42 protein-coding genes and 5 tRNA genes are annotated in these 41,303 nt (G+C 35.0%); 16 read left to right on the top strand and 31 right to left on the bottom strand.

Features of this window, described 5'->3' with window-relative positions:
• Nucleotides 1–53: 53 nt before the first annotated feature.
• Together C245_RS0120390 and C245_RS0120385 are read left to right on the top strand one after the other, a co-directional pair.
• On the top strand, nt 54–446 hold the full coding sequence (locus C245_RS0120390) for a VOC family protein (protein ID WP_017498467.1): 393 nt from the start codon (nt 54–56) through the stop codon (nt 444–446).
• Between the two features lie 270 nt (nt 447–716).
• Nucleotides 717–1,286, top strand: a complete 570-nt coding sequence (locus tag C245_RS0120385) for a YceI family protein (protein ID WP_017498466.1) — start codon at nt 717–719, stop codon at nt 1,284–1,286.
• Here the strand turns inward: C245_RS0120385 and C245_RS0120380 are convergent, their stop codons facing one another.
• Nucleotides 1,287–2,198 (bottom strand): TIGR01777 family oxidoreductase, encoded by a 912-nt coding sequence (locus C245_RS0120380; protein ID WP_017498465.1) that lies wholly within the window; start codon nt 2,196–2,198, stop codon nt 1,287–1,289.
• 98 nt (nt 2,199–2,296) lie between these two features.
• Between C245_RS0120380 and C245_RS0120375 the strand changes: the two genes are divergently transcribed.
• Nucleotides 2,297–2,956 carry a TetR family transcriptional regulator C-terminal domain-containing protein gene (locus C245_RS0120375; protein ID WP_017498464.1) on the top strand — a complete coding sequence of 220 codons (660 nt, stop codon included), beginning with the start codon at nt 2,297–2,299 and terminating at the stop codon, nt 2,954–2,956.
• Nucleotides 2,956–4,260 (top strand): AarF/ABC1/UbiB kinase family protein, encoded by a 1,305-nt coding sequence (locus tag C245_RS0120370; RefSeq protein ID WP_017498463.1) that lies wholly within the window; start codon nt 2,956–2,958, stop codon nt 4,258–4,260. Before C245_RS0120375 ends, C245_RS0120370 begins: the two co-directional genes overlap by 1 nt.
• Before the next feature lie 72 nt (nt 4,261–4,332).
• Here C245_RS0120370 and C245_RS0120365 read toward each other — a convergent pair whose 3' ends face one another.
• The 14 genes from C245_RS0120365 to C245_RS0120300 form a co-directional block, all read right to left on the bottom strand.
• Nucleotides 4,333–5,628 carry a deoxyribodipyrimidine photo-lyase gene (locus C245_RS0120365; protein ID WP_017498462.1) on the bottom strand — a complete coding sequence of 432 codons (1,296 nt, stop codon included), beginning with the start codon at nt 5,626–5,628 and terminating at the stop codon, nt 4,333–4,335.
• A gap of 51 nt (nt 5,629–5,679) precedes the next feature.
• Nucleotides 5,680–6,144, bottom strand: coding sequence for an SRPBCC family protein (locus C245_RS0120360; protein WP_017498461.1), 465 nt, complete (start codon nt 6,142–6,144; stop codon nt 5,680–5,682).
• A gap of 9 nt (nt 6,145–6,153) precedes the next feature.
• Entirely contained in the window at nt 6,154–6,594 is a 441-nt protein-coding gene (locus tag C245_RS0120355) for a sterol desaturase family protein (protein WP_017498460.1), read from the bottom strand.
• Between the two features lie 65 nt (nt 6,595–6,659).
• The gene (locus C245_RS0120350) at nt 6,660–7,499 is read right to left on the bottom strand and encodes a phytoene/squalene synthase family protein (protein ID WP_017498459.1); all 840 of its coding nucleotides are present in this window, start codon (nt 7,497–7,499) and stop codon (nt 6,660–6,662) included.
• A gap of 3 nt (nt 7,500–7,502) precedes the next feature.
• Nucleotides 7,503–8,969, bottom strand: a complete 1,467-nt coding sequence (locus C245_RS0120345) for an NAD(P)/FAD-dependent oxidoreductase (protein WP_017498458.1) — start codon at nt 8,967–8,969, stop codon at nt 7,503–7,505.
• Nucleotides 8,970–9,006: 37 nt separating this feature from the next.
• The gene (locus C245_RS0120340; protein WP_017498457.1) at nt 9,007–9,906 is read right to left on the bottom strand and encodes a MerR family transcriptional regulator; all 900 of its coding nucleotides are present in this window, start codon (nt 9,904–9,906) and stop codon (nt 9,007–9,009) included.
• 71 nt (nt 9,907–9,977) lie between these two features.
• The gene (locus C245_RS0120335) at nt 9,978–10,940 is read right to left on the bottom strand and encodes an ion channel (RefSeq protein WP_017498456.1); all 963 of its coding nucleotides are present in this window, start codon (nt 10,938–10,940) and stop codon (nt 9,978–9,980) included.
• 127 nt (nt 10,941–11,067) lie between these two features.
• Entirely contained in the window at nt 11,068–11,568 is a 501-nt protein-coding gene (locus tag C245_RS0120330) for a tetratricopeptide repeat protein (RefSeq protein ID WP_026110192.1), read from the bottom strand.
• Nucleotides 11,569–11,692: 124 nt separating this feature from the next.
• A complete protein-coding gene (locus C245_RS0120325) occupies nt 11,693–12,637 on the bottom strand; it encodes a DUF4421 family protein (protein WP_017498454.1) in 945 nt (314 codons plus the stop codon).
• A 272-nt stretch (nt 12,638–12,909) separates the two neighbouring features.
• Nucleotides 12,910–12,982, bottom strand: a tRNA-Lys gene (locus C245_RS0120320).
• A gap of 38 nt (nt 12,983–13,020) precedes the next feature.
• Nucleotides 13,021–13,093, bottom strand: a tRNA-Lys gene (locus tag C245_RS0120315).
• Nucleotides 13,094–13,249: 156 nt separating this feature from the next.
• Nucleotides 13,250–13,332, bottom strand: a tRNA-Leu gene (locus C245_RS0120310).
• Nucleotides 13,333–13,373: 41 nt separating this feature from the next.
• Nucleotides 13,374–13,446, bottom strand: a tRNA-Lys gene (locus tag C245_RS0120305).
• A 38-nt stretch (nt 13,447–13,484) separates the two neighbouring features.
• Nucleotides 13,485–13,557, bottom strand: a tRNA-Lys gene (locus C245_RS0120300).
• A 127-nt stretch (nt 13,558–13,684) separates the two neighbouring features.
• Here C245_RS0120300 and C245_RS0120295 point away from each other — a divergent pair.
• Nucleotides 13,685–14,203 (top strand): shikimate kinase, encoded by a 519-nt coding sequence (locus tag C245_RS0120295; RefSeq protein ID WP_017498453.1) that lies wholly within the window; start codon nt 13,685–13,687, stop codon nt 14,201–14,203.
• On the opposite strand, the gene C245_RS0120290 is transcribed toward C245_RS0120295, so the two are convergent.
• Together C245_RS0120290 and C245_RS0120280 are read right to left on the bottom strand one after the other, a co-directional pair.
• Nucleotides 14,195–14,695 (bottom strand): phosphoribosyltransferase domain-containing protein, encoded by a 501-nt coding sequence (locus C245_RS0120290; protein ID WP_017498452.1) that lies wholly within the window; start codon nt 14,693–14,695, stop codon nt 14,195–14,197. The genes C245_RS0120295 and C245_RS0120290 overlap by 9 nt on opposite strands.
• A gap of 144 nt (nt 14,696–14,839) precedes the next feature.
• Nucleotides 14,840–15,229: an RNA-binding S4 domain-containing protein gene (locus C245_RS0120280; protein WP_017498451.1), complete on the bottom strand. Its 390-nt coding sequence runs from the start codon at nt 15,227–15,229 to the stop codon at nt 14,840–14,842.
• Between the two features lie 79 nt (nt 15,230–15,308).
• Here C245_RS0120280 and C245_RS0120275 point away from each other — a divergent pair, with 79 nt between their 5' ends.
• The gene (locus tag C245_RS0120275) at nt 15,309–16,496 is read left to right on the top strand and encodes an FKBP-type peptidyl-prolyl cis-trans isomerase (RefSeq protein WP_017498450.1); all 1,188 of its coding nucleotides are present in this window, start codon (nt 15,309–15,311) and stop codon (nt 16,494–16,496) included.
• Between the two features lie 454 nt (nt 16,497–16,950).
• Here C245_RS0120275 and C245_RS0120270 read toward each other — a convergent pair whose 3' ends face one another.
• From C245_RS0120270 to C245_RS0120260, 3 genes are all read right to left on the bottom strand, one after another.
• Nucleotides 16,951–17,904, bottom strand: coding sequence for a transketolase family protein (locus C245_RS0120270; protein WP_017498449.1), 954 nt, complete (start codon nt 17,902–17,904; stop codon nt 16,951–16,953).
• Nucleotides 17,905–17,979: 75 nt separating this feature from the next.
• Nucleotides 17,980–18,828: a transketolase gene (locus tag C245_RS0120265; protein ID WP_017498448.1), complete on the bottom strand. Its 849-nt coding sequence runs from the start codon at nt 18,826–18,828 to the stop codon at nt 17,980–17,982.
• Nucleotides 18,829–19,079: 251 nt separating this feature from the next.
• Nucleotides 19,080–19,940 carry a polysaccharide deacetylase family protein gene (locus C245_RS0120260; protein ID WP_017498447.1) on the bottom strand — a complete coding sequence of 287 codons (861 nt, stop codon included), beginning with the start codon at nt 19,938–19,940 and terminating at the stop codon, nt 19,080–19,082.
• A gap of 372 nt (nt 19,941–20,312) precedes the next feature.
• Between C245_RS0120260 and tgt the strand changes: the two genes are divergently transcribed.
• The 10 genes from tgt (at nt 20,313) to C245_RS0120210 (ending at nt 30,553) form a co-directional block, all read left to right on the top strand.
• Nucleotides 20,313–21,443, top strand: a complete 1,131-nt coding sequence (gene tgt, locus C245_RS0120255; RefSeq protein ID WP_017498446.1) for a tRNA guanosine(34) transglycosylase Tgt — start codon at nt 20,313–20,315, stop codon at nt 21,441–21,443.
• 67 nt (nt 21,444–21,510) lie between these two features.
• Nucleotides 21,511–22,599 carry an LptF/LptG family permease gene (locus tag C245_RS0120250; RefSeq protein ID WP_026110191.1) on the top strand — a complete coding sequence of 363 codons (1,089 nt, stop codon included), beginning with the start codon at nt 21,511–21,513 and terminating at the stop codon, nt 22,597–22,599.
• The gene (locus tag C245_RS0120245; protein WP_017498444.1) at nt 22,586–23,473 is read left to right on the top strand and encodes a DMT family transporter; all 888 of its coding nucleotides are present in this window, start codon (nt 22,586–22,588) and stop codon (nt 23,471–23,473) included. Before C245_RS0120250 ends, C245_RS0120245 begins: the two co-directional genes overlap by 14 nt.
• Nucleotides 23,474–23,585: 112 nt before the next feature.
• Nucleotides 23,586–24,539, top strand: a complete 954-nt coding sequence (locus C245_RS0120240) for an acetyl-CoA carboxylase carboxyltransferase subunit alpha (protein ID WP_017498443.1) — start codon at nt 23,586–23,588, stop codon at nt 24,537–24,539.
• Between the two features lie 137 nt (nt 24,540–24,676).
• The gene (gene dnaB / locus C245_RS0120235) at nt 24,677–26,221 is read left to right on the top strand and encodes a replicative DNA helicase (protein ID WP_017498442.1); all 1,545 of its coding nucleotides are present in this window, start codon (nt 24,677–24,679) and stop codon (nt 26,219–26,221) included.
• A gap of 138 nt (nt 26,222–26,359) precedes the next feature.
• Nucleotides 26,360–26,737 (top strand): hypothetical protein, encoded by a 378-nt coding sequence (locus C245_RS0120230; RefSeq protein ID WP_017498441.1) that lies wholly within the window; start codon nt 26,360–26,362, stop codon nt 26,735–26,737.
• 144 nt (nt 26,738–26,881) lie between these two features.
• The gene (locus tag C245_RS0120225; protein ID WP_017498440.1) at nt 26,882–27,382 is read left to right on the top strand and encodes a hypothetical protein; all 501 of its coding nucleotides are present in this window, start codon (nt 26,882–26,884) and stop codon (nt 27,380–27,382) included.
• Nucleotide 27,383: 1 nt separating this feature from the next.
• Nucleotides 27,384–28,175, top strand: coding sequence for a sensor histidine kinase (locus C245_RS0120220; RefSeq protein WP_017498439.1), 792 nt, complete (start codon nt 27,384–27,386; stop codon nt 28,173–28,175).
• Nucleotides 28,176–28,289: 114 nt separating this feature from the next.
• Nucleotides 28,290–28,955 carry a response regulator transcription factor gene (locus tag C245_RS0120215; protein WP_017498438.1) on the top strand — a complete coding sequence of 222 codons (666 nt, stop codon included), beginning with the start codon at nt 28,290–28,292 and terminating at the stop codon, nt 28,953–28,955.
• 338 nt (nt 28,956–29,293) lie between these two features.
• Entirely contained in the window at nt 29,294–30,553 is a 1,260-nt protein-coding gene (locus tag C245_RS0120210; RefSeq protein WP_026110190.1) for a hypothetical protein, read from the top strand.
• 1 nt (nt 30,554) lies between these two features.
• On the opposite strand, the gene C245_RS0120205 is transcribed toward C245_RS0120210, so the two are convergent.
• The 11 genes from C245_RS0120205 to thrS form a co-directional block, all read right to left on the bottom strand.
• The gene (locus C245_RS0120205; protein ID WP_017498436.1) at nt 30,555–31,358 is read right to left on the bottom strand and encodes an endonuclease/exonuclease/phosphatase family protein; all 804 of its coding nucleotides are present in this window, start codon (nt 31,356–31,358) and stop codon (nt 30,555–30,557) included.
• 132 nt (nt 31,359–31,490) lie between these two features.
• The gene (locus C245_RS0120200) at nt 31,491–31,745 is read right to left on the bottom strand and encodes a hypothetical protein (RefSeq protein WP_017498435.1); all 255 of its coding nucleotides are present in this window, start codon (nt 31,743–31,745) and stop codon (nt 31,491–31,493) included.
• Between the two features lie 80 nt (nt 31,746–31,825).
• Entirely contained in the window at nt 31,826–32,494 is a 669-nt protein-coding gene (locus tag C245_RS0120195) for a response regulator transcription factor (RefSeq protein ID WP_017498434.1), read from the bottom strand.
• A 174-nt stretch (nt 32,495–32,668) separates the two neighbouring features.
• The gene (locus tag C245_RS0120190; RefSeq protein ID WP_017498433.1) at nt 32,669–34,282 is read right to left on the bottom strand and encodes a tetratricopeptide repeat protein; all 1,614 of its coding nucleotides are present in this window, start codon (nt 34,280–34,282) and stop codon (nt 32,669–32,671) included.
• 2 nt (nt 34,283–34,284) lie between these two features.
• Nucleotides 34,285–36,009, bottom strand: coding sequence for a tetratricopeptide repeat protein (locus C245_RS0120185; protein ID WP_081603550.1), 1,725 nt, complete (start codon nt 36,007–36,009; stop codon nt 34,285–34,287).
• Between the two features lie 169 nt (nt 36,010–36,178).
• On the bottom strand, nt 36,179–36,613 hold the full coding sequence (locus tag C245_RS0120180; protein ID WP_017498431.1) for a carboxymuconolactone decarboxylase family protein: 435 nt from the start codon (nt 36,611–36,613) through the stop codon (nt 36,179–36,181).
• A gap of 198 nt (nt 36,614–36,811) precedes the next feature.
• The gene (locus C245_RS0120175; protein ID WP_017498430.1) at nt 36,812–37,384 is read right to left on the bottom strand and encodes a Crp/Fnr family transcriptional regulator; all 573 of its coding nucleotides are present in this window, start codon (nt 37,382–37,384) and stop codon (nt 36,812–36,814) included.
• 134 nt (nt 37,385–37,518) lie between these two features.
• Nucleotides 37,519–37,863, bottom strand: a complete 345-nt coding sequence (rplT, locus tag C245_RS0120170; protein ID WP_017498429.1) for a 50S ribosomal protein L20 — start codon at nt 37,861–37,863, stop codon at nt 37,519–37,521.
• Between the two features lie 100 nt (nt 37,864–37,963).
• Nucleotides 37,964–38,161 carry a 50S ribosomal protein L35 gene (gene rpmI, locus C245_RS0120165; RefSeq protein ID WP_007810722.1) on the bottom strand — a complete coding sequence of 66 codons (198 nt, stop codon included), beginning with the start codon at nt 38,159–38,161 and terminating at the stop codon, nt 37,964–37,966.
• 133 nt (nt 38,162–38,294) lie between these two features.
• Entirely contained in the window at nt 38,295–38,846 is a 552-nt protein-coding gene (gene infC, locus C245_RS24050) for a translation initiation factor IF-3 (protein ID WP_072974136.1), read from the bottom strand.
• Between the two features lie 22 nt (nt 38,847–38,868).
• Nucleotides 38,869–40,815, bottom strand: a complete 1,947-nt coding sequence (thrS, locus tag C245_RS0120155; RefSeq protein WP_017498427.1) for a threonine--tRNA ligase — start codon at nt 40,813–40,815, stop codon at nt 38,869–38,871.
• Nucleotides 40,816–41,303 lie beyond the last annotated feature (488 nt).

Below are 41,303 nucleotides of genomic sequence, written 5' to 3'. Positions count from 1 at the left end.
ATTTTTATGTACCTACACCCAATTAAGATAATTTACAATCAAATCAAAAAGTAATGGTAAAGTTTGGCTATACAATTTTATACGTTGAAGAAGTAGAAAAATCAATTTCGTTTTATGAAAATGCATTTGGATTTTCAAGAAAATTTGTAACTCCGGAGGGAGATTACGGTGAACTGAGTACAGGTGAAACCACAATTTCGTTTGCTTCAAAAGAACTAGCAGCCCAAAATCTGAAAGACGGTTTTATCGAAAGTAAACCGGAGCAGAAACCTTTTGCCATCGAATTGGGGTTTATAACCGATGATGTCGAGGAATTGGTACAGAAAGCAATTTCAGCAGGAGCGACACTGGTCAAAGAACCTGCTCAGAAACCATGGGGACAAGTAGTGGCCTATGTACGTGATCTGGATGGATTTTTAATTGAAATCTGTACACCAGTGCAATAAGATTTCGTGGAGTTTCTGATGTCATAATTGGAGTGCCAGTAAACGGTATCAGAATTGATTTTTTAGGCAGGTAAAACATTCACAAATATTTAGCAGTAAATCGGCAACCGTAATCCTGAAAAAATCGTAACTTTAAGTATAAATGATTGGGTTACTGTTTTTTCACGGAGTACTGCCATTCTATTTTTTTAACTTATCTTAAGTCCAGTTGTTTCTCTTCTTAAAAATAGAAAAAGATCGAATGACATAATTGTTTAATTGTTAACGATTATGAAAAAAATTACATTACTTATTTTACTGTTTACAGCTCATTCCGTTATGGCTCAGGATAAATTTTTTACCAGTACGGGAACCATAAATTTTGAAGCATCAGTGCCCTTTTTCGAAGATGTAAAAGCTGTAAACAGACAGGTCACAATTATTGTTGAGCCCAAAACGAGTACTTTTATCTGTACCGTTTTTATTAAAGATTTTCGTTTTAAATTAGACCTGATGCAGGAACATTTTAATGAAAATTATATGGAAAGCCATCGTTATCCGAAAGCTGTTTTTAAAGGAAAAATTCAAAAATTTGATCTAAAAAACATAGACGAAATCGAAAAGGAATATCAAATTAAAGGAAAACTTTCGATGAAGGGAAAATCAAGAGAAATTCTGGTAAATGCACTCATTAAAAAAGTGGGTGACGGAATCCAGATCATTTCCGATTTTCCAATTTTGATCTCTGATTATAATATCGAAATTCCGAACAGAATAGCCGCTAAGATTGCTAAAACGGTGAATACTGAATTAACGGGAGTAATTAAAAGTGATGATCCGGTATATCTAACGCTAAAATGACTAATTAAGGCAGTTGACCAGCGCGCCTTCTAAATCGGTAAATTGAAATTCAAATCCTGTCTTTTGTATTTTTTCAGAGGAAACCCTTTGTCCTTTTAAGACAGCCTCGCTCATTTCGCCTAAAACAATTTTAAGAATAAAGGCGGGTACTTTTGGGAGCCAGATTTTATAACCGTATAAGCTGGCAAGCATTTTTGAAAAACTAAGGTTCGTAGTATTGTCTGTCACGCAGGCATTGTACGGACCTTTTATCGTTTCATCAGTAAGTGCTTTTAGATAAATCTGGCATAAATCATCGATATGAATCCAGGGAAGATATTGTTTTCCTGTGCCTAAAATGGCACCGAAGCCGGCTTTGAAATTGGGTCCCAGTTTTTTTAGAAATCCTTCATTTCTTCCCAAAACAATCCCCGTTCTGATTTTAGCAGTCCTGATTCCTAACGAACTAATTTTATCTACGGCCTGTTCCCATTCAACGCAGGTTATCCCTAAAAAATCGGTTGCAGGGGGCGTGTCTTCTGTACAGATAACAGAACTGGTGACAGCTCCGTAAATTCCAACCGCCGAAGCCGAGATAAAAGCCTCCGGAACTTTATTGTTTTTCTTTAAGATCGAATAAATAAGATCGATGGGTTGTACACGGCTTTCTACAATGACTTTTTTACGTCTTTTAGTCCATCTCTTCTCAACAATTCCTTCGCCTGCTAAATGGATAATATAATCAGCCTGAAGAATTGCTTCTTCGTTGATATAATTCGTTTTTAAGTTCCATTTATAATAGGTGATTAATGAGGTGTTTTCTCGTGCGCTACGGCTCAAAATCGATACCGTAAAACCACTGTCAGTGAGTAGATCGGTAAGTTGTTTTCCAACAAATCCAGTGCCTCCGGTTAATAAAACATTTTTTGCCATGATAGTTTATAATATATTTAACAGTGCATTTTGTTTAAGGCAAAGTAAAGGTACTTAAACATTCCTTACCTTTAAGGCAAATTCTAAATTTTAATGAAATGGCAACTAAAAATAAGGCTATCACAAGAGAAGATATCGTTTCAAAATACATGGATGAAGTTTTAGAAAAGGGACAAAAACCAAAATCGGTTTATCATTTTGCAAAAGAAAATGGTTTTACTGAGGCAGAGTTTTATGCTTTTTTTGGAACATTAGAAGGTTTAGAAAAAGAAATATTCAGACTGTTTTTTGCGAATACAGTTGATTTGCTGCACAAAAATGCCGATTATCTCGAGTATGATATGAAAAACAAGATGTTGAGTTTCTATTATACATTTTTTGAGATTTTAACGGCTAATAGAAGTTATGTCCTGCAATCTCTGAAAATAGACAGAAATCCACTTAAAAATTTAGTACAACTGACTTCGCTTCGCGAGGCTTTTAAAGAATATGTTTCGGAAATATTGACTGATGATTACAGACTGGAGCAGGAAAAATTTCAAAAATTTCAGGAAAAAGCCCTTCAGGAATCGGCCTGGCTGCAATTAATGATGACGATAAAATTCTGGATGGAGGATTCTTCAGCAGCATTCGAAAAAACGGATATTTTTATTGAAAAATCAGTTAACGCATCCTTCGAATTGATGAATGTAGCCCCAATGAATCATTTAATTGATTTTGGAAAATTTCTGTTTAAAGAAAAAATATACAGTAAATAATGAAAACGATCGATTATATACCTACCTCAAAAATAGAAAGAGCCAGTAAATTAGTGCAAACGGGTGCAAAAATCGGAGTCAACTATATTAAGCATTATGCGGAGAAAATGGTAAACTCAGATTTGACTCGTGACAAGCTGAATGAAAACAATGCGGAAGATATTTATGACGGACTCAAAAGTTTGAAAGGAAGTGCTCTTAAAGTGGCTCAAATGCTGAGCATGGACAAGAACTTTCTGCCTCAGGCTTATGTAGAGAAATTTTCATTATCGCAATTTTCAGTACCGCCGCTTTCGGCACCATTGGTCTTGAAAACTTTTAAAACCAATTTCGGAAAAACTCCCTATGAAATTTTTGATGAGTTTAATGCCAATTCTGTCAATGCGGCCAGTATTGGTCAGGTACATTTGGCAGTTAAAGATGGTAAAAAACTAGCCGTTAAAATTCAGTACCCTGGAGTTGCTAATAGCATCTCGTCTGATTTGGCTCTGGTAAAACCTATTGCGATCAGAATGTTTAATTTGCAGGGAAAAGATTCTGATAAATATTTTAAAGAAGTTGAAGATAAACTGATTGAAGAAACCAATTATTTGTTGGAACTTCAACAAAGTCAGGAAGTGGTACAAGCCTGCAGTAAAATCGAAAACATACTTTTTCCGAATTATTATCCTGAGTTTTCATCAGAGAAAATCATTACCATGGACTGGATGAGCGGTCTGCATCTTTCGGAGTTTACTGCTAAAAATTCAGATCAGGAAGTGGGTGACAAATTAGGTCAGGCACTGTGGGATTTTTATATGTACCAAATTCATGTTTTAAGAAAAGTGCATGCCGATCCGCATCCGGGAAATTTTCTGGTGGATGAAAACAATCAGTTAATTGCGCTGGATTTTGGCTGTATGAAACAAATTCCGGATGATTTTTATGTGCCTTACTTTGAATTGATCAATAAAAATGTAATTACAGACGAAACACTTTTCAATGAGAAATTATTTGAACTGGAAATTCTTCGTCCCGATGATTCGGCTTCTGAGATTGCCTATTTTACTGAAATGTTTCATGATTTATTGTCTCTTTTTACCCAGCCATTTCAGAAAGAAACCTTTGATTTTTCAGACGAGACTTTCTTTGATAATATTGCCAAATTAGGAGAACGCTTTACCAACGATACCAATCTTAAAAAAATGAACGGAAATAGAGGTTCCAAACATTTTATCTACATGAACAGAACTTTCTTCGGATTGTATAATCTGATGTTTGATTTGAAAGCGAAGATTGTGGTAGAGAATTATATGAAGTACTAAAATAGTTTCAGGTTTCAGGTTTCACGTTGCAATAAAACCTGAAACTTGAAACCTGAAACTTGAAACAAAAAACTATTTCAAAATCCCTTTTTTATAAGTTTCAATGGCACGATCTCTTGCAAACGCATGGTCTACCATTGGTTCGTTGTAGCCTAAATCAAATTCCGGAATCCATTTGCGAATGTAGATTCCTTTCTCGTCAAACTTCTTTTGTTGAATTTCGGGATTGAAAACTCTGAAATAAGGTGCGGCATCACAGCCTGTTCCGGCTGCCCACTGCCAGTTACCTACATTGGAAGCCAATTCGAAATCCAATAATTTTTCGGCAAAGTACGCCTCGCCCCATTGCCAGTTGATGAGTAAATGTTTGCATAAAAAGCTGGCTACCACCATGCGAACCCGATTGTGCATATACCCTGTTTCGTTTAGCTGACGCATTCCGGCATCGACCATTGGGTAACCCGTAGTTCCGGAACACCAGCGTTTAAAATCTTCTTCGTTATTACGCCATTGAATGCCGTCGTAAGCCGATTTAAAATTGTGGTTCACAACATTTGGAAAGCTAAATAAAATCTGGATGAAGAATTCTCTCCAAATAAGTTCGCTTAAAAAGGTTTGGTTTTTTCGATTGGCCCAATTTACAAGTTTCCGAATACTAACCGTTCCAAAACGCAAATGCGGCGAGAGATAGGAAGTACTGTCCTCAGCCGGGAAATCGCGTGTTTCTTTGTAATTAGAAATTTGACTTAGATCCGGAGGAAGTACTTTTATAGCGCTTTTCTCAAAACCAATATCAGCTAATTCCGGAAAAGTAAATTGATTTTTACTGAAGTTTTCATAACCAATTTTGGTATCAAATTCCGGAGCCTGTTCTGAAAGATGGTATTTTTCCAGCCACTTGTTTTTGTAGGGTGTATAAACGGTGTAAGGAAGTCCGTCAGCTTTTGTAATTTCCTTTTCTTCAAAAATCACATGATCTTTGAATGAGGAAGCTGTGATATGGTGTTGTGCTAATAATTTCACAATAGCAGCATCACGTTTGATAGCAAAAGGCTCGTAATCTTTATTGAAAAAAACGTGCTGAATGTCAAATTCAGTTGTAAGTGATTCCCAGACCTTACTTGTAGTTCCTTTTTTAATCAGAATGGAGGAATCAATTGCTTTTAGTTGTTTGTTTATTTTTTGAAGTGACTCAAAAATAAACTGAACGCGTGCATCATTTTTGGGAAGGTTTTCCAGAATTTCATCATCAAAAATAAATAGCGGAATTACCGGAAAATCCGATTGCAGGGCATGGAACAGTCCGGTATTGTCTTCTAAACGTAAATCACGTCGGAACCAGAAAAAAGAAACTTTTTGTTTTGTCATTGTATGATGTTCTGCTAGATTTTTTATCTCAGCTAAAAGATTTATACTGATTTAAGCTTTTGAATTGAATAGTTCTTCGATTTTATTGTAGCGATAATCAAAAATAGTTTTGAGTTTATTTTTAACAATAAGACTGTTCATGATTCTGCCCAGATACCCTAATGGTAAAGCGTAATGCACCACATCAATCATTTTTGTTCCGGTTGCTGTGGGCTCGAAAAAGTGCTTGTGATGCCATAAAGCGTAAGGGCCAAATCGCTGTTCGTCGACAAAATATTGGTTTTCCTTTGAAACAGTGATGATGGTCATCCAGTTAATTTTAATGCCCAAAAGAGGTTTTAAAGTATAGGTGATAATTTGTCCGGGATACATGCGTTTGTTGTCAAAATCCTGAATTTCGAAACTCATATTATCCAGCGTTATCGTTTGGAGATTTTTCGGACTTGAAAAAAAATCCCAACATTCTTCAATAGTAGCGTTTACATGCTGTACGGTTTCTATTTTGTATACTTTCATAAAATCAATTTAAATTTTATAATATTTAAAAGGAACAAACAACATTCCGAAACATTCTCCGTCTTCTTTGCCTAAGTGCTTGTGGTGTATTTTATGTGCTTTTCGCAAGCCAATCAAGTATTTGTTTTTGGTGTTTTTAAACCATTTAAAACGCTGATGAATAAGAACATCGTGAATCAAAAAATAACATACACCATAGAGCGTTACTCCACAGGCAATAAAAAATAAGTAGTTGAATCCTCCCTCAACACCAAAGTAAAAAAGAATAATACTGGGAATGGCAAATAGGACAAAGAAAATATCGTTGCGTTCAAAAGTGTTTTCGTATTTGGGTTGATGGTGATCTGCATGGAAATACCACATCAGCCCATGCATGATGTACTTGTGAGTGAGCCAGGTGACACATTCCATGAATAAAAAAACACCTAAAAAAATTAAAAAAGAAACCATTTTGTATGTCTTGAATTTACGTTTTAGCTTATAAAAGTTAATTTTCGCTGTATTAGAAATTGATTTTAAACTAACTTTAATTTGTAGGTTACAAAAGACTGTGCTAAAAGCCCGGCTTTGGTATAATTAGAAACTCTGATTCTCGAATTTCCAATTTCGTAATAAGGAGTGTTCTTAAGCTTCTGAAGCAGTTTTCGGTAATAAATATAAGCGGTATAAACACCAAATTTAGCGTCGATAGGAAGTTTTACAATACCCTGAAAAGCGATTCTGAAATCTTCTTCGATTTCAGCAATAATGCTGGTTTTAGCTTCTTCGTCAAAAGAATTTAAATCAATTCCCGGAAAGTAATTTCGGTTTAAGACCAAATTATCTTCTTTCAGGTCTCTCAGGAAATTAACCTTCTGAAAGGCCGATCCCAATCGCATGGCTTCATTTTTGAGCTGTTCGTATTTTTGCTCGTTTCCTTTTACAAAAACTTTCAGACACATTAGGCCAACTACATCTGCAGAACCGTAAATGTAATCTTCATATTCAGTATGAGTAGGGTAACTTGACTTCACAAGATCGAGCTTCATACTTTTTAAAAAGGCCTGAATCAGATCATCAGTGATGTTGTACTGCTTTACCGTATGCTGAAAAGAGTTGAGAATAGGGTTAAGGCTGATACCTGTTTGCATCGCTTTGTAATATTCTTTCTCGAAATCATTGATGAGATTCTCTTTTTCAAAGTCATGAAAAGAATCGACAATTTCGTCAGCAAAACGTACAAAACCGTAAATGCTGTAAATAGCGTCACGAATACTGGGGGACAACATTTTAACTGCCAATGAAAATGAGGTACTGTAACTCTGAGTAACCAGTTTGCTGCATTTAAAAGAAACAGTGTCGAATAGTGATTTCATTTGTTAAGAACTAAAAGATTTTTGAATTAACTCAGCTGCTAATTTTCCTGAAATTAAAGCAGGTGGAACACCAGGGCCGGGAACCGTTAACTGTCCCGTAAAATATAAATTACGAACTTTTTTACTTTTTAGTTTGGGCCTCAGAAAAGCGGTTTGCAATAGTGTATTGGCCATTCCGTAGGCATTGCCTTTATAGGCATTGTAATCGTCGACAAAATCGTTCTTGCAAAATGATCTCTTAAATATAATGCTATTTTTTATTTGTTGATTGGTTAATTGCTCAAATCTGGAGATTATTTTTTCAAAATAGACTTCATGAAGTTGTTCATTGTCTTGTATTCCGGGGGCTAACGGAATGAGGAAAAAACCACTTTCCATTCCTTCCGGAGCAGCAGTTGAATCTGTTTTAGAAGGGAAATTGGCATAAAACAACGGCTGTTCGGGCCATTTCGGATCGTCGTAGATGTCGGCTGCGTGTTGGTTAAAATCAACGTCAAAAAACAAAGAGTGGTGTGTGACGTTGGCTATTTTTTTATTGAATCCCACAAAAAAGAGAAGGGAAGAGGGAGCAAAAGTGCGGCTTTCCCAGTATTTTTCTGAATAAGCGCGATGTTCAATGTCCAGCAAAGTTTCGGTATGATGATAGTCGGCACCGCTTAAAATAATATCCGCTTCTATCGTTTTTCCGTCCATTAAAAGTCCTGTGGCTTTTTTGTCTTTAACAATAATCTTTTCAATAGGAGAGTTGGTTTTAATTGTTACTCCTAATTCCAATGCCAGTTTTTCGATTCCGCGTACTACATCGTACATTCCGGTTTTAGGATGCCAGGTTCCTAAGCCAAAATCGGCATAATTCATAAAATTGTAAAAAGATGGAGTTTTTGTTGGCTTTGCACCTAAAAACAAAACGGGAAACTCCAGTATTTGGATGAGTTTTTGGTTCTTAAACTGCTTTCGGATATCGGCGCTGACAGTACTAATAAACTGATTGAGTTTGAAAGCTGTTTCGACTGTGATTAACTCTAGTGCCGAAACTCCGGGACGATAGACCAAATCTTTGATGGCAATGTCATAATTGCTTTTGGCGTGATTGATGAATTTTTGAAGTTTTTCACCACTTCCTGTTTCGATCTCTTCAAAAGTGTTTTTTATTTCTTCTAAATTGTCATAAATACTAATGAAGTCATTCAAACCAAAATACACGCGGTAAGCCGGATTCAGTTTGATGAGCTCGTAATAGTCGGAAGAGTTTTTATTGAAATCCTGAAAAAAACGTTCGAAAACATCCGGCATCCAATACCAGCTTGGCCCCATGTCGAAAGTAAAGCCTTCTTTTTTAAATTGTCTGGCTCTGCCTCCAATAGTTTCGTTTTTCTCATAAATAGTTACCGTATTACCTTGCTGTGCAAGATAACATGAAGCGGCTAGAGAAGAAAAGCCTGAACCTATTATTGCTATAGTTTTTTTCATTTGTTTAACAAATATACAAAAACTTTAAACAAAAATATTACAGCATACTGATTGTTTCGTCCATAGAATCAAAAACGCGTATTCTTTCTGATAAAATTTTCTGATCGATATGTTCGACCATGTTTCCCATAAGCCAAATCTCATTGTTCTTTTGGAGCAACTTTTGTCCCATCGATTTGACATATTGGTTGATTACGTTGCGATCCGGTTGAACAGTCATGAAAGATACAAAGGTAATGTTCTCGAAATGTTTGGTTAAATCTTGCAGGTTTTCGATAGGCATGCTTTCGCCCAGATAAATGGTTTTGTATCCTTTTAGTAAAATCTCGTACTGCAAATAAAGTAAGCCTATTTTATGGATTTCATTCAAAGGAAGAGAAAGTACAAAAATTCGATCGGTTTTCGTGGGTTTTAGGATCTGGAGGCTTTCTGTATAAATTAAGATCTTCTGCTTGATGAGATGACTCATAAAATGCTCGTTCGCCGGAGTGATGGTTTCGGATTGCCATAATAAACCCAATTCTTTTAACAGAGGAAGAAAATTGTCTTTGAAGACTTCTCTAAATGATTTTTCAGAAATAAGCCAGTCGAAAGTATTGAAGAAGATTTCCTGATCAAAATTCATCATCGCCATCTTGAAGGAAGTGATGGCATAATTCTGTGAGTTTTTCTTTGAGATGATTTCGCGAACTAATTGTGGAATTTTTTCTTCGGGATAGGTTGCTATTTTAGATATTTTATAACCGTATTCGTGTAATAATGTGATGTTTAAAAGTTTCTGAAGATTCTGCAAATTATAAAGCCTGATATTCGTGTCAGTACGCATGGGCTCTAAGATATTGTATCTTTTTTCCCAGATGCGAATGGTATGTGCTTTTATCCCGGATAAGTTTTCAAGATCTTTTATGCTGAAAACAGTTTTAATATTGTTTATCATTTTTGGCTGTTTGGTGAACAAAAATAGAATAAAATCTCAAATTACCTTATAACTTGTCTGAAATACACAGGTTACGAGATATTTACAGATTGATAATGATTTAATTTGTCTAAATGAAGGATCGTTTTAGAGCCATCTTTACTCCTGTTGTACATTGTATCAAATTTGGCACCGTAAATTACTTCATCAAAAGTATAAGAAGTTCTTGCGGCCACGGTATTGCTGTACATATCGTCGAAAGTGGTAATGAAAACCAGTATTTCGCCATGTACTTTTTTAAAATCTTCTTCTGTGAAATTATATAACGGACTGCTTTCTGTGATGGGATGTACCAGCGTCCAACTTAATGAAAGAGCATTTATACGTTCCAGTTCAAGGTCTAAGCTGTAGAATTTATTGGTTTTTTGACCATTTTCTTCCAGACTTAATCCCAGAGTCATTCTGGCAGTGGCATCAGTAAAATTGGTGTTTTTAAAAGGAACAAGGCGTACCATGAGACCTCTCTTATCTTGGTAAGGTGAAATTAATGCATGATCGGCAAACTTTAAAAAAGCGGTTGGTTTACTAAATCTTCCAAAGAACAGACCGGTTGCTATGGCAAAGCTCAGCAATCCAATCAAAGCTTCGGCAGCAGAAAGAGCACTTGTTAAAAATCCGGTAGGGCTGATATGTCCGTATCCTACAGTGGTAAAAGTCTGCGCGCTAAAAAAGTAAGCCTGCCCGAACTGAATCAATATGCTTTCTGATTGCTTAATTCCGTTAAGATTTTCAATCCCGATAGCATAATAAGCAAGTGCAAAAATAAAATTGATACCAATATAAAACGAAAAAAGGATAAGCATGAATTTCCAGTTGGGCATATCGATCATGGTATGGTACCAGCTAATGCGACGAAGTATATGCATCCCTCTTTTTTCGACATTAGGCGTTCCGTTTTTGTTTACAAAACGGCTTCCGTAGCTGTTTGCATTTGATCCGAAACCGGAGTTAATGTCGGGTTGAGCTTTTTTGTTTATTTTCTTGAGAAGCGCCATTGCAGATTGGATTTAACAACAAATGTAAAAATATCTGTGAGATGAGGAAATGGGCTGTAAAGAAAAAGCAATCTGTAAATAGAAATACTACAGATTGCTTTTGTTTTTATTGCGATAGGATTTTACTCTATTTGCAAAAAGTTGATTTGTTTTTGATAGCGCTTTGACTGCCTAATTCTATTGCTTTTGTAAAATCTTTGCAGGCATTTTTCTGATCTCCGATTTTGTTATAAGCCAAACCTCTTAGGTTGTAAGCGATATAATCTTTTGGATTTAAACCTAGAGATGAGGTACAGTCCGCAACGGTTTCTTTAAAATTCGTTAACTTGTAGTTTACGTTTGCTCTTCCGGTAAAGGCGTCAGCATTCATGCTGTCTAAGTCGATGGTTTTGCTAAAATCAGCAAGGGCGCCTTTAAGGTCATTGAGTTTTAGTTTTGCAACACCTCGATTTTGATAGGCCTCTACAAATTTTGAATTCATGCTGATGGCTTTTGTATAATCGGCAATTGCTCCTTTTGTATTGCCGGCTTCAGCTTTTTTCAGGGCTTTATCAAAATAGCCGGTTGCAGATTGTGCCCAGGTAGAGCAGGTGATCATAACAAATGATACTAATAGAAATTTTTTCATAAACCAATTTGGGATTAGTTAGTAGGTTAATAATTCAGGAAACGAATTTAATGAAGTTTTGTTTTGTAAGAGAAGTACTTTTGTCAAATATTTATTATTTTTTTTGAAGAGAAGGATCGGTATTTTATTCCGGTTTCTTCTTGCTTAAAAAGGGGGTAGTGTTTAATCTCCAGATGGCGCCAATCTGGAAATTTCCAGAAGACAAACCAATGTTGTTTTTGTTATTGTCAGAGAAAGCGGAGAATGTAGAATTATTGAGATAGGACAGACCAAGTGACCATCTTTCTTTGTTATAGCCCAAGGCAATTCTGGGGAAAAATGTGGGATAAATTTCGATTTTTTGTTTTCCGAAATCATTTATTCTTTCGGTGCCAACATTTGCGCCTAGGGTTACTGATCCGCTGGTAAACCATCTTTTGCTAATTGCCCAGGTGTACGCATAACCCCCGCTAATTCCAAATTGAAAATTGCGCAGTGAATTTTTAGATTTGTGAACAAAAGAGCTATCAGAGCCTATTTTCGAAAAATAAACTCCTCCACCAAGCAGGAAGCTTCCGGCTGATTTTAATTGTCTTTCGTTTTGAACAAAGGCCGCTTTATAGGAGAATTTTTTGTGGTTAAAAACATATTGTCCAAAAGCGCCATATTGCTGGATTTTGAGATCAGGGTATAGTTGTATGTTTTTGTCGGCATCATCGGCCGTATAGAAACCGTGGTATTTTTGAATGAAAAGATCAATTATGAATTTTCTTCCGTAGTTATGAATCTGGAAATCGAGTGCTTTGGTTCTTCCTTTTTCTTTGTCTTTCAGGAAACTTAGTCCGTAACCGTAACTAAAATCGATTATGGTATTTTTTACAGAAACCCCAAAACCTAAGCTCATTGGTGTATTGGGCATGAATCTTTTCATATCGCCTCCTGTTTCCTGTTGCAGCGAAATGAATTTCATCGACAAATAGGTTCTTACGGAAGCTTTATTTTCAAAAGGTTTGATGTAAGTTGTGTCAATCTGTGCAGTGCAGAAATACGGAAAAACAAAAATAAGCAGCAGCGAAAAATAGAATTTCATTAGATTCTCGAAAAGTAGATGATTAAGGTTGTGCCTTGTTTAATTTGTTTTGGCAGTCTTGACAGGTTTATAGTTCAAAGATATTTAAAACATTCTATCTTCTGTTAAATTTTCTGGCTTCAAATCCGGATTTGTTGATTTCAAGGTTGTAATAGGGAGTGACTTTAAAGGATTGTAAATTTTGGGGTTTAATTTACCACAATAGAGTCTGCTGTTTTAAGGTAAGGCTTAGAAATAAAAAAAGGTCAAGTAAATTAATACTTGACCTTTTGTGACCCGACTGGGGCTCGAACCCAGGACCCCATCATTAAAAGTGATGTGCTCTACCGACTGAGCTATCGAGTCATTGCTTTCAAGAAACTTGTATTGTGAATCACAATTTGTGACCCGACTGGGGCTCGAACCCAGGACCCCATCATTAAAAGTGATGTGCTCTACCAACTGAGCTATCGAGTCATATTCGTTTCTTGAACGCGGGTGCAAATATAAGAAGTTATTTTGGATATATCCAACCTTATTTCAAGTAAAATTTAATAAAGAATTAATATGCTGAAACAGAGGTTGTAAATAAAAAAAAGGTAAATTACAATTTGTGTAATTTACCTTTTTTAGTGACCATGGAGGGATTTGAACCCTCACGCCCTTGCGAGCACCACCCCCTCAAGATGGCGAGTCTACCGTTTCTCCACATGGCCGAAAATTAAAAAAGGTCAAGTAAATTAATACTCGACCTTTGTGACCCGACTGGGGCTCGAACCCAGGACCCCATCATTAAAAGTGATGTGCTCTACCGACTGAGCTATCGAGTCAATGCTATCAAGAAACTTATATTGTGAGTCACAATTTGTGACCCGACTGGGGCTCGAACCCAGGACCCCATCATTAAAAGTGATGTGCTCTACCAACTGAGCTATCGAGTCATATTCGTTTCTTGAACGCGGGTGCAAATATAAGAAGTTTTTTTTATTATTTCCAAGCTTATTTATTATAAATTTGTCTTTTTTTAAGTAAAATTTACAACGTCTTAGTTTATAAGGTATTATTAAAATGAAAAAAATTATATTGTTAGGATATATGGGGTGCGGGAAGTCAACGATTGCCCAAAATATGTCAAAAATTACAAATATTCCATTTCTGGATTTGGACAAATGCATCGAAGACAGAACCAATTTGTCCATAAATGAGATTTTTGAGAAACATGGAGAGATTTATTTTAGAAAATTAGAACATGAAATGTTTGTAGAATTGCTCCAGTCTTCTGAAAAAAGTATAATAGGTTTAGGAGGAGGAACACCCTGTTATGCCAATAACCATGAATTATTAAAAGGTGAAGATGTTGTTTCAATCTATTTAAAGGCTTCTATTGAGACTTTATATGGAAGATTAGTTCATAATAAAAGCAAACGTCCTTTAATTGCTGAAATGAATGAAGAGGAAATGAAAGAATTTATCGCGAAACATTTGTTCGACAGAAGTTTTTATTACAACCAGGCCCAATATAAGGTTACAGTTGATGATAAAACTGTCGAAGAAACGGTTCAGGATATTTTAGCTATTTTAGCTTAAGAAAGCGTAGTTGTCTCCGTTATCATCAAAAACAACCTGTACATGTTCTAATAAAGATGTAGACAAAGAGATTCCTTTGAAGTCGGCTTTTACTGGATACTTCTTATGATTTCTGTCAACCAATACTGCTGTTTTGAATTTCTTAAGCGGAACATCTAAGAAATGACGAACAGCATATATTAAAGTAGTGCCGGAATTTAAAACGTCATCTACTAAAACAAGGCCTTTGTTTTCGTATTCTTCTTTGGTTAATGACGTATGTATAGGTAATTGCGGATTTTGTTTGTCGACTTTAACTTCGCAAAGGGAGATCTTTAGAGTTGAAATACTTCCTAAAGATAAGGCAAGCTTTTGAGCAAAAACAGAACCATTTGAAGCAATTCCTGCAATTACAACTTCGTCTTCATCAACAAAAGTTTCGTATATCTGATAAGCGATACGCTTTATTTTGTGTTCGATTTCCTGATTGGTTAAAATGATATTTTTGCTCATGATTTATTTTTTTGCTAATATAATTAATTTAAATTCCAATATGAAAAATCCAAATTCCAATTTTGATAATGGAATTTTATGATTTTAGCTGTTTGAAATTTTTACGGACGTAAGTTTTGAATTTTGGAATTTGAAAATTGGATTTTAAACATCCTCTTCCTCGTCAAAAATCTCATTTCCATATTCGTCAATATCACGACGGTCTTTTTTGGTGGGTCTTCCTGTACCGCTTTTACGATAATGTTCTTTTGATAGTTTTAGTAATTCCAGATGAGCATATGCTTCAGGCGGAGTTTCGTTTTTTCGATATATATCAACCAGTTTTGCTCCAACACGGCTTTCAGGAATGTCGAGTACAGTTATAATTTGTGTAATCTGATCCTTTCTAAAAGTAATTCTGTCGGTTGGAAAAACCTCTTTCGATGGTTTGGCAACTTGCCCGTTTACAGTGATATGGTTCTTTTTGCAGGCCTCCGTAACCATGTTTCTGGTCTTGTAATATCGTACGCACCAGAGGTATTTATCTATTCTCATAATTTTTCTAAAATCGAAGTTAAAATCTTTACAAAAATAAATCAATATTGTATCTTGCGCACCTAAAAAATTAACAATAATGAATAAATTTAAATATTATTTTATTTTATTGCTTGCAGGTATTTCGTTTGTTTCTTGTAGTAAAAAGGATGATGATGAGGTGGTGGTTACTCCGTTAAGAGATTATGCTACGCAGTATAAAGCTGATAATGATTCTATTGTCAAATATTTAAAGACAAATTATATCATTGTGACAAATAGTCCTGGTAATCCGCAAGATCAGGATGTAGTGATAAAGAAAATAGTTCCCGGCGACGGAAATGTTTCTATTTGGGATCAGAAAACGTATGTTTTAGATACAAGAGACGTATATAGTAATGATGTTACTTATAAAGTCTATTATTTAACCTTGAGAAAAGGAGTTGGTAGTTCTCCAACAAATACAGATAAAATTGTAGCTTCTTATTCTGGTAATTTATTGAATGGGACAGTTTTTGATACTTCTAACAATAATCAGGTAGTTTTTAATTTGTTTCCATATGCAGTTGAAAAGACTGTAATTGAAGGCTGGTCAGAGATTTTTCCGAAGTTTAAAACGGGTACTTCAAGTACGGATAGTAATGGGGTTATTACTTACAGTGGTTTTGGTGCAGGAGTAATGTTTTTGCCTTCAGGGCTGGCATATTATGGTGATGTTAAAGATACTATCCCGGCATATTCTCCAATAGTTTTTAGCTTTAAATTGTATGATCTTCAAAGAATGGATAATGAAGTAAGTACTTCAGCAAATGGTGACAGACTTGTAGTTGGGGATGGTATTCCGGATTATTTAGAAGATCTTAATGGTGATGGTTATTTGTATGATTTTGGTATCAATAAAACAAAATATCCAAATCCTCCAGCTGGATTAGCAGATGATACAGATGGTGACGGAATTTCAGACTTCCTTGATCTGGACGATGACGGAGATGGTTTTACGACCCGATTTGAAATTACGAAACCAGCAACTGAGGTGGGGATTGTAAATGGAATTAATTATGGTGCTAGTAAGTATTATCCTTGGGAGCCAACTGTAGATAATCCTCTAACTCCAAATGTTGATGAAACAGAGCCGAGGGGTATTCCTAGAAGGCCAACAGGGGCACTTACTGACCCTAGCAAGCCGGAATCGTATACCAATGCTAGAAAATTTATAGAAGCAGATTATACGGATAAGCCAAGATTAAAGATTCATTTGGATAAAACATATCCTTTTAAGCAGAACTAAATTTTAGCTTGTATAAAAGATAAAACCTCGAAAGTGATTTCGAGGTTTTTTTTTTATGACTTGAAAGACGGTGCTTTTTATCTGTTTAATCAGGAATTTGAAGATTTGTTTTCGCGCAGATTCGGCAGATTTTTGCTTAAAAAAACGTAAATCAGTTTTAAGATTCATTCTGGATCTCAATGAGGATATATTTGAAATAAAAGCGTGGTACAAAGTGTTGTAAACTCTAATCTCAATACATTCAGAGTCTTTTTTGTCTTATACAGATTTAGAGAGAGACATTGCGAGTTTCTAAAATTAAAATCTGCAAAATCTGCGTGAAGTAAAAAGAAATTTTATAAAGATTAAGGTAAGATGAAATATGTTCTAATTCTCTCTTAAGGAGAGGTTTTAAAATGAAAAACCCCGAAAATTGCTTTTCGGGGTCTTTTTATAAAGTAAGAAAATGAAGTGATTATTTTCTTTTGATTACTCTTTCTACAGCTTCAACGATCGCCTGATTGTTTAATTTGTATTTTTCCATTAGCTGCTCCGGAGTTCCAGATTCACCAAAACTGTCGTTAACAGCAACAAATTCTTGCGGTGCAGGATTGTTTAGCGCTAATACTCTTGAAACGCTTTCACCAAGACCTCCAAGGATGTTGTGTTCTTCGGCAGTTACCACACATTTTGTTTTAGCTAATGATTTTAGAATGGCTTCTTCGTCAAGAGGTTTAATGGTGTGGATGTTGATTACTTCAGCAGAGATTCCTTTTGCTTCAAGAGCTTCGGCAGCAATAAGTGCCTCCCAAACCAAGTGTCCTGTTGCAACGATCGTTACATCAGTTCCTTCGTTTAATAAAATGGCTTTTCCAATTACGAAAGGCTCATCAGCAGGAGTGAAGTTAGGCACTACCGGACGACCGAAACGTAAGTAAGCCGGTCCGTGGTGATCTGCTAATGCCAAAGTAGCAGCTTTAGTTTGATTGTAATCGCAAGTATTGATTACAGTCATTCCTGGTAACATTTTCATTAATCCAATATCTTCAAGAATTTGGTGTGTTGCTCCGTCTTCACCTAGTGTTAAACCGGCGTGAGAAGCGCAAATTTTTACGTTTTTATCAGAATAAGCAACTGATTGGCGAATTTGGTCATAAACTCTTCCTGTAGAAAAGTTAGCGAAAGTTCCTGTAAAAGGAATTTTTCCTCCAATAGTTAAACCTGCAGCGATTCCAATCATATTTGCTTCAGCGATTCCGATTTGAAAGAAACGTTCAGGGTGATTTTTTTTGAAATCATCAAATTTTAATGATCCAATTAAATCCGCACATAATGCTACAACATTTTCGTTCTTTTGACCTAGTTCAGTCATTCCCGCTCCAAAACCCGAACGAGTATCTTTACTTCCTGTATTTGTATATTTTTTCATTTTTGTTTTTTTGCTGTACGCAATAGGCTATAGGCAATAGGCATAAAGCTTACTGCTTAAGGCTTAAAGCTGTTTTTAATAGTCTGCTAAAGTTGATGTGTTTTGAGCCAGAGCACTTGCCAACTGATCGTTGTTTGGTGCTTTACCATGCCATGCATGTGTGTGCATCATAAAATCAACTCCGTTACCCATTTCTGTATATAGCAAAATACAAACTGGTTTTCCTTTTCCGGTTCTTGATTTTGCATCGTTTAAACCTGCAATAATAGCTTCGATATTGTTTCCTTCTTTAATTTCAAGAACGTCCCAGTCAAAAGCTTCAAATTTTGCACGAAGACTTCCCATTGCCAAAACTTCGTCAGTTGTTCCGTCAATTTGTTTTCCGTTAACGTCTACAGTTGCAATAAGGTTGTCTACTTTTTTAGCAGAAGCATACATGATCGCTTCCCAGTTTTGACCTTCTTGTAATTCACCATCTCCGTGTAAGCTGTAAATTAAATGATTGTCTTTGTTTAGTTTTTTTGCTTCGGCAGCACCAATAGCTACAGATAAACCTTGTCCTAATGAACCAGAAGCCATGCGAATTCCAGGTAATCCTTCATGAGTTGTTGGATGTCCTTGCAAACGAGAGTTTAGTAATCTGAAAGTGGCAAGTTCTGAAACAGGGAAATAACCGCTACGTGCTAATACGCTATAAAAAACAGGAGAAATATGTCCGTTTGAAAGGAAGAAAAGATCTTCTCCAATTCCGTTCATATCAAAACCTTCTTTGCGTTCCATAATGTTTTGGTAGAGTGTTACCAAAAATTCAGTACAACCTAATGAACCACCTGGGTGACCTGAGTTGACAGCATGTACCATTCGAAGAATGTCTCTTCTTACTTGGATAGTTAAATCGCTTAATTGTTGTGTGTTAGGCTTCATTTTATGTGTAAAAGTTAAACTGGTGCAAAAGTAATTTTTATTTTGCGGGGAGACAAATGATTTTTCGCTTTAGTTTCCTGTAAAAATGAAATAATCACTCTTTTTTGTCTTCATTCAGAGAAAAAAAGGGAATGTTTCGATTTTACAAAGTAAAAAAGAGGCGTCACCATGATTTCAAAGCCCGTTTTGTGTGTCATCCCATTTTTATGAGATTGCAAAAAGGAGAAATGACGAATTGCCAAATTATCTCATTATCCAATTGATCCAATCTCTCGCCAGGTCACCAGTTGAATGTTGTTTTCTTTCAGCTTTGCACCGCATTCTTCACTGGTAAAAAAGTCAAAGTCAATTTGTCGCCAGGCCGAACCAAAATTCGGATGATTTAGGGTGATGCCCTGCATTTCGAAATCGTCAAAAGCAGGGTGAAGCAAAAATACATTTAATCCCGGGATGGCATTGTCCAGCGCCTTGGAGTATGATTTTCTTAATTCCCCTTTTTCAAAGTCCGAAAAATATCCAATCAGTAAATGATCAGCGAGAAGAGTGTCTTCAAAATGGTATTTTTCGTTAGATAAACTTATGGATTCAACAAATTGTTTGTTAATAAAAACCGGAAGATTGTATTGTTTTCCGAGTTCTTTATAGATTTCTAAAATTTCAGGAGTGACACCGATGCTACACATGTGTGAATCAAGATGGGTAGGCTGTATTCCGAATTGTAAAGCTTTTTCGATCTGAGCAGTAAGTTCTTTTCTGATCTCAGGAAGTTTGGCATTATTTTTAAAATCAGTTCTGTTTTTGTAGAAATGACCATTTTGATCTGTTAAACTTGAAACCTCAGAAAGTGGAAGAACCGGACCAAATTTGTAATTCTCCCACTCGCAGGTTAAGGTGAGGTGAATGCCACAATCGTATTGCGGATTGTCTTTGGCAAAATTAGCCATTTCGAAAAACCATGGACAGGGAACCATTATGCTGTAAGAGTTTACATAGCCATTTTGCAGTGTTTTTATGGTTGCCTGATTTTCAGAATGCGACAGGCCGGCATCATCAGCATGAATAATTAATAGTTTAGTATTTTCAGGATATCCAAGTTTTTGTGCTAGGTTCATTTTTAGTTGTCTTTTTGTATAGAGGAGATTATGCGGATTTTCTATTTTATCAAATTTAGATTTTTTTCATGATAAATACGCATTATGGTTTCAAGTTTCAAGTTTCAAAGTTTCAAAGTTTCAAAGTTTCAAAGTTTCAAAGTTTCAAAGTTTCAAAGTTTCAAGTTTCAAGTTTCAAGTTTCAGGTTTAAAGGTTTCTGCCTGCATTAAAAATAAAGTTATCTAAATAATCGGACTATCTAAAATTCTAGCGATCCAATAATCTAACAATCCAACATCCAACATCTAAATTATCTAATTTTCTAATTGCCAAATTATCTAATTAATTTTCTCTGAAATTAGCTTATCTTTGCCGACTGAAAAAAGAAACAGATGAAGTTTGATTTATTACAAAGAGATCCGCAATCTAAAGCAAGAGCGGGAAGTATTACTACAGATCACGGCGTAATCGAAACGCCTATTTTTATGCCTGTCGGGACGGTGGCTTCTGTAAAAGGAGTGCATCAGCGAGAACTTAAAGACGATATTAATCCGGATATTATTCTTGGAAATACCTATCATTTGTATTTACGTCCGCAGACCGAAATTCTGGAGAAAGCAGGTGGATTGCATAAATTTATGAATTGGGATCGTAATATTTTAACGGATTCTGGAGGATATCAGGTGTACTCCCTTTCTAATAACAGAAAAATTAAGGAAGAAGGAGTAAAGTTCAAATCTCATATTGATGGTTCGTACCACTTTTTTTCGCCGGAAAGCGTAATGGAAATTCAACGTACTATTGGAGCCGATATTATTATGGCTTTTGATGAATGTACGCCTTACCCATGTGATTACAGATATGCGCAGCGTTCGATGCACATGACCCACCGTTGGTTAGATCGTTGTATCAATCATTTGGATAAAGTACCTTATAAATATGGATACGAACAAACATTTTTTCCAATTGTTCAAGGAAGTACTTATAAAGATTTACGTCGTCAGTCGGCAGAATATATTGCAAATGCAGGACAACAAGGAAATGCAATTGGAGGTTTGTCTGTAGGAGAACCTGCAGAAGAAATGTATGCCATGACCGAAGTAGTTTGCGAAATTTTACCTGAGGACAAACCACGTTATTTAATGGGAGTTGGAACTCCGATTAATATCTTAGAAAATATTGCTTTAGGAATTGATATGTTCGATTGTGTAATGCCAACCCGTAATGCCAGAAACGGTATGTTGTTTACAGCAAACGGAACGATTAACATCAAGAATAAAAAGTGGGAAGCTGATTTTTCTCCAATCGATGAAATGGGACATACTTTTGTGGATACAGAATATACAAAAGCTTATTTACGTCACTTATTTGCGGCTAACGAGTATTTAGGAAAACAAATTGCGACTATTCACAATCTTGGTTTTTACATGTGGTTGGTTCGTGAAGCCAGAAAACATATCTTAGCAGGCGATTTCAGACCATGGAAAGAAATGATGGTTAAAAATATGAGTCAGAGACTTTAAAATAAGTTGATTTGTTTAATCGTTTATTCGGTTAAACGGTTAAACAAATAATCGATTAAACTTTACTATGTTAACGATAATAGATAAGTATATTTTAAAAAGATATTTAGCCACTTTCTCAGTGATGATTTTATTATTTATTCCAATTGGAATTGTAATTGACGTTTCTGAAAAGGTGAATAAGATGTTGGAAAATAAAATTCCGTTTACCGCAATTGCGATCTATTATTACAATTTCACGGTTTATTTTGCGAATTCCTTATTTCCGATCTTTTTGTTTTTATCTGTAATTTGGTTTACCTCAAAATTGGCCAATAATACAGAAATTATTGCCGTTTTAAGTTCCGGAATTTCATTTTCCCGTTTTTTAAGACCTTATATTATTGGCGCTTCGATCGTTTCGGTTTTTGTACTTTTAATGGGGTTTTTTATTGTTCCCGCGGCCAGTGAAGGTTTTAATAATTTTAGGTATACCTATCTGAAAGGAAACGGAAAACAGTTAATGCGCGGCGAGAATACCAATGTTTACCGTCAGATTAATGACAACGATTTTATTTTTGTCAATAGTTTTAATGAAGAGTCTAAAACGGCTTTTAATTTTACATTAGAACATTTCGAAAATGAAAAGCTGACCTATAAAATTACTGCCAGCCGTATCAAATGGGATCCCAAATCTAAGACTTATGCTTTGTATGATTATACCAAAAGAACTCTTGGAGAATTAAACGATCAGATCGAAAAAAGTCCCGAGAAAAGAGTTGCTTTCAAATTTGAACTAGCCGATTTAACTCCTGTAGTTTATATTGCAGAGACCCTGCCGCTTGGAAAACTGATCGATTTTATTGAAAAAGAACGCAAAAGAGGTTCAGGAAATATTGATATGTATTTGGTTGTGCTTTACAAAAAATACAGTGTACCCGTTTCAGCTTTTATCCTGACTATTATCGCTGTGGCCGTTTCGTCGATGAAACGCCGTGGAGGTATGGGGACTAATTTAGCGATCGGAATTGCAATTGCCTTCTCCTTTGTGTTCTTTGATAAAATATTCGGAACGCTTGCCGAAAAATCTGCTTTCTCACCTTTATTTGCTGTCTGGCTCCCGAATATTGTTTTCGGAATCCTGGCGGTTTACCTATTACGTAATGCGAAACGATAATTTAAAAAGTTATTTAAATCTTCATTTAATTGTTTTTATTTGGGGTTTTACGGCCATTCTGGGCGCTTTGATAACCATTGATGCCGAAAATTTGGTCTGGTTCAGAATGCTTCTTGCAGGAGTTTTTCTGGCGGCATTTATTGTGTATAAAAAACAATCGTTTGTAATCTCAGCCACTTCCTTTGCGAAACTGATTTTTGTGGGATTACTGATTGCGCTTCACTGGATTTTCTTTTTTAGAGCGATACACGTTTCAAATGTTTCTATAACACTTTCGATATTCTCACTCGGTGCATTTTTTGCGTCGTTACTGGAACCTCTTTTTTACGGAAGAAAGATCTTATTCTACGAAGTTTTCTTCGGATTGATTATTATTGCCGGTTTAGCATTGATTATGCAGGTCGAAGTAAAGTATCTGCATGGAATGTATTATGCATTAGCAGCTATTATTCTGGGGGTTTTATTTACTTTAATGAATGGGAAATTAATAACAGAACACGATCCTTCGGTAATTACCTTTTATGAGTTTGCTGCCGGAGTATTTTTTATTTCAATTTATTTTTTAGTACAAGGAAAATTTACTGCCGATTTTTTTACAATGTCACTAAACAACTGGGCTTTATTGCTTCTTTTGGCTTCGGTTTGTACCGCTTATGCCTTTACTGCTTCAGTGAAAGTGATGCAGAAATTAACGCCTTATACCGTAATGTTAACGACTAATTTAGAGCCTGTTTACGGAATTATGCTGGCTTATTTTATTCTTGGAGGAAAAGAAAAAATGAGTACAGAATTTTATATTGGCGCCCTGATAATTGTAATTACCGTTATTTTAAACGGTGTTTTGAAACATTATAAAAACAAGAAACAAGTGTAATAATTTCCTTATTTTTAAATTACATTTTTATATTTTAAATACGATTTAATTCAACCAATGATATAATATTTTTATATTTGCGGTTCGATTTACAAACAAAATTCAAAAATCCATGGAATATTTAGATTTTGAGCTTCCAATTAAAGAACTTGAAGAACAGTTAGAAAAGTGTGTCATAATTGGAAAAGAATCTGATGTTGATGTAACACCAACCTGCAAGGAAATCAACAAAAAATTAGAGCAAACTAAGAAAGAAATATACAAAAACCTTACAGCCTGGCAACGTGTTCAGCTGTCAAGACATCCAAATAGACCTTATACTTTAGATTATATCAAAGCACTTTGCGGAGATACATTTTTAGAGCTTCACGGAGACAGAAGCTTTAAAGATGATAAAGCGATGGTGGGTGGATTAGGAAAAATAAACGGACAGTCGTTTATGATCGTAGGTCAGCAAAAAGGTTTTAATACCAAAACTCGTCAGTACCGTAATTTTGGTATGGCAAACCCTGAAGGATATCGTAAAGCTTTGCGTTTGATGAAAATGGCAGAGAAGTTCGGAATCCCGGTTTTAACTTTAGTAGATACTCCGGGTGCATATCCAGGACTTGAAGCTGAAGAAAGAGGACAGGGAGAGGCAATCGCCAGAAACATTTTCGAAATGGTTCGTTTGCAAGTGCCTATCATTACCATTATTGTGGGTGAAGGAGCTTCAGGTGGAGCATTAGGAATTGGTGTGGGAGATAAAGTGTATATGTTAGAGAATACTTGGTATTCTGTAATTTCTCCGGAATCTTGTTCGTCAATTTTATGGAAAAGCTGGGAGTACAAAGAACGTGCTGCCGACGCTTTAAAATTGACTTCATCTGATATGAAAAAACAAAAATTAGTTGATGATGTGATTCCTGAACCATTAGGAGGAGCACACTACGATCGCGAAACAACTTTTAAAACAGTAGCGGAGTACATCACTAAAGGATATAATGAATTGAAAGACTTATCAACACATGATCTGATTGCCCAAAGAATGGACAAGTACAGTAAGATGGGGGAGTATAAAGAGTAAATTCTTACAAAACGAATTAAAATCCGAAGCCTTACAGTTTCGGATTTTTTTTGGTTATGAACAAAAAAACATATTTATAAACAATTAATAGTTATAACTCAATAGCAATTTTTTTTAAATTTTGTTACTTTCGCTATATGGAAAATTTCAAGAATGTAAATCCTGTAAAGGTAGATAAAACCACAATTATTAATTTAGAAAAAGGAAAACTTCCGCCGCAAGTGCTTGAATTGGAGGAGGCTGTTCTTGGGGCGATGATGATTGATAAAAAGGGGGTTGATGATGTAATTGATATTTTGCAGGCTGATGCTTTTTATAAAGATGCACATAAATTTATTTTTGAAGCGATCGTTCAGCTTTTTACCGAAACACAGCCAATCGATTTGCTGACAGTTTCGGCACAATTGAAGAAGAATGGAAAATTGGAGTTAGCCGGAGGAGATTTTTATTTAATTCAGCTTACTCAAAAAATTGCTTCTTCTGCGCATATCGAATTCCACTCTCGTATTATTCTTCAAAAATTCATTCAAAGAAGTTTAATTCGAATTTCGTCCGAAATTATCGAAGCCTCTTACGATGAAACGGCAGACGTGTTTGATTTGCTGGATCAGGCCGAATCTAAACTGTATGAAGTAACACAAGGAAATATCAAACGTAGTTCTGAAACTGCTCAGAGTTTAGTACTTCAGGCTAAAAAGAAGATTGAAGAGATTGCGAAAAAGGAAGGATTGAGTGGTGTAGAAACCGGTTTTCATAATCTGGATAAACTGACTTCGGGATGGCAGCCTAGTGATTTAATTATTATCGCGGCGAGACCTGCGATGGGAAAAACGGCCTTCGTACTTTCAATGGCGAGAAATATAGCCATTCAATATGGGCATGGGGTGGCCTTATTCTCTCTGGAGATGGCATCCGTTCAGTTGATTACAAGGTTAATTTCGTCAGAAACAGGATTGTCATCGGAAAAACTTCGTACCGGTAAATTAGAACCCCACGAATGGGAAATGTTGAGTACCAAGGTAAAAGATCTGGAAAAAGCACCTTTGTTTATTGATGATACACCTTCGCTTTCTATTTTTGACTTGAGAGCAAAATGCCGTCGTCTGGCTTCACAGCACGGAATTAAAATTATTATTATTGATTATTTGCAGCTGATGACTGCCGGAGGAAATAATAAAGGAGGAGGAAATCGTGAACAGGAGATTTCTACCATTTCCCGAAACTTAAAAGCCCTTGCAAAAGAGCTAAACGTTCCGGTAATTGCACTTTCGCAGTTATCGCGTGCAGTTGAAACGCGTGGATCCAGTAAACGTCCGTTGCTTTCGGATCTTCGTGAATCTGGAGCTATTGAGCAGGATGCCGATATCGTTTCGTTTTTATACCGACCGGAATACTACAAAATTGAAGAGTGGGATGACGATGAAGCATCTCCAACTGCAGGTCAGGCAGAGATTATGATCGCCAAACACCGTAACGGGGGTATTGAAAACATTCGATTGAAATTCTTAGGACATCTTGGAAAGTTTGATAATCTGGATGATTTTTCAGGTAGTTATGACGATTTGCCGTCAAAAATGAATCATGACGATAATTCTTTCATCACTAAAAGTCTGCCTTCAGCTAATGAAGCTTTCGGAAGTAATTTAAATGACGACGACGACGACAACGATGTTCCGTTTTAATAAAACAATTTAGCCTCATTTTGAGGCTTTTTTTATGCTTTTATATTAATACTTTTCCTAGAAAATTCTGTAGTTTAGCTAAACAATTGCGTAAAGCGATTAATGAATTAAATTTTAACCCAAAAACAAATTTAAATTATGTCAGAAGAAAAAAAATTAGGATCAGTTGAAGTCAGTTTGGCTGTTGGTCAGGAATGGGCTCGGAAATTTCGAAAGTCTCAGGAAGGTAAAGGAAAAGTAGATGCTTATTTAATTCCGTTAGAAAGTATCAAGCTGGTGTTAGATCAGGATATTGATGCCGTACGTGCTTATGTAGGGATTAATAACGCCGGAGAGCAAAACTTAATGCTTGTGGGTACAAAACTAGATCCAAAAACAGGTGTTTATGTAGATGTTTTCAAAAAACAGCTAGCCGCAGCTGGAGCAAGAACTGCCGGAGATGGTGAAGATGTACTTTACGATGCTTCTCGTCCTTGTCCTCCATACACTGACCCGGATAGTCCAATGAATCAATAATTGATGGATAATTTTCTAATATATTCAGGTTATTTGGTGCTCTTACTTAACCTGATTTTATATACATATAGCTTTTTCCTACGGGAAAAAGCTAATGTTTTTTTTACAGTTTATGTCGTGTTTTTATGTGTTATTCAATTCACGATGGAGCTGTTATACCGTTTTCAGATTGAAAATTTATTTTTTGTAAACACCTATTTTATTGGTCAAATGGTTTTATTAGGACTGTTTTACAAATCAATTTTAGGACTAAAAAGACAAAAAGCATTTGTAAACTGGAGTCTGACTTTAATGTTGTTCGTTTTGGCCGTCCAGTGTTTGATTAATACAGAACAATTTTTTAAATTTAATTTGTTTGCCATTACGGCGACTTCTTTACTAAGTGTTGTATATGCTTTATTGCATTTTTATAATATGCTGACCGATGACAGGAAGTACTATTATTTTACAGTGGGATTGTCTTCTTATTTGTTAGTCAGTACGGTCCTTTTTTTAGTGGGTAATCTTACCCTCGGATTAAGCGATGATTTAAAATATTTTACATGGAGACTAAATGCTTTTTTCGTACTGTTGTATTATCTATTTATTTTGTACGAATGGAAAGTAAGTTTTAATCCAAAAAATAAAATTAATAATCAGATATGATATGAGTGGAAGCCCGGTTTACGAAAAAGAGATAGTTGCCATCATCTTGTACACGTCATGTTTTTTTATGGTTGTGGCATTTTTCTTAGTAGCCTTCTTTTATTTTTCGAGAAAGAAAATTATTCAGAAGGAAGTAGAGAAAAGAGATTTGGAAATTCAGTATCGAAAGGAACAATTGCATGCAGTTATTGTTACGCAGGAAGAAGAGCGAAAAAGAATTGCTCAGGATTTACATGATGACATCAGTTCTAAGCTCAATATAGTTTCATTAAATTCACATTTACTATCCTCCCCAAATTTAACGGAGGGCGAGACAAATGAAATTACGGATACAATTATAAGTCTAACGGCTAAAGCATTAGAGAATTCCAGGAAAATTGCGCATAATTTATTACCCCCGGTTTTTGAAAAGTTTGGTTTGAATGCCGGAGTTCAGGAACTTTGTGACGAATTTGAAAGTTCTAAGGCAGTAAAAGTGCATTATCATAATGGAATTGATTTTGACTCGAATCATAATGACCGACATTTGCATATTTTTCGAATCCTGCAGGAATTAATGAACAATTCTTTGCGCCATGGAAAAGCGACCGAAATTTGGATCGATTTTAAAGTAGAAAATGAGATTCAGACTTGTTATTATAAAGATAATGGAATTGGTTTTGACAGCGAAAATACCGAAAATCAGAAAGGATTGGGTATGAAAAATATGGATAGCCGTATTTCGTTTTTGAAAGGAACAATCGAAATTCATTCGGAAATTGGTAAAGGTATTAGCGTAGTTTTTACTTTTTAGGTTAAAAAAGGACAATAAAATAGGTTTTTACCTAATATATTGTGGTTGTAGTACTCTTTTCTGATTCATATTTTGTAATTTCGGTGTACCAAAAGACCAAAAACAAAAAATCAAATGAGTGCCGCTATTAAAATTGCTTTAGTAGATGACGAAGTTTTGTTCCGTAAAGGAATTTCTTTTTTATTGCAAAGAGAAGATAATATCGATATTATTTTTGAAGCATCAAACGGAGAAGAACTTCTGTTAAATTTAGACAACAGCGTGATCAAACCTGATATTATTATCATGGATTTGAAAATGCCCATTTTAAATGGTGTCGAGGCTACAAAAATTATCCGGAAATCATTTCCCGAAATTAAAATTATTGCGCTAACCAGCTATGATACAAAATCATTTATTGCCAATATGATTCAGGTGGGAGCTGTGGCTTATTTGATAAAAAATACTACTCCAAAAGATTTAATTCATACCATCAATCAAGTAGCAAAAAAAGGGTTTTACTATAATGAAAGCGTGCTGCAAACCATTCAGGAAACTATTATTTCCAGTAAAACTTCAAAAGGAAATCTGGAAACCGGTTTTCTTTCACAACGGGAAATAGAAATACTTCAGCTTATTTGCCAGCAAAAAACAACTTCAGAAATTGCAGATCATCTTTACTTAAGTCCCAGAACCGTAGAAGGGCACCGTAACAACTTATTGCTTAAAACAGAATCCAAGAATATAGCCGGTTTAGTAGTATATGCGATTCAGAATGAAATCGCTGTTTTAACGCTGTAAATCTAAGCTTGCTAAATATTGAATGGAGAGTACGTAGTATAAAATTATAATAAGTACGAGTATAACTATTCCTATTTTTTGTATCATACTTAATCCCTTAGGTTCTTGGTTGCTATCATTAAGCTTCATGCCTTTGTCTTTTTCATTGATTAAATTTACGCCCGGGGGACAGCAAATGTAAGAATAATGTGCTGTTGCAAAATAGGTGTTTCTACGTGATTTTAGCCGTGTATTTAATTATTTTCAGGTATTTTTTTAACATTTATCTACCTATAAAAGCGAAAGAACAGTGGTGTTTTTTGAAGGTTCCTTTATATCTTTACTAAAATAATTTTCTAATGAAGAAGTGCTTAGTTTATATTTTCATATTGCTACTTTCATTCACGGCAAAAGCCTCGTTTATCTTACTTCCGATGGACGAAACCACACAGCAGAATCATCTTAAAGCATACGGAATTACCTATTGGTGTTTAAGTAGAGACTATAAAGCAAGCTGGTTGTTAAATTATCGTGGGGGCTCATTTTTACTCCCGGATGCCGATGAAATTCGTAAAGAATGTAAAATTAGAGGAGTAAGTTTTGAAGTTCTTTCAGATGCTGAGGAGGCTTCGATATTAAACGATATTTCAAGCCCCTCCCAAAATATGGAATCTGTTATTTTAGAAAAAGCACCTAAAATTGCTGTTTATACCCCAAAAGGGAAACAACCTTGGGACGACGCCGTAACTTTAGTTTTAACGTATGCCGAAATTCCTTTTACACCAATTTACGATGAAGAGGTTTTAAGTGATCAGTTGCTTCTTTATGATTGGCTGCATTTACACCATGAAGATTTTACCGGACAATATGGTAAATTTTACTCTGCGTATAAAAATACACCCTGGTACATTGAACAAAAAAAAGATGCCGAGGCTCTGGCTGCAAAATTAGGATATCCTAAAGTGTCTCAGGAAAAAGGAGCAGTTGCAAAAAAGATTAGAGATTTTGTAATTGGTGGTGGATTTATGTTTGCCATGTGTTCTGCAACAGATAGTTTTGATATTGCACTTTCGGCTGATGGAGTTGATATTTGTGAAGCCATGTTTGATGGAGATGCCAGTGAATCCAATTATCAGTCAAAATTGAATTACGGAAATTCATTTGCCTTTAAAGATTTTACTTTGGAACGAAGACCGGAGGTATATGAATTTTCAGATATTGATATGACTGGAAAACGCAGAATTCCTATGGAGAAAGATTATTTTACTTTAATGGAGTTTTCAGCAAAATGGGATCCGATTCCCAGTATGTTGTGCCAGAATCATACACAATTGGTAAAAGGCTTTATGGGGCAGACGACTGCATTTGATACCGATTTGATAAAATCAAATGTCCTGATAATGGGGACTTGTGAATTGAATGGAGAATCAAGATACATTCACGGCGAGAAAGGAAAAGGAATGTTTACTTTTTTTGGAGGACATGATCCTGAAGATTTTCAGCATCAGGTTGGAGACCCGCCTACCGTTTTAGATTTACACCCAAACTCTCCGGGTTACCGTCTCATTTTAAATAATGTTCTGTTTCCTGCAGCAAGAAAGAAAAAGCTGAAAACATAATTTAGTTCAGTGAAAATTCAATCCAGATTGGAATATGATCGGATATTTTTCGGGCTTCCTGTAGCGAATTAAAGTTTTTATAGAACGAAACAATACCGGAGTTTATATAGTTTACGGACTTTTTATGATAAAAAATATTATCAAATTCTGATGCCAGACAAACGGTTTCTTTGCATTGTTGTTTTAAAGTAGTCTTTTGATTCTGTAAAGTGGAATTGTATCCCAATTTTTTTAATGGAGTAAATACAGAGTGAGATTGCGGGCAGTTGAAATCACCAACAAACACCAAATTTAAATTGGAATATTGCTCAGGCAGAAATTTAAAATATTTAATTTCCTTCTCTGGTTGCTTCGTCTTAGTGATAGCATGAAAATTGACTAAAGTAATGCTCTTTTTATTGATTTCAAAAGTACCCAGATAAGGCTCGCGATCAATTTCTGAATGGTATTTTTTTTCCAGCCAGGCATTTCCTTTCAGTTTTACTTTACTGGTTTTCCAGATATAAGCGTATCGTTCGGTTTTATAACTGTTTCCGCTTGTTGGATTACTTATCGTATAATCCCATTTTGATCCCTTATTGTTTAAAATTGCAGCAAGTTTTGCAACAGCCTGCGAACCGCCATATCCGGCAACAACTTCCTGAATTGCGATAATATCATAAGCAAGAACAGTATTTGCAATGAAATTCAGTTCTGATTCGGATTTTGATTTTCCTAAGTTCTCAATATTCCAGGATAGAATTTTAGTTTGCGAGTACGTGAGAACAGAAAAAAGGAAGAAAGTAAGACTTAATAAGTATTTCATGCTGTATTTAAAAATTCAAATATAGGCATTTCAAAATTCGATTACTGTTTAGTCGAATTCTGTTTTTAGTTTCAATGAGAATCTGTCTTAAAAAAGATTCTCATTGAAATTTCAGCATCAATAAATTTAAGATTAATGCTTTTTATACCTGTTTTTTAGAGCAGTACCAATTATAATGATTTGCAAAACAAGCAGAGCCGGAATAAAAATAATTTTCCAATCTACTTCCAGCCATCCTGTTTTTTCAGAAACGAAAGCAAAACTTAAGGATAGAAAAAGACAAAGTAACATTGTTTTCATTATGATCTTGTTTTTAGTTGTATTAATCTTCGAAACAAAAATCTGTAGAAAATTTCTTTTAGAGCTATTTTTGTATTTGATTTTCATTAGTTGACTAATAGATTACAGACAAAAATAGATTTATTAAAAAACATTTCCTTACGGGAAACCGTAAAACCGGTTAAAAATTAAATCAGGCCAAAATCTTTTGCAATAGCAATTAAATGCACATTGTTGTTTGCCTTAAAGTAAATCTTTAGTTTATTAATGCGTTTTTCGATACTACTGGTTCCGTTTGGAGTGATCGAAGTCGCTTTAAATTCGTTTGATATGTTATCTAAAATATAGCCTTGCGACAGAAGTTTTAAGATTGAAATGTCGTACGATTCAATTTCAAACAATGATTTTTCGTTGAAATTAAATGACAAATCCGAAGAAAGTATTTTCTCTTCATTTCTAAAAGTTCCTTCAATTGCTTTTTTTAATTCGACGATACTATTACGTCCTTTAGAAACATAAGCACTAATACCTAAATCATAAAAAAGAGATTTTATACGATAAGATTTATCTTCTATAGAAAATACTATCTTTTTTATTTTAGGCTGAACTTCATTAATCGCTTCGATTAATTCTTCACCACCGTTTAAAATAGTTTTACGATGATCTTTTTTAAAAGATAAATCAGTGATTAATAAATCATATGGCTCATTATCCATAATAGCTTTTTTTACTTTATTTAATCCGTCGTCGCAATATTTGACATGGTCAATTACAGGAACGTTGAGTTCTTCAAGTGCTTGAATTACGGCAATGCTGATACTGTCTAAATCTTCGGCAACTAAAACTTTTTTGAACATATTACTTTGTTTATTTGGGGAAATTGAAACTTAATTTAAAACCTGTTTTAGAATTGGAGTCAAAAATAATATTTCCATTTATGGTTTTAATACGGTTTTCCACATTTTGTAGTCCATTTTTTAAAATTATTGATCTATTATAGGCTCCGACCCCGTTGTCACTGTAAATTATAACTATTTTTTTTCAAAATTTTTAAAAGTAAGACTAACTAATGTCGCCTGACTGTGCTTTTTCATGTTCACAAATAGCTCCTGAATGATTCTGTAAAGTATAATTTTTTTACTTTTTTCAAGTTCGTTCCAGGAAATTGCATCAAAACCATTGAGAATAATGTTTAAATCGGCAGTTTTAAATCCTGAAATCATTTCTTTTAAAGAGTTGGAGTAGCTTTCATTTGTAGGTACCGAGCCATTTTCTTTCGAAATGTTTCGGGTTTTGGTGTAAATCGCATGTAAATTATTTAAAAGTCTTTCTTTATTCTCCCGTTTTTCCAAATCAACAGTTTCAGCAAACGTTAAGCTGTGATACACATCATTGGTAAGTTCATCTTTCAATTTTTGTGATATTCGTATTTCACTCTCAAAAACAGCATCGTCTTTTTGTTTTGTTCCTTTTGATTTGAGATAGAAGTAAACAAAAGCAATAAGACTTAGAATAAGTACAATGATCATATACAAATAGATGTTGCGTCTTTTTTGCCTCGCCAGCTCCAGGTCATTTTCTGCTTTTTGTGCTTTAAGCTGTAGGTTCTCTGTTTTGTCTATTCGGGATATATATTTAATATTGGTGAATTGATTCTTTGTTTTACACCTTGCATGAGTAATGCTGTCAATAAGTTTAATATAGGATAAGGAGTATTTTTTTAGATCCGATCCCTCGCTGGTTTTAATTAATAGTGATAGCGAACTAATTCTGTCCGTCAGTATCTTTATTTTTGTGGCTACTTTATGTGATTTTAGAGCGTATTCCTTTGCTAACTTAGGATTGGTTTTCATGTAAAAAAGGCAAAGATGTCTGTAAATTCCAACCAATGAGTATTCGTATTCTGACGAGAGTGAGAGTCGGATCTTTAAAGCTTCATTTACATATTTGAGTGCTTTTTCGGAATCTCCCAATCTAAAATAACACAGACCTAAATTATCAATTGCCCGGGCATAATTATCTTTATCAATATCTTCATAATTTGAAGTTCTTTTTTGTGTCGATAGGATAAATAAAATTTGTTCTGCTTCCTTATATCGATGTTGATCCATATAAACAGTAGCCAGATTGTTTAAAGCCATATATCTTCTCCAGGTACTTGATTTTAGATGTATCGCTTTTTTTAGATAAAGAATGGCATCACTATAGTTATAGGTATTAGAGTAGTTAATTCCTAGTTGATTGTAAAGAATTGATGCATGTCTTGGATTTTTAATATACTTTAAGTAAGGTAAAGCTTCGGTTGCATGTGCTTCACTGGTAATATAATCCCCCTGATCGTATTTGATTTGAGACATCGAGTACAAAGTGTAAACATAATCAATAGTATTGATTTTTGGATTACAAAGAAGCTTGGCCTTATTGTAGTAATAGTAAGAACTGTCCAATTTATAAGCATCATATAAAGAGTCGGCCAGATCTGAAAATTTTAGAATTTCTGCTGAATTATTCTTTTGACCAGAATCTGATGGTGTGTTGAACTCGTCGGATTGCAATAACGTTATACCGGCTATTGCTATTGATAGCAGTAGTATCAAACGCTGTAAAAAAACTCTTCTATGAAGAAAGTAAAGTGGCTTCTTCATTTTTAAGCTGGAAAATTAATAAAAACTTTAAACCCTTTTTCGGGAGTAGAATCAATAAAGATTTCTCCTTTTATTGACAGAATTTTGTTTTCTATATTATAAAGGCCATTTTGAAATTTTATGGCAGCAAGGTCGATTCCTATTCCATTGTCAGTATAGGTTATCATTACATTTTGATCTGTTTTTTTAAAGGTGATCGTAACAAGAGTTGCGGCGCTATGTTTTTTCATATTTACAAGCAACTCCTGTACTGTTCTGTAAACAGTCATCTTTTTATTCTTTTCAATTTCGTTCCAATCTATAGTTTCTAAGTCATTTACAAAAATATGAATGACGGGAGTATTAAATCCTTCAATCATTTCCTCTAAATTAAGAATGAAATCTTCTGAAGTTATAATTTGATTGTTCTCTTTAGATATATTTCGGGTTCGGGAATATATGGCTTCCAGGTTGTTTAATAATTGTGTTTTATTCTCCTTTATAGAAAGATTTTTGCTTTCAGTAAAAGCCATCGTGTGATAAATGTCGTTGGCTAATTCATCATGAAGTTTTTTTGCGATCCGGGTTTCACTTTTATAAGTAGCTTCTATTTTCTCTTTATTTCCTTTTGAAGTCAGGTAGAAATAAAGTACAGTGACTAAACTTAAACTAAGGGTAATTATGATATAGGAGAAAATGTTTCTGTTTCGTTGCTTTTCTATTTGTATTTCATTTTCGACTTTGTATGTTTTTAGTCTTAAATTTTCATTCTTCTCTTTTGTCGAGTCGTATTTAATTTTGGCATATTGATTTTTAGCTTTTTGTTTAACTTCAAAAATGCTGTCGATTAGATTTACATAAACAATAGAATATTTTTTTAATTCACGATCAGAGCTATTCTTGATAATTAGTTTTAAAGAAGACAGACGCTCGTCGATAGTGTGGGCAAGAGTAAATTTCTCATAGCTTAAATGCATGTATTTTTTGGCTAATAACAGATTGCTTTCTTCGTAAAATTTAGCAAAATGCAGATAGCTTTTCCCCAAACCGAAAGAATCGTTTTGTTTTTTCCTTATTTCAAGACTTTTTTGGAAATAATACAGAGCTTTATCTGAATGGTATATTTTAAAGTAGCAGAATCCAATATTGTCCAGTGCTTTCCCTTGAAACTCATTATTATTAAGAACTTCTTTTTTTGTTGTCAAAGACAGGAAGATCTGGAGAGCCTCATTGTATTTTCCTTCTTCCATTAAGATAACAGCCATGTTGTTTTTTGCGGCCAGTTTTCTCCATTCTTCAGTTTGTAGCTGCAGTGCCTTTTGATTGTAGCGTATAGCATTCTTGTAATCGTACGTATTCAGATAATTGATACTTAAAATGACATAGGTGTTCCATATCTGAGATTGCTTTTTTGCATACTTCAGATAAGGCAGTATTTCTTTAATGGTATTTTCGCTACCTGCATAATCAGCTTGATCTTGCTGTATTTCTGCCATGCGGTTCAGAGAAGTAATGTAGTTTTCCGAATCTGTTACCGGATTGCAGATCGACCGTAGTTTGTTGTAATAAAAAAAAGCGCTGTCAAATTCTTTTTGGCTGTAAAAGCGATCTGCAGTTAGTATCGCTTGTTCAATTTCGGGTTTTGTATTTTTTGGTCTGGGAGTATTTGAGGTTTTTTTCTGACAGAATTGCAAGGATAAAATAGTGAATATAATAAATAGGAAAACGCGCATTCTGTAAGGTATCATGCGCCAAAAGTAAAGAATTAAAGTTCTTAAAAAAGCGTATAAATACCTGTTTTTCCATAAATTTTGATTTTATTTTTCATGCTTGATTTTCAGTTAAATACATAAAAAAAAGCTTTCATGCCTGAAAGCTTTTTTTTGTATTGTGGAGTATTATTTATTTCTGGAACAGTTATGAAACTCTTAATCCTGTTGTGATAGCAATTCTATTCCAGGAGTTAATAGTAATAATAGTCAGGATAATTTCGGCAAGGTACTGATCATTGAATAGGCTTGCAGCATTTTGATAGGTTTCATCAGAAACGTGATGGCTAATTAGTGTTACTTCTTCCGTCAGAGCTAAAATTGCTTTTTCCTCCTCAGTATAAATATCCGTATCGCGCCAGGCGCTAAGTAAATAAATATACTGTTCTGATATACCCTGTTTTCTGGCATCGGTGGTATGCATATTAATGCAATGCGCACAGCCGTTTATTTGAGAAGCGCGAATTTTAATTAATTCTTTGTGTACAGGTGTAAGTGAAGTAGTAGAAATGTATTTTTCTAAATTAAGTAATGCTTGGTACGCTTGAGGAGCAACTGTTGGAATAACGATTCTTGGTTTCATTTGAAGTGTTTTTAAAAGTTTGATACAAAGATCATATATATCATTTTTGAAAAACTTGAACTACTTCAAGAAAATTATCGAGTTGCTGAAATACTAAGGTTCTGAGTTCGCTAACGATGTGTAAAAGAACAGGATTTATTTTTTTGATACTCTAAAACCAAAAGTAGCTTAGTGTCTGAGAGCCCTTGTTTTTCAGAATTAAACTTTTCCAGCCCTGATTTTACTCATAAATTCAGCCGAAAAATCAAGATAGGAGGCAAGCATATATTGAGGAACGCGCTGAACAAACTCAGGATTGAGGTTATTGAAATGATGATACCTTTCCTCTGCAGACATGGTGAATAGAAACTTAATTCGCATTTGTGCAGCTCCAAATGACTTCTGGGATACAATGCGAAAGTAGCGCTCCAATTTCGGAACTTGAATTAGTACAGACTCCAGTACGGATTGTTCTAAGGCAATAACCTCAGAATTCTCTACAGCCTGAATATAAAAATGAGAAGGAACGTGGTTGTGATAACTTAAGTAATCGGTAATCCACCAGCTTTCAATTCCAAATTGAAGAGTTTGTTCCGTCCCTTTCGAATTAATAATGTATTGACGCATGCATCCTTTAACGATAAAATAAAGAGTGTTGCATACTTGACCTTCCCGAAGTACGTGATCTTTCTTTTTAATATTTGATAAACTTAAAACTGATTCTAGGAGATCAATCTCAGAAGCTTCAAGAGTTACAAATTTTTCGATGTGTGCAAAAAGAGCAGTGTACATTGCTATAAGTTTTATACAAATGTAGTTTTAAAAATTAGAATTTAGCAAACGGGTATAAAGCAAAAAACCATCCCGTTTCAGCGGGATGGTTTTTCTATGATAAGTAAGTAATCTAAATTGAGTTTATAAAACGTTTATTTTACTTTATTAAGTATTGCTTTGAAAGCTTCAGGGTGGTTCATCGCTAAATCTGCAAGAACTTTACGGTTCAATTCGATTCCGTTAGCTTTTACTTTCCCCATGAATTGAGAATAAGACATTCCTTCTAATCTAGCTCCAGCGTTGATACGTTGAATCCATAAAGCACGGAAATTTCTTTTATTCTGTTTTCTGTCACGGTAAGCGTAGCTCATCGCTTTCTCTACCGCATTCTTAGCAACTGTCCAAACGTTTTTACGTCTACCAAAGAAACCTTTGGCTTGCTTCATTATTTTTTTTCTTCTTGCTCTTTTAGCAACTGAATTTACCGATCTTGGCATAATTTTAATGTGTTTTTGTAGCAGGCGTCCTGAATTGAATCAAAGGAACTTAAAAGCCATACTCCAAGGTTATATAAATAATTTTAAACCTAAAGAATTATTAGATAATTCTTAATTGTTGTTTGATGCTTTTCATATCTGTTGAGTGAACTAGCGCTGAGTGTGTCAAAGCTAATTTACGTTTTTTAGATTTTTTAGTCAAGATGTGACTTTTAAAAGCATGCTTTCTTTTAATCTTTCCAGAACCAGTAACTTTGAAACGTTTCTTGGCGCTAGATTTTGTTTTCATTTTAGGCATTTTTCCTAGTGTTTTAATTTATTCTTACTTACTTATATCTTCAAAAGCTTTAGGCTTTAGGCTTTAAGCTTTAAGCAAATAGTTTATTTAAACTCCTGCTTAAAGCTTATTGCTTATTGCTTAAAGCAAATAATTATTTTTTCTTCTTCGGAGCAATGAACATAATCATTCTCTTTCCTTCCAAAACAGGCATCGCTTCAACTTTACCGTGCTCTTCAAGGTCTGTTGCCAAACGTAAAAGTAAGATTTGACCTTGATCTTTATAGATGATAGAACGTCCTTTAAAGAATACAAATGCTTTTAGTTTAGCACCTTCTTTCAGGAACTTCTCCGCATTTTTTCTTTTAAATTCGTAATCATGCTCATCCGTTTGAGGACCGAATCGAATTTCTTTTACGACAACTTGCGTAGACTTAGCTTTTAACACCTTATCACGTTTCTTTTGTTCGTAAACGAATTTCTTGTAATCCATGATTTTACAAACCGGTGGCTCAGCGTTTGGCGAGATCTCAACTAAATCAAGTTCAAATTGATCTGCTAATCGTAAAGCTTCAGCAAGCTTAAATACACCAGGTTCGATGTTTTCGCCTACTAATCTTACTTCTTGTACGCCACGAATATTATTGTTTATTCTGTGGGCATCCTTTTTTTCTACTCGAGGTTGGTAACCTCTGTTGCTTCTTATTGCTATGACTTTATAATTTAAGTTAAACTGTAAAAACTTTTAATGTCTTTTTTATTTCTTCGTTTACAATAGCGACAAATTCATCGATTGTAACTGTAATATTACCTTTTCCTTCTTGCCCATGACGACGGATAGAAACTGTTCCGTTTTTCTCCTCTTCCTCACCTACAATTAGCATAAATGGAGTTTTTTGCATCTCAGCATCTCTAATTTTCTTACCGATAGTCTCGTTTCGGTTGTCAATTAGGGCGCGAATTTCGTGATTTTCTAGCAAATCTAAAACTTTTTTAGCATATATTTCGTATTTCTCGCTCAAAGACAAGATTATAGCCTGCTCTGGCATCAACCAAAGTGGGAAATTTCCTGCGGTATGTTCCAGTAAAATTGCGATAAAACGTTCCATTGATCCAAAAGGAGCTCTGTGAATCATAACCGGACGGTGTAATTCGTTATCGGCACCTTTATAAGTCAATTCAAAACGTTCCGGAAGGTTGTAATCTACCTGAATAGTTCCTAATTGCCACTGTCTGCCCAAAGCATCTTTAACCATGAAGTCAAGTTTCGGACCATAAAAAGCAGCCTCACCATATTCTACAACCGTATTCAGTCCTTTGTCGGCTGCAGCATTGATAATAGCGTTTTCAGCTTTTTCCCAGTTCTCATCAGAACCAATGTATTTCTCTCTGTTTTCTTGATCTCTCAATGAAATCTGAGCTGTAAAGTTTTCAAAACCTAAGGAACCGAATACATAAAGTACTAAATCGATTACCTTTTTGAATTCTTCGTCCAACTGTTCCGGAGTACAGAAGATATGTGCGTCATCCTGAGTAAATCCTCTCACACGAGTTAGTCCGTGTAGCTCACCAGATTGTTCGTATCTGTAAACTGTACCGAATTCTGCGTAACGTTTTGGTAAATCTTTGTAGGACCAAGGTCTTACATTGTAGATTTCACAGTGGTGAGGACAGTTCATTGGTTTTAATAAGAATTCTTCACCTTCGGCAGGAGTGTGTATAGGCTGAAAACTGTCAGCTCCATATTTCGCATAGTGACCAGAAGTAACATAAAGCTCTTTTTGTCCAATATGTGGAGTAACAACTTGTTCGTAACCAGCTTTCTTTTGAGCTCTCTTTAAAAATTGCTCTAAACGATCTCTAAGTGCCGCACCCTTAGGTAACCATAAAGGTAAACCTTGTCCAACTTTCTGAGAAAAAGCAAACAATTCAAGTTCTTTACCAAGTTTACGGTGATCACGACGTTTAGCTTCTTCAAGAAGTTCAAGATATTCAGTCAAATCTTTTTGCTTAGGGAAAGAAGTTCCATAAACTCGAGTTAATTGTTTGTTTTTTTCGTCACCTCTCCAGTAAGCCCCGGCTACACTCATAACTTTCATGGCTTTGATAATTCCTGTATTCGGAATATGTCCACCACGGCATAGGTCAGTAAAAGTGGCATGGTCGCAAAATGTAATAGTACCGTCTTCAAGATTTGAAATCAGTTCCGTTTTGTAAACGTTGTCTTTGTACATTTCTAAAGCGTCAGCTTTGCTAACCGGACGCATTTTGAATTCATGTTTCCCTCTTGAGATTTCAAGAACACGATCTTCGATTTTTTTAAAATCAGCGTCAGTAATTTTTTGATCTTCAAAATCAACATCGTAATAAAAGCCATTTGCAATTGCAGGTCCTAGAGTTAGTTTAATTCCAGGGTACAATTCTTCAAGGGCTTGTGCCATTACGTGTGAAGTGGAATGCCAAAAAGCCTTTTTTCCTTCCGCATCATTCCAGGTATATAAAGTAAGACTACCGTCGGTCGTCAATTGGGTTTCGGTTTCAATTGTTGTACCATTGAAAGATGCAGAAATCACGTTTCTTGCAAATCCTTCACTAATGCTTTTCGCAACCTCCATCGGAGTTACGCCTGAAGCGAACTCTCTAATTGACCCGTCGGGTAAAGTAATCTTAATCATTGTTTATAATTTTGTGAATGCAAATATAGCGCATTACGTAAATACATACAATATATAAATTCATGTTTATACTATAATATAATAGGTGTTGATTGGATAGGCTGGTTTTCTTTGTTTTTGTATACTATAATATAGGGTGTTGTTGCGGGTTAAGTTGGAAAGAATATGATTGGAGTTGTTTTGGAGTCTGCTATGTTTGTTTCAAGATGGGTTTTAGTAGTTGCTTGGTAGCGGGAGATGTCAAAAAACGGAGGAGTGAGGTTGTGTATGGGTGAAATTTGATAATATAATGATAGGATATGTAAGGAAAGGTGTAAAAAGAACATGTTGTGGAGGGGGTAAAATGCGATAAATGGACGTTGTTTAGGAAAAATCTTATAAATTTAAAAAGAATGATAGTTTGTAAAATGGCTGTTATCAGAGTGTTAGGGGGAAGTTTCGAAAAAGATTAAAAATAAGTTTAAAAAAAGCTTGTAAAAGCGGATAAA

Source organism: Flavobacterium sp. WG21, assembly GCF_000335775.1.
Lineage (GTDB): Bacteria > Bacteroidota > Bacteroidia > Flavobacteriales > Flavobacteriaceae > Flavobacterium > Flavobacterium tructae.
This window is presented reverse-complemented; position numbering and strand designations above follow the sequence as displayed.

What these genes read in the sequence shown, in the direction of transcription:
- C245_RS0120250 (WP_026110191.1), top strand. Translation starts at nt 21,511, where the DNA reads ATGTTAACGATAATAGATAAGTATATTTTAAAAAGATATTTAGCCACT.
- C245_RS0120340 (WP_017498457.1), bottom strand. Translation starts at nt 9,906, where the DNA reads ATGATAAACAATATTAAAACTGTTTTCAGCATAAAAGATCTTGAAAAC.
- C245_RS0120380 (WP_017498465.1), bottom strand. Translation starts at nt 2,198, where the DNA reads ATGGCAAAAAATGTTTTATTAACCGGAGGCACTGGATTTGTTGGAAAA.
- C245_RS0120365 (WP_017498462.1), bottom strand. Translation starts at nt 5,628, where the DNA reads ATGACAAAACAAAAAGTTTCTTTTTTCTGGTTCCGACGTGATTTACGT.
- C245_RS0120385 (WP_017498466.1), top strand. Translation starts at nt 717, where the DNA reads ATGAAAAAAATTACATTACTTATTTTACTGTTTACAGCTCATTCCGTT.
- dnaB (WP_017498442.1), top strand. Translation starts at nt 24,677, where the DNA reads ATGGAAAATTTCAAGAATGTAAATCCTGTAAAGGTAGATAAAACCACA.
- C245_RS0120325 (WP_017498454.1), bottom strand. Translation starts at nt 12,637, where the DNA reads ATGAAATTCTATTTTTCGCTGCTGCTTATTTTTGTTTTTCCGTATTTC.
- C245_RS0120270 (WP_017498449.1), bottom strand. Translation starts at nt 17,904, where the DNA reads ATGAAAAAATATACAAATACAGGAAGTAAAGATACTCGTTCGGGTTTT.
- C245_RS0120360 (WP_017498461.1), bottom strand. Translation starts at nt 6,144, where the DNA reads ATGAAAGTATACAAAATAGAAACCGTACAGCATGTAAACGCTACTATT.
- C245_RS0120210 (WP_026110190.1), top strand. Translation starts at nt 29,294, where the DNA reads ATGAAGAAGTGCTTAGTTTATATTTTCATATTGCTACTTTCATTCACG.
- C245_RS0120295 (WP_017498453.1), top strand. Translation starts at nt 13,685, where the DNA reads ATGAAAAAAATTATATTGTTAGGATATATGGGGTGCGGGAAGTCAACG.
- C245_RS0120225 (WP_017498440.1), top strand. Translation starts at nt 26,882, where the DNA reads ATGGAGCTGTTATACCGTTTTCAGATTGAAAATTTATTTTTTGTAAAC.
- C245_RS0120240 (WP_017498443.1), top strand. Translation starts at nt 23,586, where the DNA reads ATGGAATATTTAGATTTTGAGCTTCCAATTAAAGAACTTGAAGAACAG.
- C245_RS0120330 (WP_026110192.1), bottom strand. Translation starts at nt 11,568, where the DNA reads ATGAAAAAATTTCTATTAGTATCATTTGTTATGATCACCTGCTCTACC.
- C245_RS0120205 (WP_017498436.1), bottom strand. Translation starts at nt 31,358, where the DNA reads ATGAAATACTTATTAAGTCTTACTTTCTTCCTTTTTTCTGTTCTCACG.
- C245_RS0120175 (WP_017498430.1), bottom strand. Translation starts at nt 37,384, where the DNA reads ATGTACACTGCTCTTTTTGCACACATCGAAAAATTTGTAACTCTTGAA.
- C245_RS0120350 (WP_017498459.1), bottom strand. Translation starts at nt 7,499, where the DNA reads ATGAAATCACTATTCGACACTGTTTCTTTTAAATGCAGCAAACTGGTT.
- C245_RS0120185 (WP_081603550.1), bottom strand. Translation starts at nt 36,009, where the DNA reads ATGATACCTTACAGAATGCGCGTTTTCCTATTTATTATATTCACTATT.
- C245_RS0120355 (WP_017498460.1), bottom strand. Translation starts at nt 6,594, where the DNA reads ATGGTTTCTTTTTTAATTTTTTTAGGTGTTTTTTTATTCATGGAATGT.
- C245_RS0120370 (WP_017498463.1), top strand. Translation starts at nt 2,956, where the DNA reads ATGAAAACGATCGATTATATACCTACCTCAAAAATAGAAAGAGCCAGT.
- C245_RS0120335 (WP_017498456.1), bottom strand. Translation starts at nt 10,940, where the DNA reads ATGGCGCTTCTCAAGAAAATAAACAAAAAAGCTCAACCCGACATTAAC.
- C245_RS0120200 (WP_017498435.1), bottom strand. Translation starts at nt 31,745, where the DNA reads ATGAAAATCAAATACAAAAATAGCTCTAAAAGAAATTTTCTACAGATT.
- C245_RS0120290 (WP_017498452.1), bottom strand. Translation starts at nt 14,695, where the DNA reads ATGAGCAAAAATATCATTTTAACCAATCAGGAAATCGAACACAAAATA.
- C245_RS0120230 (WP_017498441.1), top strand. Translation starts at nt 26,360, where the DNA reads ATGTCAGAAGAAAAAAAATTAGGATCAGTTGAAGTCAGTTTGGCTGTT.
- C245_RS0120195 (WP_017498434.1), bottom strand. Translation starts at nt 32,494, where the DNA reads ATGTTCAAAAAAGTTTTAGTTGCCGAAGATTTAGACAGTATCAGCATT.
- rpmI (WP_007810722.1), bottom strand. Translation starts at nt 38,161, where the DNA reads ATGCCTAAAATGAAAACAAAATCTAGCGCCAAGAAACGTTTCAAAGTT.
- C245_RS0120180 (WP_017498431.1), bottom strand. Translation starts at nt 36,613, where the DNA reads ATGAAACCAAGAATCGTTATTCCAACAGTTGCTCCTCAAGCGTACCAA.
- C245_RS0120375 (WP_017498464.1), top strand. Translation starts at nt 2,297, where the DNA reads ATGGCAACTAAAAATAAGGCTATCACAAGAGAAGATATCGTTTCAAAA.
- C245_RS0120215 (WP_017498438.1), top strand. Translation starts at nt 28,290, where the DNA reads ATGAGTGCCGCTATTAAAATTGCTTTAGTAGATGACGAAGTTTTGTTC.
- C245_RS0120220 (WP_017498439.1), top strand. Translation starts at nt 27,384, where the DNA reads ATGAGTGGAAGCCCGGTTTACGAAAAAGAGATAGTTGCCATCATCTTG.
- C245_RS0120260 (WP_017498447.1), bottom strand. Translation starts at nt 19,940, where the DNA reads ATGAACCTAGCACAAAAACTTGGATATCCTGAAAATACTAAACTATTA.
- C245_RS0120275 (WP_017498450.1), top strand. Translation starts at nt 15,309, where the DNA reads ATGAATAAATTTAAATATTATTTTATTTTATTGCTTGCAGGTATTTCG.
- C245_RS0120190 (WP_017498433.1), bottom strand. Translation starts at nt 34,282, where the DNA reads ATGAAGAAGCCACTTTACTTTCTTCATAGAAGAGTTTTTTTACAGCGT.
- C245_RS0120390 (WP_017498467.1), top strand. Translation starts at nt 54, where the DNA reads ATGGTAAAGTTTGGCTATACAATTTTATACGTTGAAGAAGTAGAAAAA.
- thrS (WP_017498427.1), bottom strand. Translation starts at nt 40,815, where the DNA reads ATGATTAAGATTACTTTACCCGACGGGTCAATTAGAGAGTTCGCTTCA.
- C245_RS0120265 (WP_017498448.1), bottom strand. Translation starts at nt 18,828, where the DNA reads ATGAAGCCTAACACACAACAATTAAGCGATTTAACTATCCAAGTAAGA.
- tgt (WP_017498446.1), top strand. Translation starts at nt 20,313, where the DNA reads ATGAAGTTTGATTTATTACAAAGAGATCCGCAATCTAAAGCAAGAGCG.
- C245_RS0120245 (WP_017498444.1), top strand. Translation starts at nt 22,586, where the DNA reads ATGCGAAACGATAATTTAAAAAGTTATTTAAATCTTCATTTAATTGTT.
- C245_RS0120345 (WP_017498458.1), bottom strand. Translation starts at nt 8,969, where the DNA reads ATGAAAAAAACTATAGCAATAATAGGTTCAGGCTTTTCTTCTCTAGCC.
- C245_RS0120280 (WP_017498451.1), bottom strand. Translation starts at nt 15,229, where the DNA reads ATGAGAATAGATAAATACCTCTGGTGCGTACGATATTACAAGACCAGA.
- rplT (WP_017498429.1), bottom strand. Translation starts at nt 37,863, where the DNA reads ATGCCAAGATCGGTAAATTCAGTTGCTAAAAGAGCAAGAAGAAAAAAA.